This window comes from Nonomuraea sp. NPDC050227, assembly GCF_044459705.1.
GTDB lineage: Bacteria > Actinomycetota > Actinomycetes > Streptosporangiales > Streptosporangiaceae > Nonomuraea.
Window position 1 is genome coordinate 57353 of the sequence record NZ_JBITJF010000004.1, and the last position, 55622, is coordinate 112974.

Genomic DNA, 55622 nt, shown 5'->3' on the forward strand with positions numbered 1-55622 from the left:
CGAACGCTGCCCAGTTGCCGCTGATCAGGTCGTAGTAGGCATCCTCCCCCAGCCGTGCCCTAGCCCCAAACTAGGCTGATCTGCGCAGGTCAACCGGTTTCCGAGAAGATCGTGTTCTCGGGAGCGGAGACGCTCCCGGCCTGGAGGCTGGCTCGAGGGGTGCCCCGAGTTCGTTCGGCTGTGAGCGGCTGAATTTGTGCTCGTCTCCTCGCAGTGTCGCGCAGGGTGAGCGAGGCGGCCGGGCGGCGCCTTCTCCGTGTCATGGGTTGCTTCGGGGCGGTGGCAGTCTCATCGCCAAGCCTTGTTGGTCTTGTGGCGTCAGGTTCACGGGCCCTGGCTTCGACGGACCTGCCAGCTCTGTGAGCCGACGCCGTAATGCGCGAGGTTGACTGGAGGACCATGGGGCGTGAGCCTCCGAGGTGGGGCGCCCCAATTTATGAAACTACGCTGTAAAGGAGGGCGCTTGTCTCCCTTGTCTGACGTCATCGGCGTGTCGGGCTTTTCGCGGTCGGCGCGGGCGGGGATCAGCAACGGCACCTGCCGCTGCTGAAGCCGCAACAAACCCCTGTCACAAAAGGCGGCCAATCGCTCCCACGCCCGGCTCCGCGGGCTTCCGGGGAACGCGCTAACGCCCAGCTCAAAGGCTGGCGCATCCTCCGCAAGCTTCGCTGCTGCCCGCACAAGGCAAGACAGCCATGCAAGGCGATCGCCGTCCTGCAAAACTACGAGCTCACCCACGGATGAAAGGCCTCAATGAGGCCGCATCCCAATTCGTCCCTGGCCGGCAGCGTGGATGCGCAAAATTCGGGTTTCGCTGGTAGGGCATGACGAACAACCTGGTGCTGGGCCGGCTCAGCGTGGTGCAGGCGGCGTTGAGCCTGCGCTCACCCAGGCGTGCAGCGGGACGTGATCAGACCACTGGCTCCGGGCGTAATCGACGAAGCATTTCCGTACGCGGCCCTCGCCGGCGAACACGTAATCAATCTTCCGCTTGCGGGTCACGTAGGTCCAGCGCCGGCGCGGGTCGCATTCGTCGCGGCCCTTGTAGGCCGCGGCGGCGTCGCGCGGCACAAGGTTGAGGTCGCCACCGATCACGCCCCGGCCGAGCTTGAACAGCTCGCGCAACTGGATGTGCCGGTAGGGCCTGCCCTTCTGCCTGTCGTCGTAGCTCGATCCCGACGAGAGGTGCGCGGTGCAGAACGCCCGGTCGGCCGTGCAGACGGCGTACCTGCGGGCTCCCCACGGCGGCGAGGTCAGCGCGTGCACGACGAGGCCGGTGTCCGTTCCGGCCACGGCCAGGGTGACGCTCAGCACCCCGCGTGGCCTGCCGTTTCTGTCGGGCAGGCACTGGTACGGGGAACCGTCCGAATACATCAGCCCCGCCGACCGGATGCTCCAATTCCGGCCGGTACGGCGTTCGAGCTCGTGTTCCAGGTCTGCGTCGGCGCCCGTGCAGAACTCCTGGAGGAAGACCACGTCCGCCTCGGTCGCCAGCACTGCCACGTGCCAGGCCAGCTCGGCGTTCGAGCGGCGGAAGAGCGCGCACCCGGCGTTGGTGCCCGCACAGACGTTCCACGTCATCACGTGCAGGAGAGGTGGCTGTGCCTGTACGGACAGGTTCGGTAACAACAGTCCGGCGATCACGAGCTGGCTGATCATCATCACCGAGCTCCCTCCACACATGATCCGAGCCGTCAAAAGACCGCTCAACCGGCACATCTGGCAACCAGGAGCCTATTGGTCTTCATGGGGTCAGAGCCGGGCGTACGAGCTGCCAAGAGCCTCTTCTCATGCCAACCCGTCCCGGTTCTCTCCTGCTGATCAGCCCGATCAGGTGGGAAAAGCCTCACTGAGACAACCAGTAACGCTCGCGAAGGGCGCTTTCGAGGATTCGGAGTGTGTCCGGCACGGAGGCGTGCTTCTTATGGACTTGCAACTCCCGCGCAGATCGGCCAGTTGCTGAGCGATGACGAACGAGCTCAATGACCGAGTGTCCTCCACCGCCTCCTTTGCCCGTGCACACGCTCCCAAGTCCCTGTGGTCTGCCAGCCCGGAGGAAGCCGGGCGGGTGTACGGCGGGCGCGGCCAACTCTGGATGCGAGGTGTGGCGTTGCTACAGACAGGTCAGGACCAGCAGGGCGTGCCGGTAGGGGGCCAGGCGCCGCCACCGGCAGCGGCGCCATGCACGTCGGGTCCGGATCAGCTCGGCCAGGAAGATCAGGGGATGACCGGACAGCGGAATCAGGGCAGGGGCACGAGGCTCTCCGGTAGAGGCGTCGGATCCTGACCGGCTGCTGTCTACCGGAAGCCTCTTCTCATGCCCGGCGGGCCCGCGCCATGCCTCTGGCGGACAGCCCCGCCGCCTCAAGCATGGAACCTCGCTGCGGCACTGCCGACTTCAGCCTCCGCTTCCATGGCCCGGCGTCCAGGCGCGCCGGAAAACGCCCGCTGGCGTACATTCGAGCTCTGTCAAAATCGCCGCGCAGTTGCAGTTGCAGTTGCAGTTGCCTCCACCGCTCACGCAGTTGCAGTTGCAGTTGCATATACACGTCCCGCCGTTGCCCTCCTCGCTGCCCGGCTTCGGCAGCTCGTCGAACACATCACTTTCGACGAGAACGTAGAGTGGCATTGTCATGCCGTGCATGAGCAACCGGGTGTCCGGCGCCAGGGTCAGCTCGACTTCCTCATCCGCCCTGGCGATCTTGAGCAGGGAGCGGGCCGGAACTTCCATGAGCTGGCCTCGCGCCTCCATGACAAGGCGGGTCCCCGACTCCTGTATCAAGGTGCCCTGAAGTGTCATTTCGGGCAGATGCGCCATCGTTTCCGACCGCTTCATGATGCTCCAGCTGGACGGCGTGCACTTCAGTCGGCATTCTCTCTCGGTGTCCTCGTGCGCGCGCCACCGCCCACGAACGGTGATCGCAACTGCGAAGCCGCCTCCTCGGAGACCGTCGCCGTGGTGCTGGAACAGTTGCAGTTGCAGTTGCAGTTGTCCGCGAGAACGCCGGGCGTCAGCGGTCCGAACACATCATCACCGATGAACCCCTCCTTGACGGACACGATCGTGCCCACCACGATCTCCGCGTCCTCCGCCAGCACGACCTCGTGATTGTCGCCCCCTCTTTCCTTGCGAAGCTTGACGAAGCGCATCGGAATCTCGATTATCGCGTCCGCCGCCCTGATCACCAGAGAATCTTCACTCTCCGCGATGATCTTTCCCTGCACTCGCGGCTGCGCGTCCTCCCGCGCCGCTGAGAGCGCAGCGTCGATACCTGACCTCGCCATCTGATTCTCCTTTCTAGGAAACAGTAGCAAGTACTTCCGTTTTGGTGGATGACGTCGTCAAGAAACGGCGCGCCGGAAAATGGTTCCGACCGCCAAGGCTTCTTCGCTGAGGATGGCGGCACAGTTGCAGTTGCAATTGCAATTCCCGCCGTTGCAGTTGCAGTTGCAGTTGCCCCCCGCCGTCGTCGTTCCATTGTCGGATTCGCTGCCCGCGAACGGCAGCTCGTCGAAGACATCGCTTTCGATGAGTTCCGGGATCGGCGACGTGGTGCCCCGCATCAGCAGCTGGGTGTCAGGTGCAAGGGTCAGCTCCACTTCCTCGTCCGTCCTGGCCACGTTCAAAAGCGACCCCGCCGGCACTTCTACGAGTTGACCCTGGACGTCCACGACGAAGCCGGCTTCCGAGTCCTTCACCACAGTGCCGCGAAGTGTCATGCCAGGTAGGTTTTCCAGCGTTTCCAGCGAACTCATCCTGCCTCCTTTCACAGGCATTGCCAGATGACCCTTGTACACTTGACGTCTGTTCACGTCTTGCAGGTGGTGGGGCATGCCGCCTGACGCCCCACCAGTGCTCACCTCAAGCGGTCAGCAACCCGCGACGGATGGTTCGTCACGGGGATGGGCGAGCTGCGACGGCACTTCTCCCCGCATCTTCTCGGCCTGCCGCAGTTTTGTGCCGAAGAAGGTAAGGTATCGCGGTATCACCGCCTTGTAGAAGGAGCACAGCGGCGAGCGGGTGAATGCATGACCCTTTACCCGGAGGTTTGTGATGGGGCAGCCTCCGGAGCACACTCCGAACCACTTGCAGCTCAGACAGTCGTCTTCGATACGCTCGTAATGACGCTCGGCCGGCGAGTGCGGGAAGGTGGCTGCGGCAGTGGCGAAGAGGTCGCCGGAAGGACGAAGCCCAGGCTCCATGACCGTCATGGGACAGGCCACGAGTGTGCCATCGGGTTTGATGACGAGGTGATTGTCCCCTGTACCGCAGGTGATGCCGCGCGTGGGCCTGTCGAAGTAGAGCTCGCAAAGGTCCAGGCCGGACCGGAGATCGATGACCGTTGCGGGATCTTCCAGGACCGTGAACGCCTTGTCGAAGGCGGCGGCGATGGTGGCGTTGTATTCGGCATACTCGGCTCGCCGGTCACCTCCGGCCCAGCTCGAGTTCGGATTGCGAACGATGCTGAGGCGGCAGCGCAGGCCGTGTCCGTAGATCCACTGAACCAGCTCAGGAAGACTGCTGCAGCTCTCCTGGCTGATGGTGGCCATGATGTACGGCCGGATGCCGTGTTCGATGAGCTTCTCGATGTTCGTGGACACCGTTTTCCATGAGCCCCTGCCGGAACCGTAGCGCCGATAGATGTCATGGTCGTCGCCGTAGCCGTCCAGAGAGATGGACATGGCGGTTCCCGTTCGGGTCAAGAAATCGAGGAGCTGGTCCTTCACCAGTGTGCCGTTGCTGAGCACCGCGAATTTGACCTGTGCCGGCGAATCCTGCATCGTCTGCAGCATGATGTCCCTGAAGAGTTCCATCCTCGGGACCGAGATGGTGGGCTCACCACCCGCGAATTTGATCGCGATGTTCTGGGTCCCGTAGCGCTCGGCCGTGCTGCGCACCTGCTCGGCGACCATCTTCATGGTTTCGGGCGACATCCCTTCGGACGTCTTCTCCCCGACGAAGCAGTAGTCGCACTTGAGGTTGCACATGTTGGTGATGTGCAACCACGCCGAGAAGTCCCTGGGAGCGTGGCGAGGCGGAGGCGCTGGATAAGGAAGCTGTGCAGGATATGCGCGAAGAAAGCCTCGCTCCTCCAGAGCGCTGATGGAACCAAGGGTCCCGATGAAGTCGGAGTGCCGAGCGAGGACATCGGCCACGGCCGCACCGTTCTCGAAGGAGTTCATGAGATCCCGAGTAGCGGAATCGATGAGCACGGGCAGGCCCTGAAAATCAGGAGCGAAAATCACCCATCTGTCGTTGTCGACGCTCTGCTCGAACAAGGTCTCCGGCTTGAAGAGCGTAGCAGACAGGTCGTATATGTACGCGTTTTCGCGCGCCTGTGCGGTCACTTCTTGTACGTTCATGATCCCCGTCTCGCTCTCTGCGCTGCGCATTCCCGCCACATGGCAGCACGCGCGGAATGAACTCGTTTGTGCGACTTCACCATAGAAGGCTCGGAACCAGGCCATCAACAACGACAAGCAAAGGCGGCTTCAGCGCTTGTTCTTTCGTCCGTCATATACTCATGACATTCACGGGGAGTCGGTGCAGGCTGGCACTAGAAGTTGTTACCAGAGGCGCGACCGGCTACCTTCCCTGAAGGTAAATACTGTCCATGCGATTATTTATATGCGCCATGGCGCTCACCTCACCATCGGCAACCCGACCGCCATCAGCACCGAAGCGCCGTTCTGGGGACTGCTTCTCAGATCAAGTTCGGAGCCAGATGACCAAGGTGGCCAGGGTGACGGTGCCGAGGAAGATGTAGGCGCGCTTGTCGTAGCGTGTGGCCACGGCCCGGAAGTTCTTCAGCCGGTTGATGGCCCGTTCGACGACGTTGCGTGCCTTGTAGCGGTCGGCGTCGAAGCCGGTGGGCCGTCCCCCGCCAGAGCCGCGCCTGCGGCGGTTGGCACGCTGGTCGCGCGGTTCGGGGATGGTGTGGCGGATCTTGCGGCGGCGCAGGTAGAGGCGGTTGGCGCGGGAGGAGTACGCCTTGTCCGCGGCCACGCTGTCAGGTCGGGTGCGTGGGCGTCCCGGCCCCGGCCGAGGGACCCGTACGGCCCGCAACACCCGCTCCAACTGCGGGCTGTCGCCGTACTGGCCCGGTGTCAGGACCAGTGACAGCGCCCGGCATCTGCCGTCCGGGGTGTTCACGAATAGGGCTGGCCTGGGGCGCAAGAGGAGGCGAGAAGATCGCTTCCCGCGTAGGCAGCCCGGGCGCTGACCGTTCAGGGGGATTGCCACGTGGCAGGGCCGGCCGAGGGAGGGCTTGTCTGTGGTGGGTGAAAGCATGTTCTTGCAAGATCTTCGTGCAGGGGTGAGCAGGAGTCCGGAAAGCTGGCTTTTCAGCTGGCCCGGCCCAAGGTCACGGTGCGGGTTCCGGGTGCGAAGTCGCCGAAGGACTGTTGCCAGGACTCATAAGGCCAGTAGTACGTCACAAGGCCCTCGGCGGGTCGGTAGTGGGCGGTGTAGAGCGTTGCCGTCCCCTGCTCGTCGACGGATCGATACAGCGGCGGCTTGAGCATCGCCGCCACGTCCGCGCCCGCGGCGCGGACGGCTCGCAGCCGCTCCTGCGTCCGCATGGCCCGCTCCTGCTCGTCGGTCACCGGCAGGTGCTGGTGATTGGAGGCGCAGGCCTCCGGTGCCACCGTCGGCGGCATATCCGGTCCCACGAACACCGTCATCGCCTTCTTGGGATCGACAAGGGTGAGGTTCTGGGGGACGGCGACCGGCAGGGATCGCAGCCTGTCGACCGCCTCATCGACGGTGTCGCACGTCTCCAGCAGGTAGCGCACGAGGATGAGAATGGCGAAGCCGCGTCCGTAGACAGAACGTCCGCCCCAGGTGTGCGAGATCGCGAGACCGGCGTCGTTCATCCCGTCCAGCAAGCCCCACAGCATGTCCTGCATCCCGATCACGGGGCGCAGGAAGCAGGAGGAGACGATGGTCCCCTCGCACTGATCGGGCCGCAGGTCATAGTTGCGCAGCAGCGTGCCGTTCTGGCCGATCTGGGTGCAGGACTGGGAGAACGGCCGCAGTGCCGCGTGGGTGAGGAAGACTTCCGCCTCGGGCCGGTCGAGTTGGCCGGCCAGGCGGTTCAGAACCGGGACCAGTTCCGGCAGGTGCGCACGGAACAGCGCCCGAACACGATCCGCGCCCTCCGGAGTCCTGCCTTCCGCGGTCAGCAGGCCCTCCATGTCCTGCCACAGGGCTCGGGCGTGGGCGGCCCACCGCTCGTCGCCGCCGTCGCCGACCTCGATCGCCTGGAAGGTCTTGTGCTGTTGCCACATGGCTGCCACTTTCCCTGTGAGAATCGGACGAGGTTAGGGCAACCTAGCTAATTGTGCGGGTAATTCACCAGGTGGCCGCCATCGGCTCCAGCCCGGGACGTGATCATGGATGGCTACGAACGCCACTGCCGGCTTCTCGCGCGGGCCTACCCGCTCCGATATCGGCAGACGCGGGGCGAGGAGTTGATCGGCACGCTGCTGGACCTGGCGAAGCCGGAGCAGACCAGGCCGACCCTGCGCGACTCGCTCGACGTCGTACGTGGCGGTATCGCACTGCGCCTGCGGGTAGCGCCCGCCGCTGTGGCGCTGGGCGCTGTATCGCCTGTTCCACAAGCGCCTTCCCTGCACCTACCGCTGGTGGGCACGCGACGACCTGCTGGGTTCGCGCTACCTGGCGCGGCAGTGCGCGGCATGGCTACTCGCAACATCACCCCAGTGGGCCTTCATCGGGCTCATGCCCATCGAATGGGTCCACACGGTGATCCTCTCGACACTCATCCGCATGCTCGGCTTCCTCCCGCAGCGATCCTTGCGCCTCTACCAGCTGAAGAGATACGAATTCGACCTGGAGCTGCAAGGCAACTCGCCATGGATGGCCAGCAAGTCGGCGGCGCCGACGTTGACGGCGTGCGTCCACTTGCCGACCAAGCTGGTCGACGTCGGCATCATCGTCTGGCGCACTGCCACCGCCCGGCTCCTGCCCCGGCTGCGGGACGGCCGACGCACCGGGCCGCTGTTCCTCACCGATCGCCGCGCCCGGGTGGAGCTGCCGCCCGGCGACCTCGACCCCGCCACCGGCCGGGCCCGCCTGTCCTACCGGCGCGCCGCCGAACTCGTCGAAACCGCCACCACCGAACTGCCCGGCGGACCATGGGCTCTGCACCAGCTCCGCCACTCGGCGCTCACGCACGCGGCCGAGGACGGGGCGAACACCTCCACCCTGCCGGCCTACTCCGGCCACACCTCCGTCGCCTCCCTGGCCCGCTACGCCCGCGTCTCACCCGAAGCTCTCGCCCGTCGGCAGGAAGGCCGCGACCCGGCAGCGCGACGCTGGCCAAGAGCCGAGTCCTGCGCTGACGCTGTCGCGCTGGTTGCGCAGGTGTCAGCGCAGGTGTCAGCGCAGGTGTCGGACGCCCGCGATGAAAGCCGGCCTATCGCCGATGGCGGTTCCACTGGTCCACAAGCCTGTCTTCCCTGTGCAGGATGCCCGTCTCGACGGGTGCTTCGGCCACTTGATGATCACGCTCGTGCAGCGCGGGTCGCGCGATCCGAGTGCACAGGTCGAGTCCGGCGGGCCGACCACCCGTTGACCAGCCACGCGGCACCGGCTTCGGCCGTACCAGCCTGGACACGCCAGCGACGTGAGTTCGCCTGTCGGCTACAGAATCGCCGGCGATCGAGGGAACAGTGCGTGAACGGCGGCGCGGACGCGGCTGTTGGCCTGCTCGGGTGTCGAGGTGTCGAACTTCCCGTCGAGGTGGAGGAAGGCCATGGGCCAGCGCCCAGACCGCGTCCGCCAACGGCTCGGGTTCACGGTCGGGAAAGACGCTGCGTACCAGGTTGTGCAGGTAGCCGGAGATGGCGGTGATCGCGGCGGCGCGCTCGTGGCTGGACGGATCACAGGGTTCGGCGAACATGACCTTGAACATCGCGGGCCGTTCGATGGCGAAGCGAACGTAGGCGACCGCTATGTCGGCGAGGTCGTCGGGACTCTTGGGCGCGGGATGGGCTGCGACCAGGTGCTCGGTGAGCTCGCGGTAGCCCTGCGCGGCCACCGCGGAGACGAGCGCGTCGCGGTCGGTGAAGTGACGGTAGGGGGCCGTCGGCGACACGCCCGCCCGCCTGGCCACTGCCCGCAGCGACAGCCCTGCGGCGCCGTCCTCCTCCAGGAGCTCTCGCGCGGCACGCAGGCAGGCGGCGCGCAGATCGCCGTGGTGGTACGGGCTGCCGGGCTGCGACACGGGACACTCCTTCCGATGTAAACGCTGCACACAGTCGTACCGTGGCGCGGTCAGCGGACGCCGATGGTCTTCAGGAGCTTCAGCGCGCCGGTCAGCAGGCCCGCCCATGCCTCGGGCCCCACCCGTGCAGGCGGGGAGAACCCCAGCAGGCGCTGGTGGGCCACGGTCTGCGGCTCGGTGTACTTCAGGAGGCCGTCGGCGCCGTGGCGGCGGCCGAGCCCGGAGTCGCCCATGCCGCCCATGGGTGCGTCGATGCTGCCCCACGCGGCAGCGAAGGCTTCGTTGACGTTGACGGTGCCGGCATGCACGCGGGCGGCCACCGCTCGGCCGCGGGCCGGGGTGCGGGACCAGACGCTGGCGTTCAGCCCGTACGGCGAGGCGTTGGCGCGCGCGATCGCCTCGGCGTCGCCGCGGACGGAGTAGATCGCGACGACCGGCCCGAAGGTCTCGTGCGCGTACAGCGTCATGTCCGGGGTGACGCCGGTGAGGATGGTCGGTTCGTAGAACAGCGGCCCCAGATCGGGCCGCGGCCGGCCGCCGGCCAGGACGGTCGCGCCCTTGGCGACGGCGTCCTCGACGTGCGCGGTGACGGTGGCGAGCTGGGCCGGGGTGGTGAGGCTGCCCACGTCGACGCTGTAGTCGTAGGAGGCGCCGAGCTTGAGCCGCTTCGTCCGGGCGACGAACGCGGTGACGAACCGGTCGTGGATCGACTCGGCGACATACAGCCGCTCGATGGAGACGCCGAGCTGCCCGGCGGAGGGGAAGCAGGCGGCGATGGCGCCGTCGGCAGCCCGATCGACGTCGGCGTCGTCGAGGACGAGCATGGCGTTCTTGCCGCCGAGCTCCAGGGAGGAGCGATGAGCCGTTGGCCGGCCTCGCGGGCGATCCGGCGGCCGCTGGCGGTGGAGCCGGTGAACATGAGGTAGTCGGCGCCGTCCATCAGCGTGTCCCCGAGGGAGCTGCCGCGTCCGACGACCATCTGCCACACCCCGGTGGGCAGGCCGGCTTCGGTCATCAGGTCGAGCGCCCACAGCGCGGTGAGCGCGGTCTGGGTGTCGGGTTTCTGAACGACGGCGTTGCCGGCCATGAGGGCCGGGATGGCGTCACCGGCGGCCATGCTCAGCGGGTAGTTCCACGGCGAGATGATCGTGACGACGCCCTTGGGGTGGCGCAGCTCGGTGGTGTGGGTGAGCACGGGGATCGCGCCGCGGCGGCGGCGGGGTGCCAGGAGGCTGGCGGCGCCGCGTGCGAAGTAGCGGGCGGTGATCGCGGTGTCGGTCACCTCGAGGAAGGCGTCGCGGCGGGTCTTGCCGCTTTCGGCCTGCATCAGGTCCAGCGCCTGGTCCTGGCGGGCCAGCACCAGGTCGTGGAAGCGCAGCAGGACGGCCCTGCGTTCGGCGATCGGGGTGGCGGCCCAGGCGGTCTGGGCGGCGCGGGCGCGGGTGAAGGCGTTCTCGACGTCGGCCGGTGTGGAGACCGGGAGGCCGGCGAGCGGGAGGCCGGTGTAGGGGGCGTGGGTGGTGACCCGTTCGGCGTCCGGTGCGGCGGTGACCAGGCCGCTGAGCCTGCTGAGCAGGTCCGGGGTCAGCCTGGCGGGCGGGGTGACCAGCTCGGTGATCATGAACGACTACCTGCCTTCCGGCTCGGCACGGAGAAGGGGACGGGCATGTGCAGGGCGATCTGGCCTTCGGTGACGACGTCGAACTGGATGGTCCTGATCGGCCGCAGCGAGCGCAGATCGTCGGACAGGCGGCCCTGTCCGAGCTGCAGTCCGAGGTCGCGGGGCAGGCGGCTGCTTCCGGCGGAGAGCATGTTGGTCTGGCTCAGCGTGGAGTGCCAGGCCTCCCCGATCTGTGTGTAGGAGGTGAGCGTGGAGACCCTGGCCCCGCTCGGGTACGCGCGTTGCGAGGGAGTGGCGGCGCTCATCGCCAGGTCGGTGCCGCCGGTGTCGTTGGCGACGCGGACGCTCGTCCGGTCGATGTCGACGTCGAGGTCGGTGACCCACATCCTCTGCGCCAACGGCTGTCCGTCGGTTCCTCAACCCGTGTCCGCGAAGCGGGCGACCACGCGCACGGGAAGCGATTGATCAGATACGCGTCGTTATCTACGCTGTCATCATGTCACTCCCCACCGAGCCGATCGGCAGCATCCCCCGCCCGCCTGCCCTGCTGGCCATCGCAGCCTCCGAGCCGGCCGAGGGAGCGTCCGCGCTGGCCGAGGCGCAGGAACAGGCCGTCCGCGACACCGTCCGCCGTCTCCAGGAGCTGGGTTCGCCGGTGGTCACCGACGGCGAGCAGGCCAAGCCCAGCTTCGCCACCTACCCGCTCGCCGGGCTCGACGGGCTCGTCCCGGACGGCGTGGTGATCCCCTTCGCCGACGGGCACCAGCGGCAGTTGCCCCGGCTGGCGGCCGGGCCGTTCCGCTACCAGGTCCACGCCGAGCGCTACCTGCGCGCCGCCCAGCGCCACGCGAGCGTGCCGGTCAAGCAGGCCGTCATCGCGCCGTCGGCGCTGAGCCTGCTCTACCCGGCCGAGGGCATCGACGGCTACCCGCGCGAGGCGTTCCTGGCCGACCTGGCCGACCAGGCCGAGGCCGACATCCGCGGCTGCCTGGAGGCCGGGGCGCACGTGGTGCAACTCGACTTCACCGAAGGCCGGCTCTCGCTCAAGCTCGACCCGAGCGGCGGGGTGCTGGACGACTTCGTCGCGTTCAACAACAGCGTGCTGGAGCGCTTCACCGACGCAGAACGCGCGCGCATCGGGGTGCACACCTGCCCCGGCGGCGACCAGGACTCCACCCACAGCCTCGACGTCGACTATGCGGCCCTGCTGCCCCAGCTGTTCCGGCTCAAGGCGGGCAACTTCTACCTCCAACTGGCCAGCGAGCCCGACCCAGACAAGGTCCTGGCGGTCGCCGCCGAACACCTGCCCGCCGACGCGCGGATCTTCGTCGGCGTGATCGATCCGGTGGACCCGCGGGTCGAGACCGCCGAGGAGGTCCGCGACCGCGTCCTGACGGCCGCCCGCCACCTGCCCGCCGACCGGCTGGGCACCTGTGACGACTGCGGGTTCGCGCCGTTCGCCGACGACACCTCCACCTCACGGGAGACGGCGTTCGCCAAGATCCGGGCCCGGCTGGAGGGCACCGAGCTGGCCTCGGCCGAGCTCGGCATCTGATCGTTGCGCCTGCCCGTCCGTGAGAACGTTGCCACGGACGAGCAGGTCACCCGCAAGGAGGTGGGCGGGGTGCGGCGCACGGACCGCAGCGTCACCCGCCTACCAGGTGCTGCACCGCGCTGGGCATCAGGCCGAGGACGTGCCTGCTGATGGTCGCCGTCGCACCGCAATCCAGTACGCGTGCTCTAGAGCCAACGCCGTTCAGTTAGGGCTGGGGTAACGGCGTCAAGGACTGGCCGGGATCATGGCGGTGCTGATGGTGGCTTTGTAGGTGGTCCGGTCGATGGCGGGTCCGCGTGCGTTGTATTTGGAGATCGCGCGTTTGACGATGCGGTCTTTGGTGCGGACTCGCCGGGCGGGCAGGAGATGGGCCAGGACGTGACGGCCGATGGCGCCGATCAGGTCGATGTCGGTGCCGGTGATGACGCCGGCGGCCAGGATGAGCTGGTCTCGGGCGGCGGCCAGAGCGGTGGTGAAGCCGGCCCGGTCCGGGTCGGTGCCCGGGAGGCTGTCGGTGGCGTCGGTCATCGCGGTCCGCAGCACCTGGTAGACGGTCAGCAGCGCCCAGACCTCCTGCTCGATGCCGTCAGGAGTGTGCGCCCGCAGGACGTGACCGCTCAGGATGGTGGACTTCAGCTCGGCGTAGGTTGTCTCGATCTCCCAGCGCTCGTGGTAGAGCCGGATGAGGTCGGCCGCCGGGTAGGCCGATGCGTTGGTGAGGGTGGTCAGCAGCCGGTAGTGGCCGGTCCGGGTGCCCGCTGTGGTGCGGATGGTGATCTCGGCGTCGATGACGCGGACGGTCAGTGCACCGAGCCGGGCCAGAATCGAGCCGTCCCGGCAGCGGGCCACGGCGGGCAGGTTGCGGCCGGACTTGCAGCGGACCAGCAGGTCGGCGCCGGTGGCGGCGACCTGGTTGAGCAGGTCGGTGGCGGCGAAGTTCCGGTCGCCCAGCAGGAGCATCCCGGTTCGCAGGTACGCGGCCAGACGGCGGGCGTAGTCGAGTTCGCCGGTGCTGGCAGGCCCGAACACGGCTGCGATCATCGACCTGGTTCCGCAGGCCACCAGCGCGGTCAGACGCAGTTGCGGGTAGCCGGACGTGCCGTTGCCGAGTCGCTGGCGGGTGAAGATCGTGAGGTTGGCCGGACAGTCCGGGACCGGTAGCAGGGTGCCGTCGACGGCGACCACCCGCAGGCCTCGCCACCATCCTGCGGCAGCGGTCGTCGCTGCGGGGCCGCTGATCAGGTCGAACAGCGCTTTCATCGAAGGCCGGGCCGAGCCGTTGGCGGGCCTGGCGAAGAGCGCTGCCGCTGGGCCGTGCCAATGCCAGGCCGGCCAGCCCGGCGCACAACCGGTCGAAGACCTGCCGGTAGCCCAGGTCGGTGAACAACGCCGCGGCCAGCAGCAGGTAGACCGTGACCCGCGCCGGTATCAGCCGGACCCTTCGCTCACGCGCACGCGTGTCTGCCAGCACTTCATCGACCATCTCGAACGGGATGATCCGGGTCAGTTCGCCCAGGTGTCCTGGCGCGAACACCCCAGCGGCTACCCCGGTCGTTCGTTGTATGGCAATCTGTTCCAACAGCGGAGCTCCTGTGGTGAGGATGTCTTGGAGTGACAGACCTCTTCTACAGCGGCTCCGCTGTTTTGTTCACCGGTCTTGACGAACCGCCCTCACCCTTAACTGAACGGCGTTGGCTCTAGAGCCGGGCCGTACAGCGGACGCATGTGGAAGGCGGCACGGGCCGCACATCGCTCCAGCCCGCCTTCCTGACGATCTCGGCGCCCCAGGCGACGTCCTCGGGAGTGAGCCGTTGCCTCCCGAGGAATTGGCCAGTGATGCGGTCGATCACGATCTGCCCCCACTGGAATTGGAGGGCCAGCCCGTCGAGCCCGAACGTCCCGGGAATGTCGTCGAGCACCTTGATGCCCGGCGCCTTGGCCAGGAGAAGGTAGGCGGCAGCCCTGGTGCCAGGCGTCGCCGGCGAGTTGATGAGCCGAGAGGCGGCCCCCTCCAGCCATGGCTCGCGCTCGGCGGCCACCTGAGGGTCGTAGCTTTCCAGCAGCCGTGCCCTGAGCGCCGCCGGCTCCTTGGGGAGGCTCCGCAGCTCTGCCAACGTCGGCTTCAGCCCATCGGCGAGCTCCAGCCCCAAGTCCAGGTCCGCCGAGCCGTATGCGGGCATGTTCTTGTCGCACCCCCGCGCGGGGCACAGCCTGGGGGAGCCGTCCTGTCGCCACGCTTTTAGGCCCTCGGCCGTGTACGGCTTCGACGAGATCGGCTCACGCCAGCCGTAGACCTCGCGGTTGGGCCCGAAGGCGAGGACCTCCATGGCCCGTTCCTCAACCTTGTAGTCATGGCCGTTCTTCGTCCTCATGACATGCTCGGTGTCGCGTCGCCAGAAGCGGCCCTTCGCCTCCGGTGTCGCCGCCAGCCTGGCGGCCGCAGCTTCCAGTTTCTGCATGGGGGTGACCGCGACCGGGTCCGACGCAGGTCGGGGTACGAGGATCACCACCGCGCCGACGATGAGCGCGACGGCCGCCGCGACGAGCGCCATCCCCGTCCACGACCTCCTGCCCGCCCGTACCACGGACCCGGCGGGTGCCTGTGCGGCTGCGAGTACCCGCTCCCGCGCCGCCGCCAGCTGGTCGGCCGACGGGGGTGGCACATCGGGCATCACCGAGTCGATGACCTGGAACTCGTTCATCCCAACACCTCACGCAGCTTGGTCCTGGCCCTGCTCAACCGGGACGCGACCGTCCCCGAGGCGATGCTGAGCGCCGCCGCCACCTCGTCGTATCTCAACCCGCCGTACGCGATGAGGAGCACCACGTCGCGTTCCCCCTTCGACAGCCGCGCCAGCGCCCCGGCCAGCCGATCAACCGTCACGCCCGCACTGAGCCTGTCCACGATCCGCTGGTCATGTCCCTCGTCGTCAGGTGGCGGCCCCGTCCTGGCCATGGCGCGGTACCTGCGCACCTCGGCGCGCCGGTGGCGGCCGATGAGGTTGGTCGCGATGCCCTACAGCCACGGCCTGACCCCACCCATGGCCGAGTCGAAGTGTTCGCGTTGCCTGAAGGCGATGAGGAACGTCTCCGCGGCGAGATCCTCGGCCACATCGGGGTCGAGCCTGCGCCCGATGTAGCGCCGGATCTCCACGTAATGGGCTTCGAAAACAGCTTCGAAGACGTCAGGAGCAGTGATCACATTCTTGTTTGCCCTCAAGCATGCGACTCTTCCAGGAAATCTTGATTACTTGTCGCAGAGATGTGTCCGGCCACAGGCCCAAGATTGTGCCGGCCGGTCCCGGGCGGGAACGCGCAGGTCATGGGCGAATGCACGGAGCTTGCCTGTCGTTTGCATACGCCTGGGTCCTGCCGTTGACGACGCTGTGACGAAGTGAACGCCCTCCAGCGCCTGGCCGGCGACTCTCCACGCGACCGATCCACCGTTGTCGCCGTGCTGTTCCGCCTACGTCCGCGGCCGTGATGTGCGCGCCTTGCAACCCGGGCAGAGCCTGTGAGGGGAGGGTCTGCCCGGCCAGGAGCGGATGTGGTACCAGCGCTCACCGTCGCCACCGATGAGACTCACGCTGACTTCTCCCATGGGTGCAGTTCGTCTTCAGGGAGCCGGTGAGCTGCGAATTCGCGATCCAGACTGTTTGAACGGCAGTTGTTGCCCACCTTGTGAGCAAGAACGCGAGGTGGTCATGAGCTCGCTGCTGGAGGAGCCGGCACGCCGCGAGGACGCCGCTCGCGCTCGGGTGGAGCAACTGCGCCGCCGGCTTGAGGAACTCGCGCAAGCGACGCCGTGATCAAGGGTTGAAGGAACAGGTGCTCCAGGCTGGAGGCGCCCTTGTGATGGGGGCGGCAGGCTCGGCAGACGAAGCCGTGTTGTGCGTGACGATGGCCGGGCTTGATCTTCCGCAGATCGAGCAGGGGCGGGGAAGGCCGGCGGCCGCCTGCTTCTCGACCTCACCGGGTGCAATCGCCGCTACCGGGTGCCCATCGGCCCCGGCGGGCTCTGGTCGGGCAGCAGCAGCCCGATGCCGTCGAGCATGCGGTGCAGCCCGAACTCGAAGATGTTCTCCGGTTCCGATGCCTCGAACGCCTCGTCCCCGAACTCCGCGACCATCGGCAGCCGCGCCGCCCCGATGCTGCGCGCGAACGCCTCCTTGCGGGCCTGCGCCCACTCCCGCCGCGTGTGCCTGCTGGTACGGGCGGCCTGCGCCTCGTGGGCGAGCGGCACGGCGGCGCTCTGCACGTACGTGCCGATCATGATGGCGACCTGGACGAGCGTGGCGAAGTCGAGCCCGTGCCCGTCGAGGGCGCGCATGCGCCAGTCGGTGTAGGCCATCAGCGCGGGCGCGACCGGCGGCCGGGTGGTGACCGCGACGAGGTGGGACATCCACGGATGCCGCCGGTAGAGCTCCCACTCCTGCCGGGCCGAGAGCTCCAGCCTGGCCCGCCAGCCGTCGGGCCCCGGCTCGGGCAGCGGGCGGGCGGCGAAGACGGCGTCGACCATGAGGTCGTTGAGCTCCTCCCGGCTCGGGACGTACCGGTAGAGGGACATCACGCCGACCCCCAGATCCGTCGCAATTCGGCGCATCGACAGCGCGGCGACCCCCTCCCGGTCGGCGAGCGCGACGGCGGCCCGGACCACCCGGCCCTGGTCGAGCGCCGCTTCGGCCGGACGCCCCGGCTGGGCCGCGGGCTCCTCGGGGGCGGGCGGCTCGGCGAGCCGCGCCCGGTAGGCCCTCGTGCGGCAGGCGCGCGAGCAGTAGCGCCGGGGCCGCCCCCGCTCCGCCGTCCGCAACTCCCGCCCGCACACCTCGCACGCCGCCACGTCACGCCCCTTTTCGTCACTACTCAATTCTGTGACGAAATTATACTTCATCCCTTTCACGTCGCATTAATCGTCAATTGATGTACGGTGTATTTATGACTCGTGCAATGTACGTCGATTCTGTGACGAAAATGGCTCTGGAACTCCACCATGTGACGAAACGCCATGGCGAGGGCGCCACCGCCGTCACCGCCCTCGACGACGTCTCCCTGGCGATCCCCACTGGCACCTTCGCCGCGGTGATGGGCCCCTCGGGCTCGGGCAAGAGCACCCTGCTCCACTGCGCGGCGGGCCTGGACCGGCCCGACTCCGGCTCGGTCGTCCTCGACGGCCGCCGCCTGGACGGCCTGGACGAGGCCGCGCTGACCCGGTTGCGCCGCGAGCGGATGGGCTTCGTCTTCCAGTCCTTCAACTTGGTGCCCACCCTGACGGTCGCGCAGAACGTGACCCTGCCCCTGGAGTTCGCCGGCCGCCGCGTCGACGCGCGCCGGGTGCGGGCCCTGCTCACCCGGCTCGGCCTGGGCGAGCGCACCGGGCATCGGCCCGGCGAGCTGTCCGGCGGCCAGCAGCAGCGGGTGGCCATCGCCCGCGCGATGCTCGGCGAGCCCGCCGTCGTGTTCGCCGACGAGCCGACCGGCGCCCTCGACACGCAGGCCGCCCGCGAGGTGCTGGCCATCCTGCGCCAGGCCGCCGCCCAGGACGGACGGACGATCGTCATGGTGACCCACGACCCCGTGGCCGCCTCCTACGCCGACGTCGTGGTGTTCTTCGCCGACGGCCACGTCGTGGACCACCTGCCGCGCCCCGACGCCGCCACGGTCGCGGCCCGCATGGCCCGCCTGTCCGCGCCCGCCCACGCCGGGGGTGCGCGATGAGGTGGCGGCTGGCCCTCGGCACGATCGGTGCCCACCGGGCGTCCTACCTGGCCTCGGCCGCCGTCATGGCGGCCGGGACCGCGCTGCTCACGGCGTTCGCGACCCTGCTGGAGACCGGCCTGGCCACCGGCCGCGACCCCGGATTCCTCGTCATGCTGCCGGCCATCCTGGGCGGCTGGACGCTGGCCGTCGTGGCCTTCGGCGTGGTGTCCACCGTGTCGCTGACCATCGGCCACCGCGAGCGGGAGCTGGCCCTGCTGCGCTCCATCGCGGCCACCCCGCGCCAGATCCGGCAGAACGTCGTGCTGGAGACGCTGGTCGTGGCCGTCCCCGCGATCGCCGCCGGGCTGCTGCCGGGCGCCGGGCTCGGCGCGGTCGTGCTCGCCCGCCTGGCGGACGCCGGGCTCGTCGGGGCGGGCGTCCAGCTGGTCGCGGGGTGGCCGAGCGGCGCGCTCGGGGCGGGTACGTCCCTGGTCGCCGCGCTGGCCGCCGCGCTGATCTCCAGCAGGCGCGCCGCGTCGATCCCGCCGGTGCGGGCGCTGGCCGCCGCCGGCCCCGCCCGCGCGCTCGGCCGGGGCCGCCTGGTGGCCGGAGGGCTGCTGCTGGCGCTGGGGCTGAGCCTGTCGGTGACGACCCTGTTCATGGCGGACGGCCCGCTGCTGTCCAGCACGGCGGGCCCGGCGGGCGTCGCCGTCGCGGTCGGCCTGGCCCTGCTCAGCCCGGTCGCCGTCCGGCCGGTGGGACGGCTGGCCGGGGCCGGGCTAGGGGCGTCCGGGCGGCTGGCCGTCCGCAACCTGCACGCCCGCGCCCCGCACACCGGCAGCGTCGCCGGGCCGCTGATCCTCATGGTCGGCATTGCCGGCGGCACGCTCTACATGCAGAGCACCGAGGACAGCCTCCATCGGGGCGCCGCCGACGTCAGCGCCCGGCTTGCCCCGGTGAACTACCTGGTCGTCGCCATGATCATCACGTTCACGGCGATCGTCGTGGTCAACACGCTGATCGCCGCGACCCGCCGCAGGGGCCGCGAGTTCGGGCTGCTGCGCCTGTCGGCCGCCACCCGAGGGCAGGTCATGGCAACAGTCGTGGCCGAGGGCGTGCTGACCACGGTCCTGGCCGTTGCGCTCGGCACGGTTGCCGCCGCCGCGACCACCGTTCCCTACAGCCTGGTCAAGACCGGGTCGCCGATGGCCTCCGGGCCCGGCTGGGTCTACGTGGCCATCGCCGGGGGCGCGCTGTTGCTCGTCCTGGCGGCCACGGTGCCCACCGCCGCGGGGGCGCTGCGGGTCAGGCCGGTCGAGGCGCTGTCCGCCCCCTGACCGCCGGCACCGAACCACTGTCCCCGCCGACCCCGGCGCCCCCGCCTGACCCGTTCCCCTGACCGTCCCCGCTGCGCTCACCCGCCGCACGCCTGCCCGAGGTGAGGTGCGGACGGAGTCGCGGCAGCCGCCCCGCTCAGGGGCGAAGCGGTGCGGTCGATGGGGATGCGGCGATGAGGCCGGTGGCCAGGTCGGTGCGGGTGTGGGTGGCCGTACGGCCCGCGCGTCTGGTCGTGACCAGGCCCGCAGCTCGGAGGGCGGTGAGGTGCTGGGAGACGGCGCCGGGCGTGACGGCGAGGCGGGAGGCCAGGTCGCCCGTGGACAACGGCTCCGACAAGGCTTCGAGGAGAGCGGCCCGGGTACGGCCGAGCACGGCGGTCAGGCCCTCGGGGGCGGACGGGGTGTCGTCCCAGAGCCGGCCCGCGCCGCCCGCCGGATAGACGAGCCAGCCCGCCTCCAGAGGTGAACGGTCGACGAGTACGTCCGGCCAGGTGAAGACGCTCGGGGTCAGCACCAGGCCGCGCCCCTCCAGCTCAACGGTATCGTCGCCCGCGCACCGCGACACCACGAGCTCGCCGCCGCTCCAGGCGACCTGCGTGTGCAGGTGGGTGAGCATTCCTGCGACGCCGCCCGCCGCGAGCCGTCGCGCCTGCCGGTCGACGTCGGCGTCGAGGACGGCGCCCAGCCGGTCCATGAGCGGGGCGATCAGCGCGGCATGGCAGCGCTCCAGCTCCTCCGCCACCCGCTTGAGCAGCTCACCGGCGGGCCTCGCCCGTACACCCGCCTTGGCCAGCTCCGACGTCACGAACGCGGGCGGCATCGCGCGCAGCCGAGCGAGCTCCGCGCCGATCCCGGCCGACGGACCCGGCGGCACGTTCATGAGGAAGGAAGGCACGGGCCCCGCCACCAGTTCCGCGAGCTCCTGATCCGGCGCGAAGGCCGTCCGCCGCCGCCAGCGGGCGTGCACGGGATGGGCGGCGGGCCGTACCAGCGCTCTGACCGCGAGCACGGTCTCGGTCAGCGGCGAGACCGCGAAGCGCACCTTGGCCGCCTCGGTCCCCGACAGCCTGATGCGCAATGGCACGCTTTAGCCCCTTCTAAACGGTTCTGTCGCGTACCTGCATCTTCGCAGACTGGTCGCCATGCAGACCTTCGTCTCCTACGACGGCACGACCCTCGCCTACCGGGCGGTCGGGTCGGGCCCGCCTCTGATCGTGCTGTCCGGCGGCCCCGGACGCGCCTCGTCCTACCTCGGCACCCTCGGCGGGCTGGCGCGGCACCGCACGCTCGTCCTGCTCGACACCCGCGGCACGGGTGCGTCGGAACTGCCCGCCGACCTGTCGACCGTCCGGGTGGACCGGCTCGTGGACGACGTCGAGGCCCTGCGGATCCACCTCGGCCTCGACGCGATCGACCTGCTCGGCCACTCGGCGGGCGGCGGCTGGGCGCTGCTGTACGCCGCCGCCCACCCCGGCCGTCTGTCGCACCTGGTGCTGGTCGCGCCGTCCCTGGTCGCCGTCGGGCTGCCCTCCGACGTCGGCACGGAGGAGGTGCTCTCCTCCCGTTCCAAGGAGCCGTGGTACGGCACGGCGCTGCCTGCCTACCGGGGGATGGCCGCCGCCAGGTCCTTCGCGGAGGCGGCGCGCTTCCGGGCGGCGTTCGAGCCGCTCATGTACGGCCGCTGGGACGCGGCGGCGCGGGCGCACGCCGCCGCCGACCCGGCCGAACGCTCACTGCCGGTCAGCGACCACTACTACGCCGGCTACACGCCCGACCCCGGCGTCCTTCCCGCGCTGCGCGCGTTGCCCGCGCCCGTGCTGTTCCTCGGCGGGGCCGTCGACCTGTGGCCGACCGCCGCGAGCCTCACTCAGGCCGCGTCGCTCTTCCGCGACGCGACCCTTCACGTGCAGCCGAACGCGGGACACTACCCGTGGCTCGACGACCCCTACCACTTCAGCGGCACGGTCGCCGCCTTCCTCACCACCTGATGGGAGCCACCGGGGCCGCCCTCACCGGTGGTCAGGGGCCTTTGATCGCTGATGGATGCTCCTATGTCTTGTCAAGCGGCTGCTGGAAGATCGTTTTCGCGCGTTGCCGGACTGGTCAGGACCTTGTAGAGCTCGCGGGCGATGTAGCGTTTCAGGCAGCGGATGATCTCCTTGGTTGACAGGCCGTCGGCGGTGCGGCGCGCCACGTAGGCGCGGGTGTTGGCGTCGTGGCCCATGCGCGTGATGGCGATCATGTAGAGGGCACGGTTGGCCTGTCGATCGCCGCCGCGGTTGAGCCGGTGGCGGTTGGTCTTGCCGCTGGAAGCCGGGACCGGAGAAACGCCGCACAGGGAGGCGAACGCCGCCTCGGAGTTCAGTCGGTCGGGGTTGTCACCGCAGGTGGACAGCAGCTGGGCAGCCGTCTCGACACCGACGCCGCGGACGGCCAGCAGGTCCGGCCGGGCCTGCTTGACCAAAACGGCCAGCTGGGCGTCGGCGTCGATGATCTCGACGGTGAGCGAGCGGTAACGCATGGCCAGGCGGCGCAACGCGGCCTTGACGCCCTGAGCTGGGTCGGCCAGATCGCCGGTAGGCCGCAGCCGGGCGCAGACGTCGGCGAGCTTGACCGCCGATCGGGCGGGCAGTTGCTCACGCAGCTCGGCGGGAGCGGTGACGACCAGGGCTTTCATCTCGTTGACACAGGCGGTGCGAGCCTTGATCGCGCCCGTGCGGACCAGGTGCAGGGCACGGATCGACTCGACGATCCCGTCACCGGCCTTGGGCACCGCGCTGGCCCGGCCGGCAAGCACGGCCTCGGCCGCTGCGTAGGCGTCCAACGGGTCGGACTTGCCCTTGGCGCGGCGTTGCCGTCGATCCGGGCGGTTGACCTCGATCACTCGTAGGTCCTGGCCGCGCAGGTGCCGGGCCAGCGCGGCACCGTAGGATCCGGTGCCCTCCACCCCGATCGCGTGCAGCCTGCCGAACGAACGCAGCCAGGCCAGCAGCTCGGTGTATCCGGCTGCAGTGGCCGGGAACTCGGCATCGGCCAGGCGGCGACCGTTCATCAGCACCACTGCGGCGTGATGGGTGTCGGCGTGGGTGTCGACACCGCCGACGATCCGCCGCTTCTTCGGCTTCTTGGTCATGAGCGTCCTTGTCTCGTCGGGGAGCATCGGTGGCGGTGCGTGCCTGGCGGCCGGGCGGGCAGACCAGTGACGGGACCAGCGCGATCAGGCTCCTATCAGGCCACGCGCGACCGCTCTGGCACGCACCATCGGCGATGCTTCCGGCTGAGGCGACAGATCCATCACAGGGCACCCGATCAGCGGGGCCGGGATGTCGTTGGGTCAGCCTCAAAGGGAGCACCTCCTGCCCCTTCCATCTCACTGGAAAGGGCCGTTGCTGCCACCCCTTGAGTCTCACTGGATGTCGTGCCCTCCGACGGCTGGGGTGAGCACTGGTCCATCAGGTCGCCGACCGGCTCCTGCGGCCTTCCGTGTCCTGTTGTCGATCACGGAGGTCGTTGTGCTGTTCGTTGGGGACGACTGGGCCGAAGATCACCGCGACGTCGAGGTTCAGGGCGAGGCCGGGAAGGTGTTGAAGCGGCAGAGCTACTGCGCACAGAGCTACTGCGCACAGAGCTGGGCCGTGCGCCCTCGACCATCAGCCGGGAGATCCGCCGCAATTGGCACCCGACCAACGGCCGGCACCGACCGCGCGCCGGCGGCGAAGTCGTGCTCCAGCCGGTCCAGGTCGAGCCGGGCCGGCGCTCACCGTCGACGCGTGAGTGGAGCCGGGCTGGCGGTCGAGCTCTCCGACGCTGTATCGATCACTTCGTCCAGGACCTCGCGGGAGCGGATCAGGTCGGTGATCATGTGGTCGATGCGGTCGCGTTGCGCGGTGAGCTCGCGGATCAGCTTCGGGGTCGCGATCTCGTTCGGGCGGCCGTCGGCATCTCTCAGGCAGGGCAGCAGTTGTGCGATCTTCTTGCTGTTCAGGCCCGCGGCATAGAGCGTCTGGATGCGTACGACGCGGTCGACCGCCCACTCGCCGTAGTCCCGGTGTCCACCGGGGGTGCGCTCGGCGCGGAGTAGTCCTTGCGCCTCGTAGTAGCGCAGGGAACGCTCGCTCACCCCACTGCGCCGGGCCAGCTCGCCGATCCGCATTCCGCACCTCGCCCGAGGACAACTTGAATCTGACACTGATGTCAACTTCTACCATGCCGGCACGACGAACACATACCTACGACGGAGGCATCGATGAGTGACCTGACCGGCAGAGTGGCGCTGGTGACCGGCGGCAGCCGCGGGATCGGCGCGGCGATAGCAAAACGGCTGGCCGACGCGGGGGCGGCGATCGCGTTGACATACATCCAGGCAGCAGACCAAGCGCGCGAGGTCGCCCAGCAGATTGAGGCCGATGGTGGCAGGGCTGCGGTCGTCCAGGCCGACCTTGCCCAGCCGAACGCCGCGGCCGAGGCGGTGGAGCAGACAGTACGACAGCTGGGCCGCATCGACATCTTGGTGAACAACGCAGGTTTCCTTGCCTACGGCCCGCTGGCCGAGGTGTCCGCTGCGGAGCTGGATCGGGTGCTCGCCGTGGACGTCCGGTCGGTGTTCCTGGCCGCCCAGGCCGCCGCCCGGCACATGGGCGAGGGCGGACGGATCATCAGCATCGGCTCGTGCTTCAACGGCCGCGTTCCCGGTTCGAACTTCGTCCTGCAGGCGATGGCCAAATCCGCGCTCACCGGGCTGACCAAAGGACTTGCCCGGGAGCTGGGGCCGCGCGGGATCACCGCCACCATCGTGGACCCTGGCCCGATCGACACCGACATGAACCCGGCCGACGGCGAGACTGCCGATTTCCAGCGCTCCCTCACCGCCCTGGGCCGGTACGGCGAGGCCGCGGACATCGCCGCCGCGGTGGCCTACCTGGCGGGTCCCGGCGGCCGTTACGTCACCGGCGCCACCCTGGCCGTGGACGGCGGGTACACCGTCTGACGGCGAGTCGTCCCACTCCGCCCGAACGCCTTCCAGCGACGCATCACCTCGAAGCCTGCCGGTGATCATCTCCTCTGCGGCGAGCGACCCCGAGATCACCTACCCCCCACGAGGCACGAGGCTCTACCGGTGACGTCCGATCGCATCCTGTGCACTTCTCTGAAGGGGCTGGGGTGAAGGGAATTTCGCAGGAGGCGCCTCGCCGGGGGCCTACTTCACTCGGGCACGTTCGCGCGGCCGCCACCGACCCGCAGCCTTCCTCCAGGCTCATGCTCACGCCGGCGTCGCACACGAAACCGGACACGCCCAACCCGCCCGTCAGTCAAAGTTCAACACCGTCAACGACCGACAAACCAGCCATGTCCTCATACAGAGTGGCGCTGAACACCTACTTCGTTGGGCCTGTTGCACCGCTCCGAGTACGCGTCCAGTTCACCGACGAAACCTGTGGAATCTCACGTCATGACCTCTCGCCTGATCTTCCGCCCCATCAGCGGACCAGAGGAGATCGACCTCTTCAACACACTGTCCGGCCCTTACAACGACAGCCTTGCGGACGATCTCCGGAACGGACACTCCAAGGCCGACTGGATGTGGATGGCCCTGCGCGACGGCCGGCCGGTGGCACGGGTCGGCTGGTGGTCCCGTAGCGGCACTGAACCGGAAGTCATGGAAACCCTTGACATCGAAGACACTTGCGACGACCCGATTCGGATCGACGTCGGCGAGCATCTCCTGCGCACCGCCCTGGCCGAGCTCTTCCCGGCGGGCACCCGTCCACCTGAGTACGTTCTCCAGCCCGTACCGGCGGACTGGAGGGACGCCCCCGAGACCGGCAGGCGGATCAGGGACCGGATGGAGGTGGTGCGGCGCACCGGCGGCAGGGTGTTCGTCGAGAGGCTCCGCTACCGATGGACATCCGACACACCGTTGCCCGCACCCCGAGGCCGACTCACCTTCCGTCCGATCAGGGACGAGGAGGAAGCGATCGCACTCCTGAGCGGCATCCTTCCAGGCACGCTCGACGCCTACAGCCGGGCCGACATCGCACGCTCCTCCATCCAGGACTACGCCCATGTGCAGTACCACGACGAACTGCTGAGCTATCCCAGCCCGCGCGAATGGTGGCGGGTCGGCGTCCAGCAGAACGGCGAACCGGTAGGGATGGTCGTCCCGGCGCAGAGCCCGAACGGCTTCGTGATCGCCTACTTGGGGGTTGCCGAAGGCCATCGTGGTCAGGGCTTCGTCAACGACCTGCTCGATGAGGGAACTCGCCTGCTGGCCGCCCAGGGCGCCGAACGCATCACCGCGGACACCGACCTGGGGAACGAGCCGATGGCCCGGGCCTTCGAGCGTGCCGGATACGACAACTTCGCCCGGCGCATCGATATGTGCTGGGACTGAAACGGCCCACCTCTCGCGGATGCATCCGCATGATGCTGGAGGGCGAACGGACGGTCGCGTCGGTGGCACGCGAGTTCGGGACTCGCCGGGCTGGTCGCCGAGGCCGACCGCCCGCTCCGCGCGTTCTCCGGCGGCATGCGGCGTCGGCTCGACCTGGCGGCCTCCCCGGTCGGAGACGCGCGGATCCTGTTCCTTGACGAGCCCACCATCAGCCTGGACCCGCACACCCGCAACCAGCTGCGGGAGGCGGCCGACCCTGCCCGCCGATCTCGACGCGGTCACCGCGATCTTGACCGGACTTACGCGTCACGAAGATCGTCAAGTCCCCGGTGCAGTTCGTCGACGTCGTCCGCTGCCTGGTCTCGCTCGGCACGCTGCTGGCCCTGCACAAGCGCATGTTCGTCCAGACCGGGCGAGAGGTGCAAGAGGCTGAGGACGAAGGGGACGTCGATGCCGTGGGTCGCGCTGGCCGGTCCTCGCCAGGTGAAGTCGTACAGCCAGGTACGGCCACCTGCCCGGGCGTGGGCGTGATCGATGTGGACGGGACCGGCCTCCTCGACACGATCGCGCACACAACGCGCGGCACACAGAGCGCCGCAGCGACCGCCGTCGCCGCGATCGAACGGCGTCGGCGTCACCGCAGGCGCTCGCTCAGGGTTCACGCATGGCCGTGTTCCCAGGCCCAGGCGGCTATGCCCACGCGGTTGCGCACACCGAGCTTGCGCTGGACGTTGGCCACGTGGGTCCTGGCGGTGCCCGCCGAGATGAACAACTCGGCGGCGATCTCGGGGTTGGATCTCCCTGCGGCGACCAGCTTGACGATCTCCAGCTCGCGGTCGCTCAGCGGCTGTTCACCCGGTACGCCGGTACGAGCGGGTGACGGGGTGAGATGGCGCAGCAGCCGTACGGTCACCGAAGGGCTGATCAAGGCATCGCCGGCGGCCGCCGCTCTGACGCCCTCCACGAGGAGCGCCGGCCCCGCGTGCCGTACTTCTCGCGGGAGATCGCCAAGATCGCTCCCGCGAAGGGCCCCGAATCGAGCCGCGTGGTGTGACGGCTTGCGGGGGGGAGGGGGTATGGCGACGCCGGCGGAAGGATCCCCGATCAGCTCGGAGGCCGGCCGGGCGCGTGCTCGAAGGTGAACCGTCACGTGAGGCGTCCCGGCGTTCCTGGCGCCGTCTCCTGCCCGGCGCCAGGGGCGGAAGTGTTCACGATGCGGTTGAGCCCGCATTGACAGATGAAAGGCTGAAATGTCGGTAACGATCCCAGGCTTCGATGAACACCTGATCAGGGTGGACGGCCTTGACCTTCATGTCGCCTCCGGAGGAGCGGGACCTCCACTGCTGTTGCTTCACGGCTTCCCGCAGACGCATTTGGCCTGGCGAGATGTCGCTTCGGCGCTGGCAGACCGCTTCCGCGTCATATGCCCCGACCTGCCCGGCTACGGAGCCAGCGCCAAGCCAGAAGGCGGCCACGAGCACTATGCCAAGCGTGTGACCGCGGCGACCGTGGTGGCGCTGATGCGGCAGCTCGGCCACGAGCGTTTCAGCCTGGTCGGCCATGATCGTGGAGCGCTGGTCGCATTCCGGGCAGCGTTGGATCACCCCGACGCCGTCGCTCACCTCGGCGTGATCGACGTCATTCCCACCGTGGACATGTGGGAGTCACTGGCAGGTGTGGGTGGTGTCTTCGGCTTCCATCTGTATTTCCTCGCGCAGCTCAACGACCTGCCCGAGCGGATGATCGGCGCCGACCCCGACGCGTTCTTCGGCCACTTCCTCGATTCCTGGGCCGCGGCCGGCACGTTCGACGCCGAGATCCGTGAGGCGTACCTGGCCGCGACGCGTAATCCGGAAACGATCCACGCCATCTGTCAGGACTATCGTGCCAGCGCCTTCGTCGACGTCGCCCACGACCGCGAGGATCGGCGGGTCGCTCGGCGTATCAAGGCCCCCACCTTGGCAATCTGGCAGGACCCGGGCGACATGGTGCTGCCGTTCGACCCCTCGGCGATATGGCACCGCTGGGCGCCGGACGTCCGCACCTTGATGCTGCCGGGTGGGCACTTCCTGCCGGAGACTCAACCCGCCGCTGTCGCCGAGGCGATCAGCGCCCTGCTCAGGCGGACGTGAAGCGCATGGGATGGTACCCGGTCATCGACAAGGCGGACGTCCCTGCTGGACCCCCGCAGTCGCGCTGACCAGAGCCGCAGGACGTTCGCGACGCATGGAGAAGGACGCCATGCAGGTACTGCGTCAGTTCTGGCCCAGCGGGAGATTCGGCCGTGGGGGCCTCGCTGTCGTGCACCTCCGGGTCGTTCGGCGCCATCGGGCTGCACTCGCTTGACCGTCTCGTGGTCAATCGACCGCCGGTTTTCAGGACCTCAAGCCCAGTGCCGCCGTGTGAACCACCGGCCGACCCGCCTCGCCCGGTCGGCTGTCCCGCAGAGCCAAGGCGGCTGATCGGGTGTCCGGCGTCAGGCGAAGAAGCGCGTCAGGTGCGCGGTGACGATCTCGGGCTGTTCCTCGGGGATGTAGTGGCCGCTGCCGGGCACGAGCACCACCTCGACCTCGGTGCCCTTGTCCGGCAGCACCGCCTGGAGGAGCAGGTGACCGTTCTCCCCGCCGCCCAGGCCCAGGATCGGGGCGGTGACCTTGCCGTAGGTCTTCTCGTCGGCGATGTCCTGCGCGAAGGCCCGGTACCAGGAGTTTCCCGCCCGGATGGCGTCCGGGGTCGAGTAGGCGTGGGCGTAGATGTCGCGGTCGCGGTCGCTGATGGAGGCGGGATCCTCGATCAGGTAGTCGCACATCCAGTCGATGAGCTCGCGGGACCGGCCGGCGAGCAGGCGTTCCGGCAGGCCGGGTACCTGGTTGAAGGCGAACCACCACAGGAAGCGGCCCGGCCCGGCGTGGATGTCGCCGTCCACCTGATGGCGGCCGGGACGGGGAAGCAGGGAGTGGTTGAAGAAGCGCTCGTCGGGGTGCGCGATGTCCAGCAGGGCGATGCGGCGGGTGTGGGCGGGGTGGTTGGCGGCCAAGGCGTAGGCGACCATGCCGCCGATGTCGTGGCCGGCGATGTCGGCCCGCTCGTGGCCCAGGTGGCGGACGAGCGCGGCGATGTCGGCGGCCATCGTCTTCTTGTCGTACCCGGAGGCGGGCTTGGCCGAGCCGCCCATGCCGCGCAGGTCGACGGCGATCACCTGGTGCTGTCGGGCGAGCGGCGGCATGATCTTGTGGAACTCCCACCAGGTCTGCGGCCATCCGCCCAGCAGGATCAGGGGCCTGCCGCGCCCGCCCGTCACATAGTGCAGGCGGGTCCCGTTGACGTCGGCGTGCCTGCTGACGAACCCACCCTCGAGCGAGCTCGCCAGCTCGGCGTCGGACGGTACTTCACTCATGATGGTGTCTTCCTACGGATGTCGTGCCGGATGATGCAGTGGTTGACGGCCAGGCGCGGTGTCGCCGTACGAGAGCCGGCCGTGGGGCAGCGGCAGATCGCCGTATGATCCGCGTACGGCCACCGCCGCAGGGCCACTCCCGCGAGCCCTTTCCCGGACGCAGTTGTCCGCGAGCGTGATCAGCCATGCGTCATCGGTGTCGGTGGCGGACAACGCCGGCTGCTCACCGCCGCCATCCAGCCGGCTCACGGGTTCAGCGATCTTCGGAAATACGGCTGATTCTCGAGGAGATCCTCGATCCTGTCGGCGGCGACGCCCGGGGCGATGTGTGGAAAGCCTCCCGGCGCGAGCTCGGCGTCAGCGAGGTGGCTTCGGCCGCGTCGCAGTACTGCTCATGTGTCAGATGAGTCACGAGTGCCCTTTCTCGATCACCGGCCAAGCGGTCTGCCGCTGGTTCGAACTTCCACGGCAGCCAGCGAGGCTATTCCTTGACATTGGCGTCAAGGTCAAGCGGTGCCATGCGCTCGCGCCATCTGGCGTCAGCGGGACTTGGCCCATTCGAATGCACTCGGTTGTCGCGACCGCGGGAGGGCGCTGAACCGGCGGGTCGAGACGGCGGCGAGCGGGGCGGGTCAGGCGTAGGCGTCCGAGTTCGGTCAGCGGGCTTACTCATCGAGAGCTTCAGTCCGGGCTCGTGGCGTCACGCCGGGCCGCCCGCGTCACGGGGCGGCCCGGCCTGGCTGGTCCATGTCTGCAGGATCGGCCTGCCGGCTTCCGGGCGGCTTGGATCTGGACGCAGCACCTGATCAAGCGCCTGTGCTGCCAAGCCTGGAATATGGCTGCCAACACAAGGAAGGAGGTCACGTGACCAACACGACGCGCCCAGACCAGCCACGACAGCTGCGAGCTGATCCTCGCCGTCGCAGCGGAGCTGTTCGCCGAGAAGGGCTACCGCCAGACCACCTTCGGCGACGTGGCCATGCGCTCCGGGATCAGCGGGGGCTCCATCCCGTGGCATTTCGGCAGCAAGGAGGGGCTGCTCCTGGCCGTGCTCGAACGTTCGACGGAGACGTTCCGCACTGGCCTTGTTCGCGGTGCCGACAGGTGCCAGGCCGCAGTGTGTTTCTGGCGTACTCCGGCCGCACCTGTTTTGCCCTTCGTCCCGCAACAGCGAGCCGGGCACAGGGAACCCGACAGCAAGCCCAAAGATCCAGACACGACGTCACCGCCCCGTTCCGGCCGAAATCTGGACATGTTTGCATACGGTCACAAATGGCCCACGAAAGGAGGAAGCCTGCATGTCGAAAGCTTTCCTGACAACTGTGGCGGCAGCCGCGACCATGGCGGCTGGGCTCGTCGCCTTCACCGCGTCACCGGCGCAGGCCGACGCCAGCGATTGCGTGTCCTACCTGGAGGGCAAAGGATACGGCCCGAACGCACGGACAAGGGCGTCATGCGCGGTGGCCGCCAGCGGCGAGATAGGAGGCTGGCTCCAGTGCCGCGATTCCCTCAACAGAGCCGGAATTCCAAGAGATGTGGCCTCCAGAGCCTGCGATCTCGGCGGGATGTGACTGGCCCCGTTCATCGCCGGCGGCACGTCTGTCGCGGGCCCAACTGCCTAGCGGGAATGCTCGGCTGGATATGGTCACGCCCCCGGTTCGTCCGGGACGTCACCCGTGCAGGAGGGTTCGCACCTCCGCCAGGAGGTCCACCTGCCGCCGCCAGTCGCCGCCCGAGATCCCGACGACCGCGTGGCTCGCCCCGGCCTCGCGGTAGTCGTTCAGCCGTCCGGCGGCCTCCTCGGGGTGGCCGGTGAGGGGGATCGGCAGCACGTCCTCAAGCGGACGGCCGTAGCCGGCGCTGATCCCGGACGCCACCTGAGCCCGGGACGGGACATCGGGCCCGGCTCCCAGCGCGGCGGCGCAACCGATGGCGACGATCGGAACGGGACGGCTTGCCTGCCCGGCCAGCTCGGCCAGCCGTCCCCGTCCCTCGGCGACCTCCAGCGGGGAGATCAGCGAGGGGAACCAGCCGTCGCCCAGCCGCGCCGCCCGCCGGATCGCCGCCTCCGACGCGTTGCCGACCCACACGGGCGGCATGGCCGCGGCCGGGGACAGCGTGACCGGCGGCTGCCCCGGCTCGTCCGGCAGCCGGGTCTCCTTCCCGGCCAGCAGCTCGGGGAGCAGTTCCAGCGCGGTGTCCGTACGGCGTCCGCGCCGCCCGTACGCCACCCCGGCGGCGGCCCACTGCCCCGGCCCGCCGCCCGAGCCGACGCCCAGGACCAGCCTGCCGCCCGACACGTGCTGCAGGCTCGCGACCTGCTTGGCTGCCCAGGCCAGCGGCCGGATCGCCGGGACGAACACGCTTGCGCCGATCCTGATCCTCGACGTGACGGCGGCCGCGGTGGCCAGCGCGATCGACGCGTCCAGGGTAGGCGCGCCGATGGCCAGGTGGTCGCCGTGCCAGACGCCGTCCAATCCGGCGTCCTCCGCGTGCCGGGCGGCCTCCCGCAGGTCGAGGCCCCTTGTGCGCTGCTCGCCGACGCCGGGAAGGATCACGCCGATCTCAAAGTTCTTCATGCGGCCGACTATGCAACCTCAGGCGGGCTTGAGGTCAATCCCACTCCGGAAGGCGGGCCCGCCGGATCGGCAGTTCCCAGGTCAGGGCGTACACGTCCATGGCGTGGAGGCCGACCCGCAGCAGCCGCCTGGCTCCAGGACCAGGTCGAGCGCGACGACCACCCCCGGGCGGAGCGCACCACATGATCGTCGACTGGGCCGCCCTGGAGTCCTTCTTTCATCGACTGGTCACCCGGTGCACCGGAACGGCCTGGACGAGGTCGCCAACAAGCTCAGAAACTCGCCGACCACAGCACGCCCCTCGACCATGCCGCCTCCTGAGGGTCCAGGTGGGGCAGGAGTCTGGTCGCCGTCAACGGCGAGGCCCCCAGCCTGCCGAGGTGGACGACGACCACGGGCGCGCGCCGGCAGTGGGCGGCCCCGGCTTTCCCGGGGCTTGGGCACCTGGGCGTCGCGGTCACGTGATCATGAGGTAGGCGAAACGTCTGATCGGTCTGACCTCGATCCGGACGTACACCGCAGCAGCGCCATGTAGAGCCGCTCCGCCAACTCACCCGGGTGGTTGACAGGAAAGAACTCTTCGGGGACGTACCGGCTATCGCCGCGGCGGTGATGTGGTGCCCGGCGGCGCTGAACTTCTTGCCGGGCAGCAGGCGGGCGATGGTCGCGTGGCTCGTGATGGATAGACGACGCCGGTTTCCTCCGCCAGCTTCACCGCCAGGGCGCAGATCCTGAGTTCGGGGCCGACATGCATAGTCAGATCCAGAACGTCGAAGTCGGCCGGTTGGAGATGATCTGTTCGCCGGGGAGTTTCCAGTTGGGGGAGTGTTCTGCAACGGACGGCTGGAGGGGGGCACCGGCCAGCCGAGCAATGACCCCCGATCGTCGGCAACCGCGGCGGGCACACGTTCGGTGAGCCTGGCCGGTTGCCGCAATGTCGTCACGGCCGCAGGGTCGCCGAGGTGGGCTGGGTCTGGGCGAGCCCGCTCAGCAATGCGCATGACGCACAGTCCGGGTCGAGGTGCTTGCCGAGCCGTTCACGGGCCAGGGTGAGGCTCTCGACCAGCCGTCGATTGATATAAGGGCCGTTGGCCACCGCCCACGCGCGCACCCACACCTGCGCGGCCGGGTCCTCGGATTGGTCTGCGGCGTCGATGGCGGTGTGCCACCAGCGGCGGGCTTGGCGGCGCTCGCCCAGGTTCGACCACGCCTACGCGGTGACGCCGGCCAGATATCCCGCGGAGCGCAGCAGCCAGGCGTGCCGGCCCGTGCCCCCGGATGCTCAGGAAGCGGCCGGCGGCCGAGGCGTGCCGGGCCGTGCCCCGCGTCCGCCGTCCTCCTGCCTGGACTCGGGCGCCGGCGCGATGCGCCGTACCACCACGCCGAGCAGCCATTCCGCCGGCACGTAGCCGAAGTGCCGCGAGTCGCGCGAGGCCGCCGCGTTGTCGCCGAGCACGACCAGGCATCCGTCGGGCACGACCCGACCGGGAGCGTGCGGCAAGGAGGCGATCTCGCGGGGAACCGGGTCACCAGGCACGGCGGTCACGCGCTTGACCACCCGGAACGGCTCATCCGCGGGTTCCCGCGCCGCGACGGGCCCTCCGATCGGCTTCCGGCCGTTCACCGGGCGGTCCGACGGCGCGCGGGGGTCGGTGGTGAGCGCGGCCTCGGCCGCCATCTCCGGCCACATCTCCGTGAGGCTGCCGACGAGCAGCACCACCTGGCCGCGCCGGACCGCCTCCAGGGACGCCCGCCGGACCAGCACCCGGTCGCCGTCGCGGAACGCCGGCTCCATGCTCACGCCCGCCACCGTGATGACGAGGTAGCGACGGCGCAGCCGGACGGCGACCGCGGCCGACGCCCCGAGGACGCACCCCGCCGCCGCCAGCAGTGCCAGGACGGGTCTCAACGGCGTTCCCCTCCACTCATCGCGTCACCGGCTCCACGGGCTCCTCGGCGTAACCGGCCGCCTGAACGGTGAACAGCCGGGCGTACGTGCCCCGGGCGGCGAGCAGGTCGGCGTGCCGCCCCTGTTCGACGACCAGCCCGCCGGACAGGACGACGATGAGGTCGGCGTCCCGGATCGTGTTGAGGCGGTGGGAGATGAGCAGGCTGCTGCGGCCGTCGCGCATCCTCCGCAGCCGCTCGTGCACCTCGTGCTCGGCCTCGGGGTCCAGGCCCGCGTTCGGCTCGTCGAGGATCATCAGGTCCCGGTCCTCGCGGAGGAAGGCCCGCGCGAGGGCCACCCGCTGCCACTGGCCGCCGGACAACATCACCCCGTTCCCGGGGTCGTCGGCCTCGTCGTCGGCGAAGAACAGGCGGGTCAGCAGCGTCCCGTAGCCATGGGGCAGGCGGGACAGGGTGCCGTCGATCCCGGCCCGGACGGCCGCGCCGCGGATGCGGTCCAGGTCGCCGAGCGCCGTCAGGTCGCCCATGGCGATGTTGTCGGCCGCGCTGAAGTCGTAGGTCATGAAGTCCTGGAGCACCGCGCCGACGCGGCGGCGCAACTCCTCCACGGGCACGTCGCGCAGGTCCACCCCGTCCCAGAGGATCGCCCCCCGGGTGGGGTCGTAGAACCGGCACAGCAGCTTGACCAGCGTGCTCTTGCCCGCGCCGTTATGGCCGACCAGCGCCGTCGAGGCGCCGTGGGGGAGGAAGAGGGTGACGCCGCGCAGCGCCCACGGATGGTCGTCGCTGTAGCGGAACCAGACGTCGCGCAGTTCGATGCCGCGGCGAAGCGCGGGCAGCGGCGCCGGGTCGTCCGGCGGGGGCAGGTCCGGCCCGGCGTCGACCACCGCGACGTAGTGGCCGAACAGGAGCACTTGGTGGTGCGCCCCGGCCATCGACGTGATCAGCCCGCCGAGCGCCCCCTGCAGACCGGCGACCACGGCCACGAACATCGACACGTCGCCCACCGTCACCTGCCCCCGCCCGGCGGCCACGACGACCCACACCAGCCCGCCACCGGCGATGACCGCCGACAGCGCCGCCAGCGCCCCCTGGACGACGACCTCCCGCCGGTCCGTCCGCCGCCGGGCCTCGTCGGCGGCGCGCCGCTCGGCGACCAGCCGACCGCGGAGATAGGGGCCGAGGCCGAACAGCCGGATCTCCTTGGCCGCCGTCGCGCTGGCGAGCAGGTCGCCGTACAACATCTGCCGCCGTTCCGCCGGGCCGATCCGCCACATCATCGCGGCGCGCCGCCGGGACAGCTGCAGCTCCAGGATCACCGTGGGGACGGCGGCGGCCAGCACGACGACGGTGAACCCCGTGCTGATCACGGTCAGCGAGCCGAGGAACCCGACCAGGGTGAGCGCCCCGCGCACCACCTCGAACACCGCGTCGGCGGTCCTGGCCGGCGCGGACGCGCTCTGCTGGGCCAGCCGGAGCCGGTCCTGGAAGTGCGGATCCTCGAACCTGGCGACCCCCGCCACCTGCTCGACCGCCGCGAACAGCTCGTCGTGCCCGCGGAGGGCGGCCCTGCGGTCCATCTCGGCCCGCAGGTACTGGGCGACGCGCGGCACGACCCCGAGCGCGATCCCCGCCGCCGCGAGCCCGGCCGCGGGCCCCACCAGCCCGGACGGCGAGCCCGGCGCGGACGTCAACCGGTCCAGGACGGCCTTCGTCAGCCAGGCCACCGCGATCGGGATCACCGCGACCGCCGCCGTGCACACCAGGTACGCCAGGCCGTGCAGGGGCGCCGAACGGAACGTCAGCGCCACGACCCGCGCCGCGGTGGCCGCGAACGCGCCGGGGGATGTCCGGGGCTCCCGGCTCACGCAGCCCTCATGACCCGCAGCAGGGCGACGTCGGGCGCGGTGGCGAGCAGCGCGCCGGTGCTGTCGACGACGTAGTGCGCGGGGAACCCGTCGACCGCGAAGGCCCGGCTGAGCTCGCCGTCGAACTCCTCCACGGTCACGCGGGCCACCGGTGTGAGCGTGCGGACCATCTCGTCGCTGTCCTCCTGGTCACCGGCCAGGACGGCGAGGACCTGCCGCCGCCCGCCCGGCAGGCCGCGGGCGAACTCGACGAACTCCGGCAGCGTCTCCCGGCACGTCGTGCAGCCGGGGCTGAAGAAGGCGACCAGGGTCTCCCCCGTCAGCAGGTCGCGGGAGACCGGCTCACCGTCGACGGTGGTGGCCAGGAAGTCGCCGACGCTCCCGCGGAGCCTCCCCGGCGGACGGTCACCGTGGGACAGGAGGCTCCGCAGCTGATCGGTGTGCTCCCGCAGCCGTCTGACCACTCCCAGCGTCAGCACCAGGTCGAAGAGGCACAGCGCCCCCACCAGGATCATCCCGGTGACGAGCATCGACATGACGTTCTCCTTTCGGCGCCGGTCCGGCGTTCGCCGCCGGGGACACGAACAGTTCGACCAGGTCGTCCAGCCGGCTGACGAGCACGGCCAGCACCAGTCCCGCGCCGCCCGCGACCGCCGTGCCGGCCGGCTGCGACCACGCCTGCGACCATGCCTGTGACCGTGCCTGCGGGAGGGCGGCTCCGCAGGTCAGGGCCACCGCCAGGAGACCGAGGTTGCGGGCCAGGTGGCGTCGTCCCAAGGGGGCCTGGGACGTCCCGAAGCACCGGCAGGACGTGCGCACGCCGCGACGCAGGGCGCGGACGATCGCCACGCTGAACAGGCCGAGCAGGACGGCGGCGGCGGCCGACCCCACAACGGACGCGAGCGGATGAAGGACCTGCGCGGCGATCAGCACCGGGACGGCCGACTCGGCCACGACGACCAAGGCCGCCGCCCAGCGGGCCGTCCGCGGGCCCGTGCCGTGTCCCAGCAGGGCGGTGAGCAGGGCTCCGGTCGCACGTACGAACTCGGCGTAGGCCGTGCGGCCGCGGATCTTGCTCAGTGCCGACATCGCGAAGACGACACCGATCAGACACTGGCCGCCAAAAGCGACAAACTCCACCAGATTTCCTCGATGCGGAGATCAAAGCGCGCTTGCCCGCCCCGGCCGGGCGGACAAGCGCTCAACGGCTAGCAGTAGCTGGAGATGACCGTGCACGCGCCGCAGTTCGTGCCGTGGACGAGGTCGTACAGCCTCTTGCCGTAGACGACCTGGCCGCCCATGGTGCAGCACATGTACCGCCACGTGCAGCCGGCCGCGGTCGCCGACGCCTCGGCCTTGGGCGCGACCCGCTCCAGCAGGCGGTCGCTGATTCTCGTGATCGTCGCGATCATGGTTCCGCTCTCCTTCATCAACTGGTCGTCAGCGAGGCCCGGGCGTGCCGTTCCTCGATGGACCACTCCATCCTGAACGGCGGATCTTGCGATTTTGTGGCGATCGCCGGCATGCGGATTCCCGCACCCTGCAGGCGCGGTGACCTGGGACGACGGCGGCCCAGCGGCAGAATGCGGCTCCGGGTACGGGAAGGAGTACGGCCGTCGCGCTCACAGGTTCCTGAGGATGACGTCCGGCGTGCCCGGGTCGTCGCCGGCCTCGATGCGGGACCGTTCGCCGGCGCTGATGAGCCGGAGGTCGTGCAGGATCGTCACGGCGTTGCGCCGGCACTCCCGGGCGCGATCCTCCGCCCCGAGCGCACGATGGACCAGGCCCAGGCCCCACCAGTGGCGCGCCTCCGTGCAACTGCCGAGGTCGTCGGCCGCGCGGTCGGCGTCCAGCGCCATCCGGAAGTAACGCTCGGACTCCCGGTGGCGGCCCATGCGCCGATGGGCCTCGGCGAGGTAGCCGAGCGCGATGGCGGCGCCCACCAGGTCCTCGATCTCGCGGGTGACGGACAGGGCGTCGGACAAGGCCGTGACGGCCGCCTCCGGGTCGCCGCCGCGCAGGTAGGTGAGCCCGAGGTTGGTGAGGGTGATCGCCTCGCCGTACCGGTTGCCCTGGCCGCTCTCCAGGTCGATCGAGAGGCGGAAGTGGCCGACGGCCTCCGCGAACCGGCCCAGCCTGCTGTAGACGACCCCCAGACGGTCGAGCTGGGCGGCCTCCCCCCGGCGGTTGCCGGTCTGCCGGTGTTGTGCGAGTGACACCTTCAGGTGGACCAGCGCGTCGTCCAGCCGGCCGAGGTCGGCCAGCACGTATCCGAGGTCGCCGTGGGTCACCGCCCGGTGGTGGGGCTCGCCCAGGCGGTCGGCCGCGGCGGCGCCCGTCTCGCTGACCTCCCACAGCTCCCGCCACCGCCCTCGTTCGTACAGCGGGAAGAACAGCGCCGCCGACAGGGCGGTGACCAGGTCGTCGGCGCCCAGCGCCGCCGCGCTGCCCAGCACCGCCGGAAGCTGCGCGGCCTCCGCGTCGACCCACGCGTACACCTCCTGCCGGTCGCGGAAGCCCGGCCCCGCGCCGGGCGTCGTCGCCGGACCCAGCGTCGTCCGCCACACGGCGACGGGGATCACCTGCCTGCTCGCGTCTCTGGCGACGGCCAGCCCGTTGTGCAGCGCGCGCAGGACGGCACGCCGCCGCTCCTCCGGCGGGTCGTGCTCCGCGGCGAGCTCCCGGGCGAAGAGCCGGGCCAGATCGTGCACGCAATAGCGTCCGGGGGCGGCGGTCTGCACCAGATGCGCCTCGGTGAGCTGGTCGAGCAGGTCCTCGGCGGTCGGGGCCGGGAGGCCGGCGAGGGCGGCGGCGGTGTCCACGCCGAGCTCCGTGACGCCGAGCAGGCTCATGCACCGGAACATGCGGGCCTGCGCCGGGTCGAGATCCCGGTAGCCGACCATGAGACTGGCTCTGACCGCGCGGTCCTCCAGCTCCAGCTCCGTGAGACGCCGCCCCTCCTCGGCCAGCCTGTCCGCCAGCGTCCGCCAGGTCCAGGCGGGCCGCACCGACAGCCGGGCGGCCGCGATCGAGAGCGCCAGCGGAAGGTAGGCGCACTGCCGGGCGACGGCGTTCTGGGCCTCGGTGTCGTCCGGCCCAGTGGCGGGACCGGTGGCGGGATCGGCGGCGTGGCGGGTCAGCAGGGCGCGGCAGTCCTCCTCGGGCAGCACCTCCAGCTCGTACGGGACGCGGCCCTCCAGCGCGGCGAGCGTCCTGCGGCTGGTCACGATGACACCGCAGGTAGGGCTCGCCGGGAGCAGCGCGCGTACCTGCCTGACGTCCAGCACGTTGTCGAACACGAACAGCATGCGGCGTCCGGCGGTGCGGGACCGGAACTGGGCGGCGGCCTCGTCGACGTCCGTGGGGACGGCGGCCCGGTCCACGCCGAGCGACCGCAGCAGGCGACCGAGGGACCGCAGGGGGTCCAGCGGTTCGAGGTCGGGCGTCGAGCCGTGCAGGTTGAGGTAGAACTGCCCGTCGGGAAAATGGTGGGCGGCCTGCCAGGCGGCCTTGACCGCCAGCGCCGACTTGCCGATGCCGCCGCAGCCGGAGATCAGGATCGGCTGCGGACGCCTGCCGACCACGTCGCGCACGAGCGCGTCGATCAGCCCCGTCCGTCCGACGAAACCCGGCACCACGGGTGGCAGCTCGCGGGGAGCGGTCGGCGCGCCGGTGCCGGGCTCCGCCGGCGTGCCGGACGTCCGGATCTCCACGGCGCCGTCCACTCCCTGCCGGAGCACGTGGAGCTGCGCGTCCACGAGTTCCGGGCCGGGGGACACCCCCAGGTCGTCGATCAGCCGCCGGCTGATCCCGCCGAACACCTCCAGCGCGGCGGCCTGCTCGCCGCAGCCGGCCAGCGCGATCATCAGCCGCGCGTGCGCCCGTTCGTGCAGCCGTTCCACCTGCGTGATCGCACGCAGCGGCGACAGGACGAGCTCGTGCCGGCCGAGCGACTCGGCCACCTCCGCGAACTCCAGGGCGGCCGTCACCCGCTCCGCGCTCAACGCGGACACCTTCGGATGGTTGTGCAGCGCGGGGACGTCCAGCAGCGGGCTGTCCCGCCACAGGTCCATCGCCTGCCCGAACGACACCGCGGCCGCGTCGAGCTCGGCCCTGTCTCGATGTTCGCGCGCCTGGCGAAGAAGCCGCCGGAACGCCAGGACGTCCACGTCGCCGTCCGCCACGGACAGCTGATAGCCGTGCTGACGGCAAATGATGAGTTTCTTGTTCCGGGCCCCGTGATGCAATGTGCGGCGAAGCTTGCTGACATGGCCGTGCACCGCTCGCACACAACCGTCGCCGGCCGCGTCACCCCATAATGCGTCGGCGATGGATTCCATCGGCACGACCTGGTTCGCGGACAACGCGAGCAATCCGAGAACGCCTCTCTGCCGTTCACCGCCCAACGCGACGAACGATCCGTGCTCCCGCACTTCGAGCGGGCCCAATATCCGCAGCCAGACCGCCGCCGACGCCGGACCGCGAAAGGGATCGCCCGATCCGGACATGACCAGCGGGAGGACGTCCGACAGGCGGCGCAGGGTTTCGGCACGTGGGCGGCGCGTGCGGCCCTGCTCGACGTCGCGGATCACGGCGACGCTCACCCCGGACCGGGCGGCGAGTTCCTGCTGGGTCAGGCCGGCCTGTTCGCGTCGCAGCCGCAGTTCGTCACTCAGGTTCTCCATTACTCATCGCCCCCGCTGAAGAATGAGGAGTTCGAGAGCGACCCGGCGGCGGCTCGCCCCGAAGAGCTTCACCCCTCCCGTGACGAGGCGCAAGGATTGTTCCGTCTTCTCGAAATGTTCGCAGGCCGATTTACCGATTGGTCACGGCTCTGGAACCATTGGCCTTCCCGGTGACCATGCCCCGGATGTGCTGGAGGGCGACGTACTGCGCGGGGTGGGTGGCCGTCGCCTGACGCCGGAGGGACGTCGCGGCGCGCTGACCGCCCGAGACCTAACCCTTGGCTTGCCTTCTGCCAGAAGTTGGCAAGGACGGCGTGCGGAACCGGGGAATCGCCCGGCGTGGACGTTCTACTACCCCTTGGAGGGTGCGTTCCGCTGGCGGGGGAGTTCGTATGGAAGGCGGCGAGAGGCGAGGATTGTTGTCCCCGATCCTGCTTCTCCTGATCTGGAACCGGCCCAGCCACGGCTACGACCTGATCGACCGGCTGGGGGAGCTGGGCGTGGCGGGGGTGGAGCCCGGCCATGTCTATCGGCTGCTGCGCGCCCTCGAACGCGACCAGTGCCTGGTCTCCTCCTGGACCGCCTCGCGGACGGGACCTCCGCGCAGGAAGTACGAGATCACCGCTTCGGGCCTGAGCGACCTGAAGGCCGCGATGATCCGGCTGCGGGACCTGGGGGAGGTCCTGCGCGCCTGCGCGGCTCTGTGGGACGAGGGACACCGGCCGCCGTCCCATGACGCGGGGCCGTCCCGCTCCCACGTCGCCTCGTGGCAAGGAGAGGCGGGATGACGCCTGTGTCGCCGGCCTTCGAGCGGCGGGTCGCCCCAGGACGGGCGCTCGCCGGGGAGGCCGCCTCGATCGCCCTGGCGTGCCGGGCCATGGCCCGGCGGTTCGCGTGGGGCGGTCGGCTGCTGGTCTTCGGCGACGGCGGCGCCTCGGCGGACGCCCAGCACGTGGCCGTGGAGTTCGTCCATCCGGTCATCGTCGGCAAGAGGGCCCTGCCCGCCCTCTCCCTCAGTCATGACGCCGCCCGGCTGACCGCCATCGCGGCGACCAGCGGGTTCGAGGAGGTCTACGCCGAGCAGGTGCGCCTGCTGGCCGCCGAGCACGACATGGCGCTCGGGTTCTCCTGGGACGGCGGCTGCGCGGACGTGCTGCGCGGGCTGGAGGCGGCACACGGGCTCGGACTGCTGACCGTCGCGCTCGTGGGCGGAGAAGGCGGGGACGGCGGCGCCGTCGGCCGCAGCCCGGCCGTGAACCACGTCCTCGGCGTCCGGTCCGGCGACCCGTGCGTGGTGCGGGAGATCCACATGACGGTCTACCACCTGCTCTGGGAGCTGGTGCACGTCTTCCTCGACCAGCCGGAGGAGGCCCGATGACCGAGGAGCCGGGGGAGCGGGTGTGCCTGACCTGTTCCGACCTCGCCCTGCCCATGCGCGTCGTCGAGTTGCTCGGAGACGGCCTGGCCATCGCGCAGGGGCCCGCCGGCGGCCCGCAGGAGATCAGCGTGGCCCTGGTCGAGGCCGGGCCGGGTGACGTCGTCCTGGTGCACGCCGGCGAGGCCATCGCGGTGGGAGGAGAGTGCGGATGAGCACGGCGGAAGGCGCCGGCGTCGAGGCCCTCTACCCGTCCCTGTACGTCCGGCCCACCGATCCGGACGCCCTGCTGGAGGAGGTGCGCCGCTCCTGCGCGGCCAAGGCGCACGAGATCGTCGCGCTGCGGGAGACGGTCGCCGGGCTGCACGGGGAGGAGCTGGCGCGCTGCGCGGCGCGGACGGCGGCGGCCTTCGAGTCCGGCGGGAGGCTGTTCGCCGTCGGCAACGGCGGCAGCGCCACGGACGCGCAGGCGCTGGCCCAGCTCTTCGCCCACCCGCCGCGCGGGCGGGCGCTCGCGGCGACCTGCCTGGCCGCCGACGCCGCCGTCGTCACCGCGCTGTCCAACGACGTCGGCTACGACCTGGCCTTCGCCCGCCAGGTCGCCGCCTTCGCCCGGCCCGGCGACATCGTGGTGGGCCTGTCGACGAGCGGCGGCTCGGCGAACGTGCTGCACGCCTTCGCCGAGGCGCGCCGCCGCGGCGCCCTGACCGTCGGCCTGGCCGGCGGCGACGGCGGGCGGATGGCGGCCGACGGCCTGGCCGATCACCTGTTCGTCGTGCCGTCCCCGTCGGTGCACCGGATCCAGGAGGCCCAGGTGACCCTCTACCACGTCCTGTGGGAGCTGGTGCAGCGGGCGCTGACCGGTGACGGCTGAGGGGCCCGGCCGGATCCGGATCAGGGTCGAGGGGCTGGTCCAGGGCGTCGGCTTCCGGCCGTTCGTCAGTGGCCTGGCTGGACGGCACGAGCTGGCCGGGTTCGTCGGCAACGATCCGCGCGGCGTGTTCATCGAGGCCCAGGGGGAGCCGTCGGCGCTGCGGGCCTTCGTCGCGGAGCTGGAGCGGCGGGCGCCGCCGTCCGCGCTGGTCGAGAGCGTCACCGTGACGGACGCCGAGCCCGTCGCGGAGTCGGGCTTCCGGATCGTGGCCAGCCGCGGCGAGGGCGCCCGCCAGGTGTGCGTGCCGCCGGACACGGCGCCGTGCGACGCCTGCGCGGCGGAGATCGCCGACCCGGGCGCGCGCCGGCACGGCTACGCCTTCACCAACTGCACGGCCTGCGGGCCCCGCTTCACCATCGTCACCGACCTGCCCTACGACCGGCCCAACACCACGATGGCCCCCTTCGCGATGTGCGCCCGCTGTTCGCGGGAGTACCGCGACCCCGGCGACCGGCGCTTCCACGCCCAGCCGGTGTGCTGCCCCGCGTGCGGACCGTCGCTGCGGCTGCTGGACGCGGACGGCCGGCCGCAACCGGGCGACCCGGTCGGGGCGGCGGCGCTCTGGCTGGCGCGGGGCAGGATCCTGGCGGTCAAGGGCGTGGGCGGGTACCACCTCGCGGCCGTGGCCGGGGACGAACAGGCGGTCGGCGCGCTGCGGGCCCGCAAACGCAGGGAGGGCAAGCCGTTCGCGGTGCTGGCCGCCGACCTGGCCGCGGCGCGCGAGCTGGTCCTGCTCACCCCGGCCGCCGAGCGCGTCCTGAGCGGACCGCGGCGGCCCGTCGTCCTGCTGCCGCGCCGGAGCGGGGCGCCGGTCGCCGAGGCGGTCGCGCCGGGCAACCGGGAGCTGGGGGTGATGCTGCCCGCGACGCCGCTGCACCATCTCCTGGCCGTACGGCTCGGCCGGCCAGCGGTCCTGACCAGCGGAAACCGGTCGGACGAGCCCATCGCGCACCGGGACGACGACGCCCTGGACCGGCTGTCCGGCATCGCCGACGGCTTCCTCGTCCACGACCGGCGCATCCACGTCCGGGCCGACGACTCGGTGGTGCGCCTGTTCCGCGGCCGGGAGCTGCCCGTCCGCCGCTCGCGCGGGTACGTGCCCGCTCCCGTGACGCTGCGACGGCCGCCGTCGCGGCACGTGCTGGCCTGCGGCGGCGAGCTGAAGAACACCTTCTGCCTGGTCAAGGGCCGCCACGCGGTCCTGTCGCAGCACATCGGCGACCTGGAGGGCTACGAGACCCTGCGCTCGTACGCGGAGGGGATCGGCCAGTTGAGCCGGCTGTTCGGCGTCCGGCCCCGGCTCGTCGCCCACGACCTGCACCCGGAGTACCTGTCCACCAAGTACGCGTCCGGCCTCGACGGCGTCGAGCTCGTCGGCGTGCAGCACCATCACGCCCACATCGCCTCCTGCCTGGCCGACAACGGCGAGGAGGGCCCGGTGATCGGCGTCGCCCTGGACGGCCTGGGCCTGGGCTCCGACGGCACCCTGTGGGGCGGCGAGCTGCTGGTCGCCGACCTGCGGGGGTTCGAGCGGGTGGGGCACCTGGAGGCGGTGCCCATGCCCGGCGGGGCGGCGGCCGTACGGCAGCCGTGGCGCATGGGCGTGTCCTACCTCGACGCGATCTACGGCGACGCGCCGCCGGACCTGCCCTTCGTCCGGCGGCACCGGGACCGGTGGGCGGCCGTGGCGGCGCTGGCCCGCACCGGGACGAACGCGCCGCTCACGTCGAGCGCGGGCCGGCTGTTCGACGCGGTGGCCGCGATCGCCGGGCTGCGCGACCGGGTGCTCTTCGAGGGGCAGGCGGCGATCGAACTGGAGCAGTTCGCCGAGCCTGGCGAGCGGGCCGCCTACCCGGCGGCGCTGTCCGGCGGGCCGGAGCTGGTCGTGTCCGGGACCGACCTGGTCCGCGGCGCGGTCGAGGACCTGCTGGCGGGCGTGCGGACGCCGCTGGTGGCCGCGCGCTTCCACAACGGCCTGGCCCGCGTCCTGCTGCGGGCGGTGCTGGCGCTGAGCGAACGGACGGGGCTGCGCGAGGTGGCACTGTCCGGCGGCGTCTTCCAGAACGTCGTCCTGCTGGAGCGGATGGAGGCAGGGCTGCGGGAGGCGGGCCTGCGGGTGCTCCTGCACTCGCGGGTGCCGCCCAACGACGGCGGCCTCAGCCTGGGCCAGGCCGCCGTCGCCGCCGCCCTCGACCACGCCGGATGACCCACGCCGGATGACCCACGCCGGATGACCCGCGCCGGATGACCCGCGCCGGATGACCCGCGCCGGATGACCCGCGCCGGATGACCCGCGCCGGATGAAGCGCCGGTCGGCCGCGGCTCAGCAGATGCGCGGCAGCGGGTCCCCGACGAGCATGTCGACGATCCGGGTGCCGCCGAAGGCCGTGTCGAGCAGCACGAGCCCCGCGGGCTCGGCACGCACCCGGCCGACCACGGCCGCCTCCGCGCCGAGAGGATGGCCGCGCAGCGCCTCCAGCGCCCTTCCGGCCTGATCGCCGTCGATCACGGCGACGAACCGGCCCTCGCAGGCGACGTACAGGGGGTCGATGCCGAGCAGTTCGCAGGCGCCGTTCACCACCGGGCGGACCGGCACCGCCGACTCCTCCACCACGATGCCGAGCCGCGAGGAGCGGGCCAGCTCGTTGAGCACCGTCGCCACCCCTCCGCGCGTGGCGTCCCGCAGCACCCGCACCCCGGGGACGGCGTCGAGCAGCGCGGCGACGACGCCGTTGAGCGGCGCGGTGTCGGAGGCGAGGTCGGCCTCGATGTCCAGCTCCCCACGAGAGATCATGATGGTGACGCCGTGCTCGCCGATCGGCCCCGAGACGATGACGGCGTCGCCCGGCCTGATCGCCGACGGCGTCAGCTCTGTCTCCCGCTCCAGCACGCCCACGCCGGCCGTGGTGACGTAGCATCCGTCCGCCTTGCCGCGTTCCACGACCTTGGTGTCCCCGGTGACCACCTGGACGCCGGCGCGGTCGGCGGCGGCGGCCATCGAGGTGGCGATCCGCCGCAGGTCGGCGACCGGGAAGCCCTCCTCCAGGATGAAGCCGGCCGACAGGTACAGGGGCCGGGCCCCGCAGACGGCCAGGTCGTTGACCGTGCCGTTGACGGCGAGGTCGCCGATGTCGCCGCCGGGGAAGAACAGCGGGAAGACCACGAAGGAGTCGGTGCTGAAGGCCAGCCGTCCGCCCGCCACCCCCAGCACGGCGCCGTCGCCGAGCGGCTCCAGGATCGGGTTGCGGAACGCGTCCACGAACACGGCCTCGACCAGCGTGTGCGAGGCGCTCCCGCCCGCGCCGTGGGCCAGCGTGATGCGCTCCTCCCGCACCCGGGCCCGGCGTCCCCGGGCGCGCTCGATGCGCAGCAGCACCTCTTCCTCGCGGGTCGCCGGGCCGGCGGGCCCGCCCGCCTCGCGGACGGCCCGCTCGGCCCATCCGGCGGTGCGCTCGGTCGTCATGCCGTGGTCGCCTCCTTGGCCCGCGTGCGGGTGAACCGGCCGAAGTTGTAGTACGCGGCGCAGGCGCCCTCGGAGGACACCATGCAGGTGCCGATCGGCGTCTCCGGCGTGCACGCGGTTCCGAACACCTTGCACTCCCACGGCTTGAGCACGCCCTTGAGCACCTCGCCGCACTGGCACGCCTTCGGGTCGGCCACCCGTACGCCCGGCACCTGGAAGATCCGTTCGGCGTCGTGGGCCGCGTAGGCGTCGCGCAGGCGCAGCGCGGAGTGGGAGATGAAGCCGAGGCCGCGCCACTCGAAGTACGGGCGCAGCTCCATGACCCGGCCGATCGCCTCCAGCGCCCGGCCGTTGCCCTCCCACGGCACCACCCGCGTGTACTGGTTCTCCACCTCGGCCCGCCCCTCGGCGAGCTGCCGCAGCAGCATGTGGATCGACTGCAGCACGTCCAGCGGCTCGAACCCGCAGCAGACGAGCGGCTTGCCGTGCTCCTCGGCGATGAACGCGTACGGCCGGCAGCCGATCACGGTGGAGACGTGGCCCGGCCCGATGAAGCCGTCGAGCCGCAGGTCCGGCGAGTCCAGGATCGCCTTGATCGCCGGAATGATCATGACGTGGTTGCAGAAGACGGAGAAGTTGCCGAGCCCTTCGGCCGCGGCCCGCAGCACGGTCATCGCCGTGGACGGCGCGGTGGTCTCGAAGCCGATCGCCATGAAGACGACCCGGCGGGCGGGGTTCTGGCGGGCGATCCGCAGCGCGTCGAGCGGGGAGTACACCATGCGGATGTCCGCGCCGGCGGCCTTGGCGTCCAGGAAGGAGCCCTCGCCGCCGGGCACCCGCATCATGTCGCCGAACGAGGTCATGATCACGTCCGGTTCGCGGGCGATGGCGATCGCGTCGTCGACGCGTCCCATGGGGATCACGCAGACGGGACAGCCGGGCCCGTGGACGAGGTTCACGTTAGGCGGCAGGTAGTCCTCGACGCCGTGCTTGTAGATCGTGTGGGTGTGCCCGCCGCACACCTCCATGAAGGTGTAGCGGCGGCCGGGCTCGCACAGCTCCGCGATCCGCGCGGCCAGGGCCCGTGCCGTCCGGGCGTCGCGGTACTCGTCGACGAAGCGCATGCCGGCGCCTTTCACGTGATGTCGGATTCCGCGAGCGCCTGGAGCTCGTCGGTGTAGGCGGGGCCGAGGCCGGTCAGCAGCGCCAGCGTCGCCGCGGCCTCGCTCTCGTCGATCCTGGACATCGCGAAGCCCACGTGGACCAGGACCCAGTCACCGGGCCGGACCGGGCCGTCCAGCAGGCCGACGCTGATCGCGCGGCGTACGCCGGCGACCTCGACGGTGGCCAGGTCGGCCCGGTCCGGCAGCAGCTCGACGATCTCGCCGGGGATGCCAAGACACATCGTTCCGGGATCACATCTGCTTGATCTTGATGTAGCGCCTCAGCGCCGGGAGTTCCTTCCAGAACATCCCCAGGAGCACCGCCCCGGCCAGCCCGGCCAGCCCGGCCAGCAGCGTCGTACGTGGTCGCCGCATGTCTGTTCTTTCCTTCTCAGCCTGGCGGGAGGTTGGGCATGACCGGCAGGATCGGGTCGTGCTTCTTGGGGCTGATCCCCGTCGAGCGCCGGGCGTCGGCCGTGCCGTCCCGGTGGTGTCCCGCCTGCCGCTCGTACGCGCCGGGCCGGTTGCCCTGCTCGATGCCCTTGACGTGCGCCGTCGCGTCGGGTGCGACGTCGGGCTTGCCCACCTTGATGTGTGCCATGGTGCGGGTCCTACCCCCGGCGATGCCCTGCGTCGTCGAGCTGGGCGAAATACTGCGCGATCTTTGCCCATACCTGATCGCCGCCTGACATACCGGTCCATTCACCTCGTACCAGGGCCATCAGCCGGTAGCAGTCGTCGATCGGGACCAGCCAGCACTCACCGGCCCCCCGTACGCCGTTGACGAGCAGCGCCTCGACCATCGGCCGCATGGTGCCCAGCTCCTCGGCGCGGGCGGCGACCGCCTGCCAGGCCGCGGCGTCCAGGTCGCTGCGGGTGCCGCCCAGCGGGCTCGGGTAGTGCGCGGTGGCCGAGCCGTCGGGCGCGGTGACGAAGAACGCCAGGCTCACGGGGATGCCGAGGTCGGCCGGCCGCACCCCGGTCAGCCGCAGCCGCCGTTCGGGCACCCGCAGGAAGTGGCCGTCGCCGTCCGGCTCGAACAGCAGCGCGCACGCCCGGCACGCGCACAGCACCTCCGCCGAACGCGTGTCCACGACGTGCCCGTGCTCGCCCCGGACCGGCGCCTCGCACAGCTCGCAGCGCGCGCCCGCGTCCCGGCGGCGCGCGGTCCGTCTGAGCAGGCGGCCGTGCGCGGTCGTGCTCATGCGGCGCCGCCGGGCCGGACCAGCAGCGCCTCGGCGGGGACGAAGGCGACCGGCGCGGCGCGGCTCACCTCGACCGTCTCCACCTCCGGCGCGACGGCGCGCACCGCCTGCTCGACGGCCAGCCGTACCGGCTCCGACCCGGACGAGCAGCCGCCCGTCAGCCGCACCCGCGCGACGTCGTCCGTCACGTCGGCGAGCCGCGCCTCCACCCCCTGGGCGCGCAGGGCGCCGGCCAGGCCGTCGAGCGCGCGCTCGATCCGCCGCCGGAGCGGCTCGGGATGGATGTCGTGCAGGACCAGCAGGTGGCCGAGCAGCTCGTCGTCGGCCAGGGCGGCGGCGACGGCGGACCCGGCCGGAGCCCGGTCCATGACCCGGGCCAGGGCCTCGCCGTAGACCTCGGCGAGGATGGCGACGGCGTCGAGCGCCGTCTCCGCCGTCGGGCCGGGCGTGCCCTCCAGCCGCCCCAGGGTCTCCTCCAGCCGCTCCAGCAGGCGGGCCACCGCCTGGTCGTCCAGGCGGTCCGGCTCAGCCATGGCTCGCGCCGAACATCGGCGAGTGCAGCTTCTTCACCGTGCGTCCCTTGCCGACGTACATGTGCACGCCGCAGGGCAGGCAGGGGTCGAAGCTGCGCACCGCGCGCATGATGTCGACGCCCTTGAAGTCGTCCGGGCCGTTCTCCTCGAAGATCGGCATGTCCTGGACGGCGTCCTCGTACGGGCCCGGCGTGCCGAAGCTGTCGCGCGGGCTGCCGTTCCAGGGCGTGGGCGGGTACGGGTGGTAGTTGGCGATCTTGCCGTCCCGGATGACCATGTGATGGGAGAGCACGCCGCGCACCGCCTCGTGGAACCCGACGCCGATGGCCTCCTCCGGCACGGCGAAGTCGGCGAACACCTTGGTGTCCCCGGCGCGCATGCGCTCCATGGCCTGCTCGACGAAGTACACCGCCATGGCCGCGGCGTAGGCCACGAAGTACACCCGGGCCCGGTTGCGTTCCAGGGCGTTGGACCAGGGCGGGATGCGCCACTCCAGGGTCGTCTCCGGCAGGTCGCGGCCCTTCGGCAGCGAGATCTGCACCGACGAGCCCGTCGCCTTCACGTACGGGGTGTCCACGATGCCCGACAGGGCGGTGACGTACAGGCGGGCGAAGGCGCCGCCGCCGGTGTCGAGCGCGAGGTGGTCACCGGTGCGCGGGTCGAGCCACCGGGGGCTCATGACCCAGCTGTAGTTGCCCTCGAAGTCGCGTTTCTGCGGCGCGGGCAGGGTCGTCTGGTTCCACGGGTGCCGCATGTCGATCGGGTTGCCGAGCGGGTCGTGGGTGACGAACGGCTCCTCGGCGGTCCAGTCGTCGTAGTACGAGCTGCCGAGCAGGATGCGGATGCCGAGGTTGATGTCGACGAGGTTGTTGGTGACCAGCTCGCCGTCCACCACGATGCCCGGGGTGACGAACATGGCCTTGCCCCAGTCGTTCATCGTCTCGTAGCGGTAGTCGACCACGGCCGGGTCCTGGAAGGCCCCCCAGCAGCCGAGCAGGATCCGGCGGCGGCCGACCTCCTCGTAGCCGGGCAGCGCCTCGTAGAAGAAGTCGAACACGTCGTTGTTCAGCGCGACGGCCTTCTTGACGAAGTCCACCACGCCGAGCAGGCGCGAGAGGTAGTCGGTGAACAACGTCGGCTCCGGCATCGTGCCGACCCCGCCCGGATAGACCGTCGACGGGTGGACGTGCCGGCCCTCCATCAGGCAGAACATCTCCCGCGTGACGCGGCTGATGCGCAGCGCCTCCTTGTAGATGTCGCCCTCGAACGGGTTGAACGCCTCCATGATGTCGGCGATCGTGCGCTTGCCGTGGATCGCCGCCCCGGGCGCCTCGGTGGTCCTGGCCCGCGCCAGCAGCGTCGGGTTGGTCTCCTTGACCATCGCCTCGCAGAAGTCCACGAAGACCAGGTTGTCCTGGAAGATCGTGTGGTCGAACATGTACTCGGCTGCTTCGCCGAGGTTGACGATCCACTCGGCCATCGGCGGCGTCTTGATGCCGTACGCCATGTTCTGGGCGTACATCGAGCAGGTGGTGTGGTTGTCGCCGCAGATGCCGCAGATCCGGCTGGTGATGAAGCCCGCGTCCCTGGGGTCCTTGCCCTTCATGAACACCGAGTAGCCGCGGAACAGCGAGGAGGTGCTGTGGCACTCGGCGACCCGCCGGTTGGCGAAGTCGATCTTCGTGTAGACGCCCAGGTTGCCGATGATGCGTGTGATGGGATCCCACGACATCTCGACGAGCTCTCCCGGTGGTCGCCGGTCGGGCGCTTCCTGCTCGGAGACGGCCATGTGCTGATGTGTCCTCTCTGGCGTCGCGGGCCCTTACGGGCGCCACCGCGGATCGAAGCCGCTGGTCAGCGCGTCACGGTTGTGCCGCCACCGCGGCTCGGCGTTCGCGGTGTTGTTGGTGATTCCGCGCATGCGGCGGATGAACGCCCCGTAGGGCTTGATCAGCATCGAGGACAGGCTGCTGCCCGGCGGCATGTCCATGAACGGCATGAACTTGTCGGGGAAGCCGGGCATCGTGCAGCCGATGCAGATCCCGCCGACGTTCGGGCAGCCGCCCACCCCGTTCATCCAGCCGCGTTTGGGCACGTTGCAGTTGACGACCGGGCCCCAGCAGCCGACCTTCACCTGGCACTTGGGCGAGTTGTAGTCCTTGGCGAAGTCGGCCTGCTCGTAGTAGGCGGCACGGTCGCAGCCCTCGTGCACGGTCCTGCCGAACAGCCACTGGGGACGCAGCAGCGCGTCCAGCGGCGGCGGCGGCGCCGAACCGGCCGCGTGCTGCAGGACCCAGGTGAGGGTCTCCATGAAGTTCTCCGGCTGCACCGGACAGCCCGGCACGTTCACGATGGGCAGCCCGCCGGCCGACCGGAAGTCCCAGCCCAGGTAGTCGGCCAGGCCCATGCAGCCGGTCGGGTTGCCCGCCATGGCGTGGATGCCGCCGTAGGTGGCGCAGGTCCCGATCGCGACGACCGCCCAGGCGTTGGGGGCGAGCAGGTCGATCCAGGTGTTGAGGGTCATCGGCTCGCCCGTGTCCGGGTCGTTGCCGAACGACGTCCAGTAGCCCTCTCCGTTGATCCTCTCGTTGGGGACGGACCCCTCCAGGACGAAGATGAACGGCTCCAGCTCGCCGCGCGCCGCGGCCCGGAAGGGGGCCAGGAAGTCCTCCCCGCCCAACGTCGGGGACAGGACCTTGTTGTGCAGGTGCACCTTCGGCAGCCCTGGCACGAGGCCGGTGACGACGTCCTCGATGGCGGGCTGGGACGCGGCCGTCACGGAGACGGTGTCGCCGTCGCAGCTCATGCCCTCGGAGATCCACAGGATGTGCATCTCGTCGAATCCGCTCTTCTGATCGGCCATGTCACGTCTCTCCTTCACGTCAGCGGCCTGTTCTCCAGCCGGTGCCGGCGGGTCTGTCAGGCGGTTCCGGGAACCGGTTCGAACGTGATCGACTCCACCACGACGCTCTCCTCCGTGATGCTCTCCACGTCCATCCCGCCGCAGCTCCGGCAGGCGAGCAGGTCCGTGGCGGTGCGGGCCTCCTGCTCGGCGCCGCATCCCGCGCAGCGCATCAGGTACGGCACGGTGACGAGTTCGACGGTCGCGTCCTGCACAACCGTGCCCGCGGCGGCCAGGCGGAAGCCCGTGTCGATGACCCGCGGATCCACCGGGTGCCCGCCGACGCGGACGCGCACCGCGTTCACCCGGCGTCCACCGGCCCGTCCCAGCGCGGCCTCCACGATCGCGTCGCACAGCCCCAGTTCATGCATCGGTGGTCTCCTTCTCGATCTTTCCCGCCGCCTCCTGCCAGGCCAGCTCCGCGACGAGGCGGACGGCCCCCTCCACGGCGGCGGCCACCGGTTCGGACAGCTCCATCACCTCGTCCAGGACCGCGGGCCGGCAGCCCACGATCACGACCCGCTCGACGCCGCCGCCGAGGTGGTTCAGCAGCCGGAGCACGGCGTCCGGATGCAGCCCGTGCCCGTCGATCGCCACGTCGCCCCCGGACGGCCGGTCGTCGGCCTCGATGACGGCCAGCGTTCCCGGCGGGCCGTCGAGCGGGACGGCGTCGACCAGGATCAGGGTGTCGTAGCGGCCGTCCAGCAGCTCGTAGGCGAGGTGGACGCCGCGGATGCCGTAGTCGGCGACGTCGGCCGTCGCGGGCAGCTCCGCCCGGTCCAGGCGCCTGACCACCTCGACGCCGAAGCCGTCATCGCCCAGGAACACGTTCCCGATGCCGGCCACGAGCACGTTGCGGGAACCGCCGGTGCTCATCCCGCCTCCAGGGGCTCGACCTCGTCGAGGGTGAAGTAGCGGTAGCGCCCGTACCAGCGGTTCAGGTCGGCGCCCGGGTCGTCGTCGACGGTGACGGCCAGGTGCCAGGTGTCGTCCACGTCCTGGAGGACGTCCTCGACCAGGCCGGTCCTGCCGTCGAGGAACATGTCCTGGGGGTCGGTGCCCGACCGTCGCGGCCGGAGCCTGACCCGGCTTCCCTTCGAGACCTCCACCCCGGCGACCGTCACGCCGTCCACCGCCGCCGCGGCCCGGCTGGAGCGGACCGCGCCGTGCAGCCGTGACAGCGCGGCGGGCGGCATGGAGTCGACGCGGTCGATGATCTCCGCGGCCCGCGCGTCGGTGGCGCGGGCCTCCCGCTTCTCGGCGTCGGTGAGCGTGAGGGTGCGCAGCGACAGGATCTCGTCGATCTCCGTGGCGTCGTGCAGGTCGCCGGGGCTCTCGGGGGCCACGCGCGGGTGGTCGTACAGGATGATCGGGGAGGAGAGCACGACGTCCCGCGCGCCGGGCGTACCGGCCAGCACGGGGAAGGTGCCCGTGTTGACACAGTCGCGGGCCGCCGCCGCGGCCCATTCCGGCGGGTCGAGCAGGGAGACGAACGAGCCGCCGCGCGTGGCGAGCAGAGTGTGGCAGCTCAGGAGCGAGGCGCGCAGCGCGTCCTCGCGGGCGGCGTCGGCGGGAGTGGCCGGGTCGTCGTTCTCGACGCGGCAGCGCAGGCGCAGCAGCGGGGACGCCGTCGCGCACCGCGTGGCCGAGACGGCGACCGACGCCCGGATCGCCGACCGGCTGACGACGATCCGGCCGCCGTCCAGCGGCCGGATCTCCTCGCCCGCAGGCACGCCGACGGTGATCCGCCGCTCGCCCGCGAGCAGTTCGGCCGTGCCGGCACGCAGGTCGAACTCGCGCGGCACGGCCTCGTCGAAGCTCAGTTCCAGCGTGGGCCCGTCCCCCAGGGAGTCGACCGGCCGCCAGGCGCCGTCGGCGTCCCGGCGCTGCACCTGACGCCGCTGCTGGTGCAGGAAGCGGATCCGCAGCTCGACCGTGACCTCGCCGTCCGCTTCGAGCAGGCATTCCGTCTGCTGGCACCACGATTCGGCCGAGCCCGCCACGCCCGCGCCGGTGAGCCCCCGGGCCCGTGCCCAGGCGGGCGGCAGCAGCACGCCGAACTGCCACCGGACGCGGTTCTTGCCGGAGGAGCGGCGGTAGGGGTACAGCAGGTACCCCTCGTACAGGATCGCGTCGGCGATCGCACGGACGCTGTCGAAGGTGTCATCCGGACCCACGGTGTCCGGTATAGCAAGAGATGCACACGTACGGTAAGTAAGCTTGTACAGTGTGTGCCGAAGTCACCTAGCGCTACCGGCACCGGAATGGCCACCCCGCAGTACGGCAAGCAGCGCCCACCCCACCGGCCTACCGTCCTGCTGCCGACCATCACCGCCTTCGGCGCTCTCACCTTCGGCTGCCCGCGCATCGCCACGGTCGCCTCGGCCACCACCTTGTCGGGACTGTGGACGGTGAGCCGCGTCTATTGGTGGGGGATGTCTACGCCGGCGGAGCGCAGTTTCGCCTCGACCAGCGTGGTCAGCCGGGCCATGGCCGACCCCTGGTCTTCGCCGTGATGGTTGAGCAGGCCGTATCGGGTGACGTCAATGCGGGCCTGGAGGCCGCTCGAGATCGCGAGCAGTGCGGGGTTGGCGAGGAAGCGGTCGGCCACGGCGGTCGCGAGTTCCTCGATGCGGGGGTCGTCGGGCGCCAGGTCCTTGGCGGCCCAGCATTCCTTGTTCAAGGCGACGAACCGAGTGTCGTCGAGGACGTGCTCGGCCTTGGTGAGATAGTCGTCGAAGCCGTCGGGGACCAGGGCAGCCCTGGCCAGCACCATGCCCTCGCGGTAGGCCGCCACCTCATCCGGGGTGAAGCCGAGGTCGGCGGCCCGCTCCAGCAGCGCGCAGGCCCGGTCGGGCAACAGGGCCCGGTCGCTGTTGGCGAGCCGGTCCAGCGAGTCGCCGCGCGCGACCAGCTCCTCGATCCGCTCGGTCAGCCGCCGTTTGACCTCGGCCAGGCGGACGGCGAACCGCTCCGGATCGGCATCGAGCAGGGCGGCGATCTCGGACAGCGGTACGCCGGACTCGGCCAGTGTCCGGGCCTGGACCAGCCGCAACAGGTCGGACGACCCGTAGCGGCGATAGCCGGAAGCGTCCCGGCGCGGTTCGTCGACCAGGCCGAGCCGGTGGTAGTGGCGGACGGTCTTGATCGTGACGCCGGCGAAGGCCGCCGCCTGGCCGATCGTGACGCCGCCGGTCATGGTCATCAGCGACTTTCGCGGGTGAGGGCGGCGAGCTCGCGGGTGGCCTCGGCGATGGCGCGGAAATCCTTGCGCACGATCGTGCCGTGGTTGCCGGCGACCTTCGCGCCTATCGTGAGGTTCGGGTTGCGGGCGAGCACAGGGTTGAGAGTAGTGCGCATCTGCTCCTGCTCGTCATTCCTGCTTCCCAGGGCCTCCCCCGAGCCGACCACATACCGGACCGGGACCGTCAGGCTGTCGAGGACCGGTTCGAGGGCGGCGTGCAGGATGTGGGCCTCGATGTTGATCTCGGCATGCTGTGCGGCACTCATCCGCGCGGCGTTGCCGATGAGGCGCGCCATCGGCAACGCCCATCGGGCCTTGTGGAACAGCCGCCGGATGCGTTCGTGGCCGGCCTCGTCGGTCCACCCGGACGGAAAGGGGCCGTCGACCCCGACCACGCCGGCGACGCGGCCCGGATGCCGGGCGGCCCAGTGGACCCCGAGCAAGGCGCCGTAGGACCAGCCCACCAAGAGCGGCCGCTCCACCCGCCTGGCTTTGAGGACGGCGTCGAGATCCC

The 55622-nt window shown here is 70.6% G+C and carries 52 protein-coding genes and 9 pseudogenes (1 of these 61 cut by a window edge); 16 read left to right on the forward strand and 45 right to left on the reverse strand.

Annotated features, from left to right (window positions below; genetic code table 11):
* Positions 1-553: 553 nt before the first annotated feature.
* Positions 554-744: pseudogene (locus ACIBK9_RS17315) on the forward strand (IS5/IS1182 family transposase); the annotation flags it as partial.
* Positions 745-852: 108 nt separating this feature from the next.
* Here the strand turns inward: ACIBK9_RS17315 and ACIBK9_RS17320 are convergent.
* From ACIBK9_RS17320 to ACIBK9_RS17350, 7 genes and pseudogenes are all read right to left on the reverse strand, one after another.
* Positions 853-1662, reverse strand: coding sequence for an endonuclease/exonuclease/phosphatase family protein (locus ACIBK9_RS17320; protein ID WP_397159106.1), 810 nt, complete (start codon positions 1660-1662; stop codon positions 853-855).
* 736 nt (positions 1663-2398) lie between these two features.
* Positions 2399-2836 carry a hypothetical protein gene (locus ACIBK9_RS17325; protein ID WP_397159108.1) on the reverse strand — a complete coding sequence of 146 codons (438 nt, stop codon included), beginning with the start codon at positions 2834-2836 and terminating at the stop codon, positions 2399-2401.
* 26 nt (positions 2837-2862) lie between these two features.
* The gene (locus ACIBK9_RS17330) at positions 2863-3285 is read right to left on the reverse strand and encodes a hypothetical protein (RefSeq protein WP_397159110.1); all 423 of its coding nucleotides are present in this window, start codon (positions 3283-3285) and stop codon (positions 2863-2865) included.
* Positions 3286-3342: 57 nt separating this feature from the next.
* Entirely contained in the window at positions 3343-3756 is a 414-nt protein-coding gene (locus ACIBK9_RS17335; RefSeq protein WP_397159112.1) for a hypothetical protein, read from the reverse strand.
* A gap of 114 nt (positions 3757-3870) precedes the next feature.
* Positions 3871-5394, reverse strand: a complete 1524-nt coding sequence (locus tag ACIBK9_RS17340; protein WP_397159114.1) for a radical SAM protein — start codon at positions 5392-5394, stop codon at positions 3871-3873.
* Between the two features lie 316 nt (positions 5395-5710).
* A pseudogene (locus tag ACIBK9_RS17345) lies at positions 5711-6142 on the reverse strand (IS5 family transposase); the annotation flags it as partial.
* Between the two features lie 203 nt (positions 6143-6345).
* Positions 6346-7290, reverse strand: coding sequence for a C45 family autoproteolytic acyltransferase/hydolase (locus ACIBK9_RS17350; protein ID WP_397159116.1), 945 nt, complete (start codon positions 7288-7290; stop codon positions 6346-6348).
* 592 nt (positions 7291-7882) lie between these two features.
* On the opposite strand from ACIBK9_RS17350, the pseudogene ACIBK9_RS17355 reads away from it, so the two are divergent.
* A pseudogene (locus ACIBK9_RS17355) lies at positions 7883-8281 on the forward strand (tyrosine-type recombinase/integrase); the annotation flags it as partial.
* Between the two features lie 160 nt (positions 8282-8441).
* On the opposite strand, the gene ACIBK9_RS17360 reads toward ACIBK9_RS17355, so the two are convergent.
* From ACIBK9_RS17360 to ACIBK9_RS17370, 3 genes and pseudogenes are all read right to left on the reverse strand, one after another.
* Positions 8442-9251 carry a TetR/AcrR family transcriptional regulator gene (locus ACIBK9_RS17360; RefSeq protein WP_397159118.1) on the reverse strand — a complete coding sequence of 270 codons (810 nt, stop codon included), beginning with the start codon at positions 9249-9251 and terminating at the stop codon, positions 8442-8444.
* Between the two features lie 50 nt (positions 9252-9301).
* Positions 9302-10872, reverse strand: a pseudogene (locus ACIBK9_RS17365) (succinic semialdehyde dehydrogenase).
* Entirely contained in the window at positions 10869-11270 is a 402-nt protein-coding gene (locus tag ACIBK9_RS17370) for a hypothetical protein (protein WP_397159120.1), read from the reverse strand. The pseudogene ACIBK9_RS17365 and the gene ACIBK9_RS17370 overlap by 4 nt, the downstream one beginning before the upstream one ends.
* 98 nt (positions 11271-11368) lie before the next feature.
* Between ACIBK9_RS17370 and ACIBK9_RS17375 the strand changes: the two genes are divergently transcribed.
* Positions 11369-12427 carry a cobalamin-independent methionine synthase II family protein gene (locus ACIBK9_RS17375; RefSeq protein ID WP_397159122.1) on the forward strand — a complete coding sequence of 353 codons (1059 nt, stop codon included), beginning with the start codon at positions 11369-11371 and terminating at the stop codon, positions 12425-12427.
* A 225-nt stretch (positions 12428-12652) separates the two neighbouring features.
* Here the strand turns inward: ACIBK9_RS17375 and ACIBK9_RS17380 are convergent, their stop codons facing one another.
* The 6 genes and pseudogenes from ACIBK9_RS17380 to ACIBK9_RS17405 all read right to left on the reverse strand — a co-directional run bounded on the left by ACIBK9_RS17380 (position 12653) and on the right by ACIBK9_RS17405 (position 17294).
* Positions 12653-13687: an IS4 family transposase gene (locus ACIBK9_RS17380; RefSeq protein ID WP_397159124.1), complete on the reverse strand. Its 1035-nt coding sequence runs from the start codon at positions 13685-13687 to the stop codon at positions 12653-12655.
* A gap of 19 nt (positions 13688-13706) precedes the next feature.
* Positions 13707-13961 (reverse strand): annotated as a pseudogene (locus tag ACIBK9_RS17385) (transposase domain-containing protein); the annotation flags it as partial.
* A gap of 163 nt (positions 13962-14124) precedes the next feature.
* The gene (locus ACIBK9_RS17390; RefSeq protein WP_397159126.1) at positions 14125-15129 is read right to left on the reverse strand and encodes a hypothetical protein; all 1005 of its coding nucleotides are present in this window, start codon (positions 15127-15129) and stop codon (positions 14125-14127) included.
* Positions 15126-15383 (reverse strand): RNA polymerase sigma factor, encoded by a 258-nt coding sequence (locus ACIBK9_RS17395; RefSeq protein WP_397159128.1) that lies wholly within the window; start codon positions 15381-15383, stop codon positions 15126-15128. Before ACIBK9_RS17395 ends, ACIBK9_RS17390 begins: the two co-directional genes overlap by 4 nt.
* A 60-nt stretch (positions 15384-15443) precedes the next feature.
* The gene (locus ACIBK9_RS17400) at positions 15444-15581 is read right to left on the reverse strand and encodes a sigma factor (protein WP_397159130.1); all 138 of its coding nucleotides are present in this window, start codon (positions 15579-15581) and stop codon (positions 15444-15446) included.
* A gap of 834 nt (positions 15582-16415) precedes the next feature.
* A complete protein-coding gene (locus ACIBK9_RS17405) occupies positions 16416-17294 on the reverse strand; it encodes a TetR/AcrR family transcriptional regulator (protein WP_397159132.1) in 879 nt (292 codons plus the stop codon).
* Between the two features lie 104 nt (positions 17295-17398).
* Here ACIBK9_RS17405 and ACIBK9_RS17410 point away from each other — a divergent pair, with 104 nt between their 5' ends.
* Both ACIBK9_RS17410 and ACIBK9_RS17415 read left to right on the forward strand, forming a co-directional pair.
* Positions 17399-18142: an ABC transporter ATP-binding protein gene (locus tag ACIBK9_RS17410; RefSeq protein ID WP_397159134.1), complete on the forward strand. Its 744-nt coding sequence runs from the start codon at positions 17399-17401 to the stop codon at positions 18140-18142.
* Positions 18139-19461, forward strand: a complete 1323-nt coding sequence (locus tag ACIBK9_RS17415) for an FtsX-like permease family protein (RefSeq protein ID WP_397159136.1) — start codon at positions 18139-18141, stop codon at positions 19459-19461. Before ACIBK9_RS17410 ends, ACIBK9_RS17415 begins: the two co-directional genes overlap by 4 nt.
* Positions 19462-19597: 136 nt before the next feature.
* Here ACIBK9_RS17415 and ACIBK9_RS17420 read toward each other — a convergent pair whose 3' ends face one another.
* Positions 19598-20545: a DUF5937 family protein gene (locus ACIBK9_RS17420; protein WP_397159138.1), complete on the reverse strand. Its 948-nt coding sequence runs from the start codon at positions 20543-20545 to the stop codon at positions 19598-19600.
* A 58-nt stretch (positions 20546-20603) separates the two neighbouring features.
* On the opposite strand from ACIBK9_RS17420, the gene ACIBK9_RS17425 reads away from it, so the two are divergent.
* Positions 20604-21449 (forward strand): alpha/beta fold hydrolase, encoded by an 846-nt coding sequence (locus ACIBK9_RS17425; RefSeq protein WP_397159140.1) that lies wholly within the window; start codon positions 20604-20606, stop codon positions 21447-21449.
* A 71-nt stretch (positions 21450-21520) separates the two neighbouring features.
* Here the strand turns inward: ACIBK9_RS17425 and ACIBK9_RS17430 are convergent, their stop codons facing one another.
* Together ACIBK9_RS17430 and ACIBK9_RS17435 are read right to left on the reverse strand one after the other, a co-directional pair.
* The gene (locus ACIBK9_RS17430) at positions 21521-22621 is read right to left on the reverse strand and encodes an IS110 family transposase (RefSeq protein ID WP_397159142.1); all 1101 of its coding nucleotides are present in this window, start codon (positions 22619-22621) and stop codon (positions 21521-21523) included.
* 597 nt (positions 22622-23218) lie between these two features.
* Positions 23219-23614, reverse strand: a complete 396-nt coding sequence (locus tag ACIBK9_RS17435; RefSeq protein ID WP_397159144.1) for a MerR family transcriptional regulator — start codon at positions 23612-23614, stop codon at positions 23219-23221.
* A 93-nt stretch (positions 23615-23707) separates the two neighbouring features.
* Here ACIBK9_RS17435 and ACIBK9_RS17440 point away from each other — a divergent pair, with 93 nt between their 5' ends.
* From ACIBK9_RS17440 to ACIBK9_RS17450, 3 genes and pseudogenes are all read left to right on the forward strand, one after another.
* Entirely contained in the window at positions 23708-24448 is a 741-nt protein-coding gene (locus ACIBK9_RS17440; protein WP_397159146.1) for an SDR family NAD(P)-dependent oxidoreductase, read from the forward strand.
* Positions 24449-24910: 462 nt separating this feature from the next.
* Positions 24911-25852 carry a GNAT family N-acetyltransferase gene (locus tag ACIBK9_RS17445; protein ID WP_397159148.1) on the forward strand — a complete coding sequence of 314 codons (942 nt, stop codon included), beginning with the start codon at positions 24911-24913 and terminating at the stop codon, positions 25850-25852.
* 87 nt (positions 25853-25939) lie between these two features.
* A pseudogene (locus tag ACIBK9_RS17450) lies at positions 25940-26098 on the forward strand (ATP-binding cassette domain-containing protein); the annotation flags it as partial.
* Between the two features lie 53 nt (positions 26099-26151).
* Here ACIBK9_RS17450 and ACIBK9_RS17455 read toward each other — a convergent pair.
* Positions 26152-26490: a hypothetical protein gene (locus ACIBK9_RS17455; RefSeq protein WP_397159150.1), complete on the reverse strand. Its 339-nt coding sequence runs from the start codon at positions 26488-26490 to the stop codon at positions 26152-26154.
* A 20-nt stretch (positions 26491-26510) separates the two neighbouring features.
* Complete coding sequence (locus tag ACIBK9_RS17460; protein ID WP_397159152.1) at positions 26511-26765, reverse strand: response regulator transcription factor; 255 nt, start codon at positions 26763-26765, stop codon at positions 26511-26513.
* A gap of 337 nt (positions 26766-27102) precedes the next feature.
* On the opposite strand from ACIBK9_RS17460, the gene ACIBK9_RS17465 reads away from it, so the two are divergent.
* Complete coding sequence (locus ACIBK9_RS17465; RefSeq protein ID WP_397159154.1) at positions 27103-27984, forward strand: alpha/beta fold hydrolase; 882 nt, start codon at positions 27103-27105, stop codon at positions 27982-27984.
* A gap of 344 nt (positions 27985-28328) precedes the next feature.
* On the opposite strand, the gene ACIBK9_RS17470 is transcribed toward ACIBK9_RS17465, so the two are convergent.
* Positions 28329-29249, reverse strand: coding sequence for an alpha/beta fold hydrolase (locus ACIBK9_RS17470; RefSeq protein ID WP_397159156.1), 921 nt, complete (start codon positions 29247-29249; stop codon positions 28329-28331).
* Positions 29250-30159: 910 nt separating this feature from the next.
* On the opposite strand from ACIBK9_RS17470, the pseudogene ACIBK9_RS17475 reads away from it, so the two are divergent.
* Positions 30160-30288 (forward strand): annotated as a pseudogene (locus ACIBK9_RS17475) (helix-turn-helix domain-containing protein); the annotation flags it as partial.
* Between the two features lie 631 nt (positions 30289-30919).
* Here ACIBK9_RS17475 and ACIBK9_RS17480 read toward each other — a convergent pair.
* The 9 genes and pseudogenes from ACIBK9_RS17480 to ACIBK9_RS17520 all read right to left on the reverse strand — a co-directional run.
* Positions 30920-31828: an LLM class flavin-dependent oxidoreductase gene (locus tag ACIBK9_RS17480; RefSeq protein ID WP_397159158.1), complete on the reverse strand. Its 909-nt coding sequence runs from the start codon at positions 31826-31828 to the stop codon at positions 30920-30922.
* A 940-nt stretch (positions 31829-32768) separates the two neighbouring features.
* Positions 32769-32939, reverse strand: coding sequence for a hypothetical protein (locus ACIBK9_RS17485; RefSeq protein ID WP_397159160.1), 171 nt, complete (start codon positions 32937-32939; stop codon positions 32769-32771).
* A gap of 171 nt (positions 32940-33110) precedes the next feature.
* Complete coding sequence (locus ACIBK9_RS17490) at positions 33111-33737, reverse strand: S26 family signal peptidase (protein ID WP_397159162.1); 627 nt, start codon at positions 33735-33737, stop codon at positions 33111-33113.
* A 16-nt stretch (positions 33738-33753) separates the two neighbouring features.
* Positions 33754-35604, reverse strand: a complete 1851-nt coding sequence (locus ACIBK9_RS17495) for an ABC transporter ATP-binding protein (protein WP_397159164.1) — start codon at positions 35602-35604, stop codon at positions 33754-33756.
* The gene (locus ACIBK9_RS17500; protein ID WP_387667123.1) at positions 35601-36140 is read right to left on the reverse strand and encodes a TlpA disulfide reductase family protein; all 540 of its coding nucleotides are present in this window, start codon (positions 36138-36140) and stop codon (positions 35601-35603) included. Before ACIBK9_RS17500 ends, ACIBK9_RS17495 begins: the two co-directional genes overlap by 4 nt.
* A gap of 196 nt (positions 36141-36336) precedes the next feature.
* Positions 36337-36744 (reverse strand): annotated as a pseudogene (locus tag ACIBK9_RS17505) (MauE/DoxX family redox-associated membrane protein); the annotation flags it as partial.
* 68 nt (positions 36745-36812) lie between these two features.
* The gene (locus tag ACIBK9_RS17510) at positions 36813-37016 is read right to left on the reverse strand and encodes a hypothetical protein (RefSeq protein ID WP_397159167.1); all 204 of its coding nucleotides are present in this window, start codon (positions 37014-37016) and stop codon (positions 36813-36815) included.
* A 210-nt stretch (positions 37017-37226) separates the two neighbouring features.
* Positions 37227-39788 (reverse strand): ATP-binding protein, encoded by a 2562-nt coding sequence (locus ACIBK9_RS17515; RefSeq protein ID WP_397160175.1) that lies wholly within the window; start codon positions 39786-39788, stop codon positions 37227-37229.
* Between the two features lie 15 nt (positions 39789-39803).
* Positions 39804-40289, reverse strand: a pseudogene (locus ACIBK9_RS17520) (helix-turn-helix domain-containing protein); the annotation flags it as partial.
* Positions 40290-40681: 392 nt separating this feature from the next.
* Here ACIBK9_RS17520 and ACIBK9_RS17525 point away from each other — a divergent pair.
* The 5 genes from ACIBK9_RS17525 to hypF are packed head-to-tail and all read left to right on the forward strand — an operon-like array spanning position 40682 to position 44804.
* On the forward strand, positions 40682-41077 hold the full coding sequence (locus ACIBK9_RS17525; RefSeq protein WP_397159169.1) for a PadR family transcriptional regulator: 396 nt from the start codon (positions 40682-40684) through the stop codon (positions 41075-41077).
* Positions 41074-41667 (forward strand): SIS domain-containing protein, encoded by a 594-nt coding sequence (locus tag ACIBK9_RS17530; RefSeq protein WP_397159171.1) that lies wholly within the window; start codon positions 41074-41076, stop codon positions 41665-41667. The genes ACIBK9_RS17525 and ACIBK9_RS17530 overlap by 4 nt, the downstream gene beginning before the upstream one ends.
* Complete coding sequence (locus tag ACIBK9_RS17535) at positions 41664-41879, forward strand: HypC/HybG/HupF family hydrogenase formation chaperone (protein WP_397159173.1); 216 nt, start codon at positions 41664-41666, stop codon at positions 41877-41879. The genes ACIBK9_RS17530 and ACIBK9_RS17535 overlap by 4 nt, the downstream gene beginning before the upstream one ends.
* Positions 41876-42538: an SIS domain-containing protein gene (locus ACIBK9_RS17540; RefSeq protein WP_397159175.1), complete on the forward strand. Its 663-nt coding sequence runs from the start codon at positions 41876-41878 to the stop codon at positions 42536-42538. The genes ACIBK9_RS17535 and ACIBK9_RS17540 overlap by 4 nt, the downstream gene beginning before the upstream one ends.
* Positions 42528-44804 (forward strand): carbamoyltransferase HypF, encoded by a 2277-nt coding sequence (gene hypF, locus ACIBK9_RS17545; RefSeq protein WP_397159177.1) that lies wholly within the window; start codon positions 42528-42530, stop codon positions 44802-44804. Before ACIBK9_RS17540 ends, hypF begins: the two co-directional genes overlap by 11 nt.
* 117 nt (positions 44805-44921) lie before the next feature.
* Here hypF and hypE read toward each other — a convergent pair whose 3' ends face one another.
* The 14 genes from hypE to ACIBK9_RS17615 form a co-directional block, all read right to left on the reverse strand.
* Complete coding sequence (hypE, locus tag ACIBK9_RS17550; RefSeq protein WP_397159179.1) at positions 44922-46061, reverse strand: hydrogenase expression/formation protein HypE; 1140 nt, start codon at positions 46059-46061, stop codon at positions 44922-44924.
* Complete coding sequence (gene hypD / locus ACIBK9_RS17555; protein ID WP_397159181.1) at positions 46058-47185, reverse strand: hydrogenase formation protein HypD; 1128 nt, start codon at positions 47183-47185, stop codon at positions 46058-46060. Before hypD ends, hypE begins: the two co-directional genes overlap by 4 nt.
* Positions 47186-47196: 11 nt before the next feature.
* Positions 47197-47466: a HypC/HybG/HupF family hydrogenase formation chaperone gene (locus ACIBK9_RS17560; RefSeq protein WP_397159182.1), complete on the reverse strand. Its 270-nt coding sequence runs from the start codon at positions 47464-47466 to the stop codon at positions 47197-47199.
* Positions 47467-47476: 10 nt separating this feature from the next.
* Positions 47477-47599 carry a DUF6893 family small protein gene (locus ACIBK9_RS17565; protein ID WP_397159186.1) on the reverse strand — a complete coding sequence of 41 codons (123 nt, stop codon included), beginning with the start codon at positions 47597-47599 and terminating at the stop codon, positions 47477-47479.
* Between the two features lie 16 nt (positions 47600-47615).
* On the reverse strand, positions 47616-47825 hold the full coding sequence (locus tag ACIBK9_RS17570; RefSeq protein WP_397159188.1) for a hypothetical protein: 210 nt from the start codon (positions 47823-47825) through the stop codon (positions 47616-47618).
* 10 nt (positions 47826-47835) lie between these two features.
* Positions 47836-48429, reverse strand: coding sequence for a DUF5947 family protein (locus ACIBK9_RS17575; protein ID WP_397159190.1), 594 nt, complete (start codon positions 48427-48429; stop codon positions 47836-47838).
* Entirely contained in the window at positions 48426-48962 is a 537-nt protein-coding gene (locus ACIBK9_RS17580) for a NifU family protein (protein ID WP_397159192.1), read from the reverse strand. Before ACIBK9_RS17580 ends, ACIBK9_RS17575 begins: the two co-directional genes overlap by 4 nt.
* Complete coding sequence (locus ACIBK9_RS17585; protein WP_397159194.1) at positions 48955-50751, reverse strand: nickel-dependent hydrogenase large subunit; 1797 nt, start codon at positions 50749-50751, stop codon at positions 48955-48957. The genes ACIBK9_RS17580 and ACIBK9_RS17585 overlap by 8 nt, the downstream gene beginning before the upstream one ends.
* Positions 50752-50784: 33 nt before the next feature.
* Positions 50785-51825, reverse strand: a complete 1041-nt coding sequence (locus tag ACIBK9_RS17590) for a hydrogenase expression protein HypE (protein WP_358295853.1) — start codon at positions 51823-51825, stop codon at positions 50785-50787.
* Positions 51826-51881: 56 nt separating this feature from the next.
* On the reverse strand, positions 51882-52235 hold the full coding sequence (locus tag ACIBK9_RS17595) for a hydrogenase maturation nickel metallochaperone HypA (RefSeq protein WP_397159196.1): 354 nt from the start codon (positions 52233-52235) through the stop codon (positions 51882-51884).
* Positions 52228-52740, reverse strand: a complete 513-nt coding sequence (locus ACIBK9_RS17600; RefSeq protein WP_397159198.1) for a hydrogenase maturation protease — start codon at positions 52738-52740, stop codon at positions 52228-52230. The genes ACIBK9_RS17595 and ACIBK9_RS17600 overlap by 8 nt, the downstream gene beginning before the upstream one ends.
* Complete coding sequence (locus tag ACIBK9_RS17605; RefSeq protein WP_397159200.1) at positions 52737-54041, reverse strand: hypothetical protein; 1305 nt, start codon at positions 54039-54041, stop codon at positions 52737-52739. Before ACIBK9_RS17605 ends, ACIBK9_RS17600 begins: the two co-directional genes overlap by 4 nt.
* Before the next feature lie 245 nt (positions 54042-54286).
* On the reverse strand, positions 54287-55069 hold the full coding sequence (locus tag ACIBK9_RS17610; RefSeq protein WP_397159202.1) for a MerR family transcriptional regulator: 783 nt from the start codon (positions 55067-55069) through the stop codon (positions 54287-54289).
* A protein-coding gene (locus ACIBK9_RS17615; RefSeq protein WP_397159204.1) for an alpha/beta fold hydrolase crosses the window boundary here: on the reverse strand, positions 55069-55622 show its 3' portion. It continues 250 nt past the right edge of the window; only the last 554 of its 804 coding nucleotides appear in the window; its start codon lies off the right edge, out of view — the gene reads right to left on this strand; its stop codon occupies positions 55069-55071. The genes ACIBK9_RS17610 and ACIBK9_RS17615 overlap by 1 nt, the downstream gene beginning before the upstream one ends.

Coding starts and splice junctions, on each gene's coding strand:
- ACIBK9_RS17390 (WP_397159126.1), bottom strand. CDS start 15,129: ATGAACGAGTTCCAGGTCATCGACTCGGTGATGCCCGATGTGCCACCC.
- ACIBK9_RS17560 (WP_397159182.1), bottom strand. CDS start 47,466: ATGTGTCTTGGCATCCCCGGCGAGATCGTCGAGCTGCTGCCGGACCGG.
- ACIBK9_RS17395 (WP_397159128.1), bottom strand. CDS start 15,383: ATGGCCAGGACGGGGCCGCCACCTGACGACGAGGGACATGACCAGCGG.
- ACIBK9_RS17440 (WP_397159146.1), top strand. CDS start 23,708: ATGAGTGACCTGACCGGCAGAGTGGCGCTGGTGACCGGCGGCAGCCGC.
- ACIBK9_RS17585 (WP_397159194.1), bottom strand. CDS start 50,751: ATGGCCGTCTCCGAGCAGGAAGCGCCCGACCGGCGACCACCGGGAGAG.
- ACIBK9_RS17410 (WP_397159134.1), top strand. CDS start 17,399: ATGGCTCTGGAACTCCACCATGTGACGAAACGCCATGGCGAGGGCGCC.
- ACIBK9_RS17580 (WP_397159192.1), bottom strand. CDS start 48,962: ATGGCTGAGCCGGACCGCCTGGACGACCAGGCGGTGGCCCGCCTGCTG.
- ACIBK9_RS17590 (WP_358295853.1), bottom strand. CDS start 51,825: ATGGCCGATCAGAAGAGCGGATTCGACGAGATGCACATCCTGTGGATC.
- ACIBK9_RS17465 (WP_397159154.1), top strand. CDS start 27,103: ATGTCGGTAACGATCCCAGGCTTCGATGAACACCTGATCAGGGTGGAC.
- ACIBK9_RS17335 (WP_397159112.1), bottom strand. CDS start 3,756: ATGAGTTCGCTGGAAACGCTGGAAAACCTACCTGGCATGACACTTCGC.
- ACIBK9_RS17325 (WP_397159108.1), bottom strand. CDS start 2,836: ATGAAGCGGTCGGAAACGATGGCGCATCTGCCCGAAATGACACTTCAG.
- ACIBK9_RS17595 (WP_397159196.1), bottom strand. CDS start 52,235: ATGCATGAACTGGGGCTGTGCGACGCGATCGTGGAGGCCGCGCTGGGA.
- ACIBK9_RS17425 (WP_397159140.1), top strand. CDS start 20,604: ATGCAGACCTTCGTCTCCTACGACGGCACGACCCTCGCCTACCGGGCG.
- hypD (WP_397159181.1), bottom strand. CDS start 47,185: ATGCGCTTCGTCGACGAGTACCGCGACGCCCGGACGGCACGGGCCCTG.
- ACIBK9_RS17565 (WP_397159186.1), bottom strand. CDS start 47,599: ATGCGGCGACCACGTACGACGCTGCTGGCCGGGCTGGCCGGGCTGGCC.
- ACIBK9_RS17470 (WP_397159156.1), bottom strand. CDS start 29,249: ATGAGTGAAGTACCGTCCGACGCCGAGCTGGCGAGCTCGCTCGAGGGT.
- ACIBK9_RS17525 (WP_397159169.1), top strand. CDS start 40,682: ATGGAAGGCGGCGAGAGGCGAGGATTGTTGTCCCCGATCCTGCTTCTC.
- hypE (WP_397159179.1), bottom strand. CDS start 46,061: ATGACGACCGAGCGCACCGCCGGATGGGCCGAGCGGGCCGTCCGCGAG.
- ACIBK9_RS17375 (WP_397159122.1), top strand. CDS start 11,369: ATGTCACTCCCCACCGAGCCGATCGGCAGCATCCCCCGCCCGCCTGCC.
- ACIBK9_RS17350 (WP_397159116.1), bottom strand. CDS start 7,290: ATGTGGCAACAGCACAAGACCTTCCAGGCGATCGAGGTCGGCGACGGC.
- ACIBK9_RS17600 (WP_397159198.1), bottom strand. CDS start 52,740: ATGAGCACCGGCGGTTCCCGCAACGTGCTCGTGGCCGGCATCGGGAAC.
- ACIBK9_RS17480 (WP_397159158.1), bottom strand. CDS start 31,828: ATGAAGAACTTTGAGATCGGCGTGATCCTTCCCGGCGTCGGCGAGCAG.
- ACIBK9_RS17445 (WP_397159148.1), top strand. CDS start 24,911: ATGACCTCTCGCCTGATCTTCCGCCCCATCAGCGGACCAGAGGAGATC.
- ACIBK9_RS17320 (WP_397159106.1), bottom strand. CDS start 1,662: ATGATGATCAGCCAGCTCGTGATCGCCGGACTGTTGTTACCGAACCTG.
- ACIBK9_RS17570 (WP_397159188.1), bottom strand. CDS start 47,825: ATGGCACACATCAAGGTGGGCAAGCCCGACGTCGCACCCGACGCGACG.
- ACIBK9_RS17610 (WP_397159202.1), bottom strand. CDS start 55,069: ATGACCATGACCGGCGGCGTCACGATCGGCCAGGCGGCGGCCTTCGCC.
- ACIBK9_RS17435 (WP_397159144.1), bottom strand. CDS start 23,614: ATGCGGATCGGCGAGCTGGCCCGGCGCAGTGGGGTGAGCGAGCGTTCC.
- ACIBK9_RS17430 (WP_397159142.1), bottom strand. CDS start 22,621: ATGCTCCCCGACGAGACAAGGACGCTCATGACCAAGAAGCCGAAGAAG.
- ACIBK9_RS17540 (WP_397159175.1), top strand. CDS start 41,876: ATGAGCACGGCGGAAGGCGCCGGCGTCGAGGCCCTCTACCCGTCCCTG.
- ACIBK9_RS17530 (WP_397159171.1), top strand. CDS start 41,074: ATGACGCCTGTGTCGCCGGCCTTCGAGCGGCGGGTCGCCCCAGGACGG.
- ACIBK9_RS17380 (WP_397159124.1), bottom strand. CDS start 13,687: ATGAAAGCGCTGTTCGACCTGATCAGCGGCCCCGCAGCGACGACCGCT.
- ACIBK9_RS17535 (WP_397159173.1), top strand. CDS start 41,664: ATGACCGAGGAGCCGGGGGAGCGGGTGTGCCTGACCTGTTCCGACCTC.
- ACIBK9_RS17330 (WP_397159110.1), bottom strand. CDS start 3,285: ATGGCGAGGTCAGGTATCGACGCTGCGCTCTCAGCGGCGCGGGAGGAC.
- ACIBK9_RS17340 (WP_397159114.1), bottom strand. CDS start 5,394: ATGCGCAGCGCAGAGAGCGAGACGGGGATCATGAACGTACAAGAAGTG.
- ACIBK9_RS17510 (WP_397159167.1), bottom strand. CDS start 37,016: ATGATCGCGACGATCACGAGAATCAGCGACCGCCTGCTGGAGCGGGTC.
- ACIBK9_RS17575 (WP_397159190.1), bottom strand. CDS start 48,429: ATGAGCACGACCGCGCACGGCCGCCTGCTCAGACGGACCGCGCGCCGC.
- ACIBK9_RS17500 (WP_387667123.1), bottom strand. CDS start 36,140: ATGTCGATGCTCGTCACCGGGATGATCCTGGTGGGGGCGCTGTGCCTC.
- ACIBK9_RS17415 (WP_397159136.1), top strand. CDS start 18,139: ATGAGGTGGCGGCTGGCCCTCGGCACGATCGGTGCCCACCGGGCGTCC.